Here is a 57,671-nt window from a genome sequence, read left to right on the forward strand (position 1 = left end):
ATGCCGCGCTGCCGTTCGTCCGCTACACCCAGGTGATCGTCAACCACGGCCGAGAGGCAGGCGCGTCGATCGCCCATCCCCACGGCCAGATCCTCGGACTCCCGTTCGTTCCTGGCGAGGTGCTCGACGAGGAACGAGCCTTCGCACGCTTCGCGGGCGGTTCGCTCCTCGAGACCACGATCGAAGCCGAACTCGCCGCCGACATCCGCATCGTCATCGCCAATGACGACGTGGTGGTCATGTGCCCGTTCGCGAGCGGCGTGCCCTACGAGATGCTGATCGTGCCGAGAGAACAACACGGTCACCTGCAGAACGCGTCCGACGACAGCCTCGCTGCGGTGGGCCGAGCACTTCGAGATTCGATCGGCCACCTCAACGCGACGCTGGGCGACGTGGCGTTCAACATCGGCATCCACACCGCCCCGCACCAGCACACCGCCGACTACCACTGGCACGTGCACATCTGGCCGCAGCTGACCACGCAGGCCGGCTTCGAACGCGGGACCGGCGTGATGATCAACATCGTCGCCCCCGAAGACGCCGCCGCCACGCTGCGTTCGGTCGGCGCCACCACCTGACCCGGCGTATCGGTTTGTGTCTGACACAAACCGTTACGGTCCGCGACGAGAGGGCAACGGCTCCGTGAACGGGGAGTGAAGTCTGTGTGCCCTCTTGGGGCCGGTTCCGCATGATCCCGTACGGTCGTCACCATGAGTGTTCCCACCGTCATGATCGACGCAGGGGTCGATACGGTCGAGCACATCTGTGCCGACCTTCATGCGGCCGCCGACCCCGACAACGCCACGCCGATGGCTGTGTACATGCAAGGCCACTTCGAGTTCCTCGGCGTCTCGGCGCCCGAGCGCCGTCGGCTGTCGAAGCCGTTGCTCACCTGGGCGAAGACCGCCGATCCCGACGAACTCCTCGACGTCTGCCTCCGCCTCTGGGACCACCCGGCACGGGAATGCCAGTACACCGCCATGGACGCATTGCGCTCGGGCGCACGCAACCTGCGCGCCGACGACCTCGACGCGATCGCCCGATGCATCATGATGACACCGTGGTGGGACACCGTCGATTCGCTGGCCATCCACACGGTGGGAACGATGGTGCAGCAGCACCCTGAACTCGTCGATCAGATGGACGAGTGGATCGGCAGCGACGATCTCTGGATCGCCCGTTCGGCGATCCTGCACCAGGTCACCTACGACGACCGCACGGACGCGAAACGGCTCTTTTCCTATTGCGAACAGCGCATGCACGACACCGACTTCTTCATTCGTAAGGCGATCGGTTGGGCGTTACGCGAGTACGCCAACACCGACCCCGCTGCGGTCTCCGCCTTCGTACAGCGTCACCAGAACGCACTCTCAGGGCTGAGTCGACGCGAAGCCCTCAAGCATCTGTAGCCAGCGACCTTCGCAGAGACGTGGCCGAGGCCGTCGTCTCAGGCGCGACGTTCGGCGGCGAGCCAGATCATCGACATCGGGCCGACATCGATGAGCGCCGACGTGGGCTGACGCTGCCAGGGCTCGTCGGTCGTCGCGATGATCCGGTCGTCGCCTCGATGGCTGCTCCCCCACCACGCCGCTGCGTCGGTGTCGAGCACCGGCTCCCATTCGCCGACCCACGGCAACCCGACCCGGTAGCCGGGGCGCGGCACCGGGGTGAAGTTCGCGATGCACGCGACCGCGGCGGCCCCATGATCGTCCCAGCGGAGAAACGCGTACATGCTGTGTTCGGCATCGTCGGCGTCGAGCCACTGGAATCCGCCGGGCTCTTGGTCGCGCCGCCAGAGTGCCGGGAACTGGTCGGCCAGGCGGTTCATCTCCGCGAGGAGATCGTGCACGCCGCGGTGCGGTGCATGCTCGAGCAGGTGCCAAGGGAGTTCGGACGCGTCGTTCCACTCCTGCCACGGCGCCAGTTCGCTGCCCATGAACAGCAGCGGCGATCCCGGCATCGACCACTGCCACGCGAGCAGTGTGCGAAGCCCCGCGAATCGCTGCCAGTCGTCGCCGCCCATCTTCGCGAGCAAGCTGCCTTTGCCGTGCACGACTTCGTCGTGGCTCAGCGGAAGGACGAAGCGTTCGTTGTAGGCGTACAGCTGAGCGAACGTGAGCTCGTGGTGATGGTGGGCGCGATGCACCGGGTCGTGCTCGAGATAGCCGAGCGTGTCGTGCATCCAACCCAGGTTCCACTTGTGGCTGAACCCGAGACCGCCACCCGACACCGGGTGGGTCACACCCGGCCACGCCGTCGACTCCTCCGCGATCATCAACACGTCCGGGAACTCTTCGCCGACCACCGTGTTCGTCTCCTGCAGCAGCCGGATGGCTTCGAGATGCTCGCGCCCGCCGAACTCATTGGCACTCCACTCCCCCGCATCGCGCGAGTAGTCGAGATACAGCATCGAGGCGACGGCGTCGACGCGGAGCCCGTCGATGTGGAACTCGTCGAGCCAGTAGAGCGCGTTGGCGATCAGGAAGTTACGGACCTCGTTGCGACCGAAATCGAAGACGTAGGTGCCCCAGTCCGGGTGCTCACCGCGGCGCGGGTCGGCGTGCTCGTACAACGGTGTGCCATCGAATCGACCCAGGCTCCACTCGTCTTTCGGGAAGTGCGCCGGCACCCAGTCGACGATCACGCCGATGCCGTGCTGGTGCAGGGTGTCGACGAAGCGGCGGCAACCGTGGGGGTCGCCGAAGCGGGCCGTCGGGGCGAAGTAGCCCGAGACCTGATAGCCCCACGACCCGCCGAACGGATGCTCGGCGATCGGCAGCAGTTCGACGTGGGTGAACCCCAGCGAGCGGACGTGTGTCGCCACCTGCGTAGCGAGGTCGTCCCAGGAGGTGACGTTGCGACGCCATGACCCCAGGTGCAACTCGTAGACCCGCATCGGTGCGGTACCGGCGAGGTGACGGGCCCGGGCCGACATCCACTCGTCGTCGCCCCACATGTATTCGGTGCAGGTGGGGATGACGCTGGCATCGCTCGGGGGCAACTCGGTCTGACGGGCCATCGGATCGGCCTTGCGCGTCGTGCGCCCCTGCGCCGTGACGATCTCGAACTTGTAGCACTGGCCGCTCGATGCAGCCGCCGCCACGACCGTCCAGATGCCGGGACCTTGCTCGAGACGCTCGAGCGGCTCTGGCTTCCATGCGTTCCAGTCCCCGACGACGGCCACGGAGCGTGCGTTGGGCGCCCACACCGTGAACTGGACACCGCCCGGCTCCCCGGCTTCGTTCGTGACGAACTGCGGACCCAAGAGTTCCCAGAGTCGTCGATGCGTCCCCTCCCCGAGGAGGTGGAGGTCGAGTTCACCGATGAGCGACGGAGATGGCGACATCGCTCTGCACCGTACCTGGTGGGCCGATGTCGGGGGTGAACTTCCTCGAACGGACCGGCCCGAATTCGCTCGTCGACGTCCGGCGCACAACCTCGGACAGCGCAGGGCAGCGCACCACCGACGCGCCCCACGCCGCGAAGCACGACCGGTCCGACCGCCTCCGATACGTTCTGTGCGTGCGCATCCTCATGCTCTCGTGGGATTTTCCGCCGCAAGCGGTGGGTGGCACGGCCGCGCACGTCACCGGATTGTGCGACGCCCTCGCCCACGCCGGGCACGACGTCATCGTGTTCACGGTCGATGACCGTCGCGCCGATCGCGTGGCCGAGCGAGCCGGACCGGTCCGCGTGTATCGCGCCGACGCACACATGCCGTGGATTCCCGAGGAGCGCCCGCTCGCGCGCGCCGCATCGGCCAACCATGCGCTCGTCAAGTTGGCCGATCAGGTCGAGCTCGACCGCGACGGCTGGACGCCCGACGTGGTGCACGGACACGACTGGAGCGTGGGCTGGGCCTGCGACACGCTGTCGACGTTGTATTCGGTGCCGTTCATTCTGACCATGCACGGCACCGAGAGCGTCCGACACGGCGGCAGCCTGCCCCAGGGCGAGTCCAGCGACATCTCGGCGATCGAGTGGTGGCTCGCCTTCCAAGCCGACCGCCTGATCACTCCGACCCGGTTCATCGTCGACCAACTCGTGTCCGGATTCGAGATCTCCCCGGAGCGGATCGTCCGGATCCCCAACGGCATCGACGCCGCGCTGTGGCGCACCGACGACGCGGTCGAACGCGAGGCCCTCGTCGTGTCGTGGGGGCGCGTGCAGTACGAAAAAGGCTTCCAGGTGCTCGCGCGTGCGATGAGCACGCTGCGCGGCCGTCTTCCCGACGTCGCGTGCACGATCGCCGGTCGCGGGAGCTACCTGCCCGAACTCCAGACGCAGATCGACGTCGAAGGGGTCAGCGAACTGATCGACCTTCCCGGGTTCTTGCATGACGAGCAACTCCGGGCGCTGCTGAGTCGAGCGGGATGCGTCGTGATCCCGTCGCTGTACGAGCCCTTCGGCGTCGTCGCGCTGGAGGCGCTGGCAGCGGGCGCACCGCTGATCGTCGCTCGGACCGGCGGCCTCGCCGAGCTGATTGCTGGAACCGATGCCGGCCTCACCTTCGAGCCCGGCAACCCCGACGACCTCGCCCATTGTGTCGAGATGGTGCTTCGCAACCCGCTGCTGTCCGAGCAGTTGACGGCCAGCGCCCGCGACCTCGTCGAGCGCAAGTACTCGTGGGGAGCCATCGCCGCCACGACCGTGCAGGTGTACGAGACGGCCATCTCGGTCGGCAATCGCTGACGCAGCGTCGCGCTACGCCTACGCCGATCGCCGGCGCGACCCTGGTGGAGCTCGTCCCCGAGCGGGACCCCTGCGGGCACGGCTACCATCCCGCCAGTGCGACCGATCCACCGTTTCAACGTCACCAGCGAAATCCCCGAGTCACTGGCGGCGCTCCCGAGGCTCGCCGCGAACCTGCACTGGGCATGGGATCGCGAACTCGCCTCCGTGTTCGATCGCATCGACGAACAGGGCGGTGATGAGAGCTGGCGTCGAACCGGGCAGCACCCGACCGACCTCGTGCGTCGAACCGCACCCAACCGGTGGGTCGAACTCGCCGACGACCCTGCGTTCGTCGAGCAGGTCGCCGCGGCAACCGCCCGGCTCGACGCAGCGCTCGACGATCCGGCGTGGTTCGACGATCGCGAACGCGAGCACGGCACGCCGTTGCGGAGCGTCGCGTACTTCTCCCCCGAGTTCGGGATCACCGAAGCGGTACCGCAGTACTCCGGCGGACTCGGGGTGCTCGCCGGCGACCACCTGAAAGCATCCTCCGACCTCGGCATTCCGTTGATCGGCGTCGGACTGCTGTACTCCGAGGGCTACTTTCACCAGCAGCTGAATCCCGAAGGCTGGCAAGAGGAGCGCAACGACCGGATCGATCCGTCGGCGCTCGGCATGGTCAACACCGGGGTGGTGGTCCATCTCGACCTCGCCGGGCTCACTGCGGCGATCCAGGTGTGGAGAGTCGACGTCGGTCGTGTGCCGCTGTACCTGCTCGACACGAACCTTCCCGAGAATCCCCCCGAGATCATCTCGATCACCAACCGTCTCTACGGCGGCGACGAACAGCATCGGCTTCGCCAGGAGATCGTGCTCGGCATCGGCGGCGTTCGGGCGCTGCGGGCCCTCGACCTCGACCCACAGGTGTTCCACATGAACGAAGGACACGCCGGGTTCCTCGGTCTCGAGCGGGTGCGCGAGTGGGTCGATCGCGGGCTCTCGTTCGACGAGGCGATCGAAGCGGTCCGCGCCGGCGGAGTCTTCACGACGCACACGCCCGTTCCTGCCGGCATCGACCGGTTCCCCCGCGATCTGTTCCAGCGATACTTCGAGGACTTCGCACCCCAGCTCGGCATCGACTTCGAACAGCTCTTCGCGCTCGGCCAACGCGACGACGAGCCCGATGGCAAGTTCAACATGGCCGTGATGGGCATGCGCCTGGCGTCGCGTCGCAACGGGGTCGCCGCACTGCACGGCACCGTCGCCCGCGAGATGTTCAGCGGCATGTGGCCCGGCCACGACGTCCCCGAGACGCCCATCGGCCACATCACCAACGGGGTGCACGCCCGCACGTGGGTGAGCGATCTCACCGATCAGCTCCTGTCGGGCATCGTCGGTGATCAGTGGCATCTCGCAGACGCCGACGCGTTCGCACGCGTGCACGAGATCGATCATGGCGCGATCTGGCTGGTTCGACGGCAGGGCCGCCAGGAGCTCGTCGATCTCGTCCGCGACCGCCTCGGGTCCGACCTACTCGACCCCGACATCCTCACGATCGGCTTTGCCCGCCGCTTCGCGACATACAAGCGCGCCAACCTGCTGTTGGGGCAACTCGACCGCCTCAAGCGCATCCTCGTCGACGCCGACCGGCCGGTCCAGTTCGTCTTCGCCGGCAAGGCACACCCGGCCGATCATCCGGGCAAGGCGCTCATCCAGGCGATCCACCAGGTCACCCAGGACGCCGACGTTCGCCACCGTTTCGTGTTCATCCCCGACTACGACATCGGCATCGCCCGAACGATGTATCACGGCTGCGACGTCTGGTTGAACACGCCGCGACGCCCGATGGAAGCATGCGGAACGAGCGGGATGAAAGCAGCCCTCAACGGCGTGCTGAACTGCTCCATTCTCGATGGCTGGTGGGACGAGATGTCGAACGGGTCGAACGGCTTCGACATCCCCTCCTTCGACGACGAACACGACGACGCTCGGCGCGATCGCCGTGAGGCCGACGCCACCTTCGACGTCCTCGAGCGTGAGCTCGTGCCGCTGTACTACGCCCGCGGCGACGACGGACTGCCGCACGGGTGGATCGAACGCATCAAGAACAACTGGGCGTCGCTGGGCTGGAACGTGATCGCCGGGCGGATGGTGCGCGACTACACCGTTCAGCTGTACGAGCCGGCAGCAGCGTCAGGCGACGGGGCCGTCGCGGAAGGTGCCGCGCAAGCGCGCGAGCTGGCCGCCTGGCGCGCCAGTATCGCGTCCGTGTGGCCCTCGGTGCGTGTGACGATCGACCCTCAGGCCGAGCTCGACGACGGGTTGGCCGGCGTCGAACGTCAGATCAGCGCCGCCATCGACACGGGTGAACTGGTCGCCGACGAGGTGACCGTGCAGATCGTGCACGGCCCCCTGGCCGCTGACGGTCAACTCGATCTCGATCGACGCGAGGTCGTCGCGATGCGATCCGACGGCAACGGCCGATACTCCGGCTCGTTCACGCCCACGCTCGCCGGGCCGTGGGGCGCGACGGTACGAGCGCTTCCGACTCACCCTGCGCTGAGCAGCGTCTTCGAGACCGGCCTGGTCACCTTCGGCTGAGCCACCCAGCCGCCCAGCCACCCAGCCACCCAGCCACCCAGCCGGTCTGACCGACGCTGTCGCTCGAACCAACGTCACGGCATTCCACCCAAGCCCGAGCCGAACACGTCGATAGTGTCGGTCCGTGCGCCTGCGACCCCGAGCCAAACCCGACGCACCGGCCCCCGACGGGGCTCGCCCGGCGCCTCCGTCGCCGCTGCTTCTGCTGTTCGCGTTCGGCGGGCTGATGGCGACCCTCGCCGCCGGCTACGGCGTGCTGTTCACGATCGTCGACGACTACAAGAACGAGTACGGGATCAGCGAAAGCGCGATCGGCGTCGTGATCGGAATCGGCTTCCTGTCCGGATTCCTGTCGCAGGTCGTCATCGCTCCCTACGCCGACCGGGGCCACGCACGCCTCATCGTGTTCCTCGGCGTTACGGTCAACATCGCCGGGCTGCTGCTGATGGCGCTCGGCACGACGCTCGCCCCCATCTTGATCGGACGATTCATCTCCGGGATCGGCATCGGTGCGGCGAGCCCTGCGATCCGCCGCATCGTGATCCTCGCCGACCCCGGCAACCTCGGCAGCAACCTCGGTCGGCTGCTCGCGGCCGACGTGTTCGGTTTCGCGATGGGCCCGGCGATCTCGGCGATCCTCGTCGGCCCGTTCGGTATTCCCGCTCCGTTCATCGCCATCGCCGTGTTCGCAGCGGTGCTCCTGGCCTTCGTGGCCCGTGTACCGGTGGTCGAGACCGCCGTCGAGGCCCGACCGCAGAAACGGCTCGCCTTCGACCTGCTGCGTATCCGCCCGTTCGCCGGCGCGACCGTCCTCGCCGGGGTCGGATTCGTGATGATCGGCGGCTTCGACTCGCTGTGGGCGCTCGTTCACGACGAACTCGACACGGCCGACTGGATCGCGAATCTCGGCATCACCCTGTTCGCGTTGCCGCTGGTCGTGCTCGGACCGCTCGGAGGTCGAACGGCGCAGACGTTCGGACCGTTCCGACTCGCTGCCATCGGGTTGTTCGCGGGCGCCGGCTTCCTGCTCGGCTACGGCCTGCTCCCCACCGGCGGCCTCATCTTCGCCCTCGCGATGGTACACGCATTGAGCGACGGCATGACGATCTCCGCGGCGGGTGTCGGCGCCGGACTCGTGATCCCCGAGGATCGACAGGCCGGAGCACAAGGAATGCTCGGCGCGGCGCAGGCGGTGATGGCCGGGCTCACCGCCGTCACAACCGGCGTGATCTACGAGCATTTCGGCCGAACCGTCGCGTACGCAGTGGTCGCCACGGCGATGGTGCTGCTGACGTCGTTCGGTCTCTGGCTGGCCAAGGACGCGTGGTCGTTGAAGCGGCCGCTCCGCTCAGCGGCATCCAGCGACAGCACGTCCGAGCCGACGTCGGTCGGGTGACGCCCCGGGCCCGAGCGACCAGGCCCGTGTCACGAGGCCCGTGTCACCGCCCGGTGAACGTTGCCTTGCCGGGGCCGTTCTCGAGGAAACTCCGCACACCGATCTGGGAATCCTCGGTGCCGAACACCTCGGTGAAGGCGTCGAGCTCCAGCCGCAGGCCCTCCGCGAGCGAGGTCGACAGTCCGTGGTCGATGGCCTGCTTCGCCAGACCCTGCGCGACCAGCGCCCCCTTGGCCAACTCGGCGGCGAGCGCGAGCGCTCGATCGTGGAGGTCCTCGGGAGCGACCACCTCGTCGGCCAGCCCGATGCGCAACGCCTCCTCGGCCCTCACCTGGCGGCCCGTGAGACACAGCTCCTTGGCCTTGCTCGGGCCGACGACACGTGCCAGACGCTGCGTCCCCCCGCCCCCGGGGATGATCCCGAGCAGGATTTCGGGCTGACCGAACACGGCCTTCTCCGACGCGATCCGGTAGTCACAGGCCAGGGCCAGTTCGCAGCCACCTCCGAGCGCGTAGCCACCGACTGCGGCGATGACGAGTCGCGGCAGGCTGGCGAGCGCGTCGAACGCGGCGTGGATCGCCGGGCCGATCACTCGCGCTTCGTCCGGTCCGCCGAACTGAGAGATGTCGGCGCCCGCGGCGAAGATCCGATCACCGCCGGTCACCACGACCGCACCGGGAAGGTCGGCGGCGAGATCCGCTGCAGCAGCGCCGATCTCGGCGACCAATTCGCTCGACAGAGCGTTGACCTTGCCATTCGCCAGCGTCAACAGCGCCACACCGTCATCGCGTCGTTCGAGGGTCAAGAGTTCGTAGGCAGCCATGCGCCGAGTGTGTCAGATCTTCCCGTCCGGCTCCGACCCGGATCCAGTCCGGAGTCGACTCCGACGCCGGGCTGACCAGGTCGCGGCTCGGTGCCGTCGGGCGGGTCAGGCGTCGATGCCGGCGAGCATCTCGTCGGCGGCGGTCCACGGGTCGGTCGTGCGATCGACGACCTCGTCGGTGAGCTCGTCCCAGCGTTCCCCGGTGCACAGCTGCCGGGCCTTTCGCCCGAGCCGCTGCGCAATGATCTCACGCAGTTCCTCACGCAGCCGGAACGTGCGGCGCTCGGCCAACACGCCACTCGATTCGGCGTATGCGCGGTGTGCCAGCACCGCATCCCACAGATCGACGATGCCCTCACCGGTCGTGCCGACCGTCGCGATGATCGGCGGACGGTAGGCGTCGTGGGGCAGATCGGAGAGATCCAGCATCTGCATCAGGTCTCGTTTGGTCTCGTCGACGCCCTTGCGATCCGCCTTGTTGATCACGAACACGTCGGCGATCTCCATCAGACCCGCCTTGTTCGCCTGCACGCTGTCACCCCATCCTGGGTTGACGACCACGACCGTCGTGTCGGCTTTGCCTGCCACCTCGACCTCGACCTGGCCGACGCCGACGGTCTCGACCAGGATCCACTTGCGGCCGATTGCGTCGAGCGCACGAACCGCCTCGGGCGTCGCCAGTGACAACCCGCCGAGGTGGCCGCGCGTGGCCATCGACCGGATGAAGACACCCGGGTCGGTGGCATGGTCTTGCATCCGCACGCGGTCACCGAGAATCGCTCCGCCCGTGAACGGCGACGAGGGGTCGATGGCGAGCACGGCGATCTCGAGGTCGAGAGAACGCAGGTGGCGGATGACGGCGCTGGTGAGCGTCGACTTGCCGGCGCCGGGTGCGCCGGTGAGCCCGACCGTGTAGCCCTCCCCCGACAAGGGATACGCGAGACGACCGACTTCTCTCGCTTCGTCGTCGCCGCGTTCGATCAGCGAGAGCAGCCGTGCGAGCGAGCTGCGGTCGCCGTCGAGCGCTGCCTGGAAGAGTTCGCCAGCAGGCACACGTTTCCGACCCATCGCTTCGCAGTCTCCCCGATGACCGGGTGCTCTGCCCAATCAGACGACGCCGGGTGCTGCTGCGCCGGCGTGCCCATCAGCGACGTCAGCGGCACCGGCGCCGTGTGCGCACACTCCTCCGGTGGCCACCGCGACGTTGACGACCCGACGCACACCATCGACTCGATCGCGGATGATTCTCGCCACGCCGACCTCGAGAGATGCATCGGACGACGGGCAGCCGACGCACGCGCCGAACACCTCGATCTCGACGACACCGGTCGCTGCATCGACGCTGCGCAGCACGATGTCGCCACCGTCGGCTTGGAGCGCCGGGCGGATGACCTCGATGGTTGCTTCGACCTGTTCGCGCATCGTGCGTTCCATTCAATCGTCGGCGGCCGTACGATCGATACCGATGGTCTTCTCATCGATGTTCGCCGGGCTCCTCGCCCACCAGGGCGGCTGGGACGAGATCCTGCTCATCGGCGGTCCGATTTTGGTGATCGTCGGCCTCCTGGTCGTCGCCAAACGACGCGTCGAAGCTGCGGCCGCTGCCGCTGGGGCCAATGACCCCACCGTCGCGCCACCCGCCGACGACTGACGCCGATCTGCCTCTCGACCCTGCCGCAGTCCCGACGTCAGTGCGCACCCAGACGGCTCGCTCGATAATCGGGTGAGCGGTCGACGTTCGTGACGTGATGACCGGTGAGCTTGCTCGTTTGGCGAACGGACGGGCGTGGTAGGTCTGGTGGATGAGGTCACTGTCTGTCGCTCTCGTGCTCACGATCGCTGTCGTCGGTTGCGCGTCGGAAGATGCGGGCGACGACGACGGACCGAGTGGTGATGCTGCTCCGGCGACGTCAGCCGGCGATGTCGACGGACCGACGACCACCGGGGTTCCGGACCCGACGACCGGCGATGTCTCGGCCTCGACCACGACGCTGGTCCCGGTGACCACCGCGCCTTCGACCGTTCCCACGAATTCCACGACGACCAGCACCAGCACCAGCACCAGCACGACCAGCACCAGCACCACCAGCACCTCCACCAGCACCACGACGCAGCCGAGCGACGGCAGCGACGCAGACGACGATCTTGCCCTGATCGACCTGGAATCCGCAACACTCGCCGGATGGCCGTTCGATGACGGACTGATCGACCGGATCACCACGGCCCTGGGAGCGCCCACGGCTGCGAGCGGCTGGCTGGCGATGCCTCCCAAGCTCGCCTGCACCGGAAACCTCGAGTACCGCGAGACCAACTGGGGAAATGTCCGAGTCGTCGAAGAGCGCGAAGCCGAAGGTGAACCGATTCGACCGAGCGCATGGAGCGTCGGTCTCGCCCCTCCCGGAATCGCTCCGAGCCGGTCGTTCTTCGACCTCGAACCCACCGGTGTCACCACAACGAACGGTGTCGGCATCGGTGATCCCGTCGCCGACATCGACATCGACAACATGTTCGGACAAACCGGACCCTTCACGTGGCAGGTGGCGGGCCCACGAGCGATCCTCATCTCCACCGATGCCGACGATCGCATCGTCGGTTTCAGTAGCAGCCGCAACGACTGCATCGGCCTCGACATCGCCTATCTCCCATGCGATCGGCCGGTTCCGATCTTCACGCTGCCCGACGGCTCCCCCACCGGCGAGGTCCGCATCGACGACGATCGGGCGATCTGGGGAGGTGACCCCATGGACCCCGAGGATGTCTTCGTCGTCGAACGTCTCGGCGGTCCCGAACCCGACAGCGACACGTTGGCGATCGCCGTGCAGGTCCTCGCCGATGGAGGAATCCGTGCGACCCGAGGTCCGTTGCGAGTTGCCGTGGTTCCGATCGCCGATCCGCCGGTCGGACAATCCCAGTTCTTCCTCTTCGACGACCGATCCGACTGCATCCGCCAGTTCTGGGTGAGCCAGGGCCTCGACCCGACCGAACTCGAGAACTACGCGAGCCGGCTGATCGACGAATGGAATCCCCAGATCTGAGCAGGGGATCGATCGTCACCGGAAGCGCCGATGGTTGACACACGCTGCCACCGGTCGTCGCTGGAGAGGTCGTCAGCGGCGTTCGATGTCGGCGCCGACCTGTTGGAGTCGTCCGACCAGATCGTCGTAGCCACGGTCGATGTGGTGCACCCCCGAGATGGTCGTCACACCCTCGGCGGCGAGTCCGGCAACAACCATGGCCGCGCCGGCGCGGATGTCGTGCGCCTTGACCGGTGCGCCCGACAACCGGGGCACACCACGCACGACGGCGTGATGACCGCTCGTGCGCACGTCGGCCCCGAGGCGCTGGAGCTCCTCCACGTAACGGAATCGGCCGGGGTACAGGTTCTCGGTGACGATGCCGACCCCGTCGGCCACGGCCAGCATCGTGATGATGAGCGGCTTGTAATCGGTGGCGATCCCCGGATACGGCAGCGTCGCCACATCGATCGAACGCAGCCGTTGGTCGGCACTCACATGGATGCCCAGGTCGGTGGTGGTGATCTCGAGGCCCATGTTGGCGAAGCGGTCGAGCAGCATGGTCATGTGATCGGCGCGGGCTCCGACCACGTCGAGTTCGCCACCGGTGACGGCGCACGCCGCGAGATACGTGGCCGCCTGGATGCGATCGGGGACCGTGTGATGACGAACGGGATGCAGGTCGGACTGGTCGACGCCTTCGATCACCAAGGTCGAGGTCCCGATGCCGTCGATCTTCGCCCCCATCGCCACGAGGAACTCGCCGAGGTCGGTGATCTCCGGTTCGCGAGCGGCGTTGTCGATGGTCGTGACACCATCGGCGAGCACCGCCGCGGTCATGAGGTTCTCGGTCGCTCCGACCGAGGGGAACTCGAACGCGATGTCAGCCCCGTGGAGCCGATCGGCCCGCGCTTCGAGATACCCGTGACTGAACTTGAACTCGGCCCCCATCGCTTCGAGCCCGGCCACGTGCATGTCGATCGGCCGAGCACCGAAATCGTCGCCGCCCGGCATCGACAGACGGACCTCGCCACAGCGGGTGAGCAAAGGCCCCAGGACGTTGATCGAAGCGCGGATCCGCTCGACCAGTTCGTATGGTGCCACCGGGGTGATGCGACCGGTGTTGACGAGCACGAGTTCGCCCGCCGCCGGACGCGTCATCTCGACGCCGATCGCCGCCAGCAGGTCGCCCATGATCGCGACGTCGGCGATGTCGGGAACGTTGGTCAACTCGAACGCTCCATCACAGAGGATGGTCGTCGCCATCAGCTTGAGCACCGAGTTCTTGGCTCCCGGAACGTGCACCGTGCCGGCCAGCGGCCCGTTGCCGCGCACGACGATGGTCGCGGGCTCGAGCGGCTCGATGGCGTCAACGGAGGCGTTCACAGCTCACCAGTATGCTCCCCGCGTGCGCACCGGCGGGAGCACCCTCACTCGGTCCTGGCCGAACGACGAGGAGCATCGACAACGCCTCGGCGCCGAACGCCGTGATCTCCTCGACGAGATCGAGGTCACCGACGAGCGCCGAGCCGACACAGCCGACACAGCCAACACAGCCGACACAGCCGAGCACGCCATCACCGGTGGCGCCAGGGTCGAGGGCGAGGTCGACAACCACCTTCGACGATTCCACCAGCGACACGGCCCCTTCGTCCAGTACGAGCGGACGCTCGACGCGTCGGGCGACCGCCTGATCGAACGCACGAGCTATCGGCTGAACATCCCCTGGTTCGGCTGGCTGTTCCGGCGGCCTGCTCGCCTGGTGCTGGCGCGCAAGATCTCACATCGCGGCTGGTGGGCACCTCCGGATCAGCTCGACGCCACGCAACTCCTCGTCATCGGACTGTTGGCCGCGGCGTCGATGTCGGCCGCGTTCGTCAACACGTTGTTCACGCAGACCGTCGAGTTCGCGGCTGACGACTTCGGTGTCGGCAACACCGGGATCGGCATCGCGGGCGCGATCGTTCGCGCTGGCATCGTCGTCGCGTTACCAGCCGCGGTGTTGGCCGACCGGATCGGCCGACGACGGGTGGTGCTCGTCGTTGCCTGGCTGGGTCCGTTGTTGTGTCTGCTCGGTGCCGTCGCGCCGAACTTCGCGACGCTCGTCGCCACCCAGACCTTCGGTCGACCGATGGGCATCGCGCTCGCCTTCCTCGTCGGGGTGATCGCCGCCGAGGAGATGCCCCGCAGCAGCCGGGCCTACGCCGTCAGCGTGTTGGCGATGGCGTCGGGGTTCGGAGCCGGCATCGCCGTGATGTCGCTGCGGCTCGCCGACATCGGCGAGAGCGGCTGGCGTCTCGTGTATCTCGTCGCTGCCATCTGGTGCGTCGTCGCACTCGACCTGGCACGCCGACTTCCCGAGACTCGGCGGTTCGCTGCCGAGTCCGCTCGCACCGACCGACCCAAGAAGGCTCCACGCCTCGACCGCAAGCGATTCGCGCTCCTCGCCGCCGTCGCGTTCATGGGCAACATCTTCATCTCCCCGGCGAGCTTCTTCCAGAACAGTTACCTCGACGACGTCCGCGGGTTCTCGGCGGGCATGATCGGCCTGTTCTCGATCGCCGTGGGGACTCCGGCCGGCATCGGACTGATCGTCGGCGGGCGCATTGCCGATCGGCGTGGTCGTCGCCGACTCATCTCGATCGCGCTGCCGCTGTCGGTCGCTTCGATCGTCGCAGCGTTCTACGTCGGCGGCATCTGGCTCTGGCTGTTCTCTCTGCTTGGCGGCATCCTCGGCAGCGCGGTGTTTCCGGCGATGGCGGTGTATCGAGCCGAGTTGTTCCCCACCGCGAACCGCACTCGCGCCGCTGGCTTCGTGACCGCGTTCGCCCTCGTCGGCGGGATCGGCGGGTTGATCGCCACCGGTCATCTCATCGACAGCGGATGGTCGTACGGTTCGGTGATGGCGCTCATGTCGATCGGCCAGGTCGTGGTGACCGTGTTGGTGGTGGCCGCCTATCCGGAGACTGCCCACACCGAACTCGAGGACCTCAACCCCGAGGATCACCCCATCGACCTCGACACGCCCCGCTGACAGGTCATCGTGCCTGGCACCATGACCTCTCACCACAGGTCATCGTGCCTGGCACCATGACCTTCTGTGACCTTGCGCAGTGTCGGGTCAGGTGAGCGCATTCACGAAGCGGTGAATGGCGTCGGCGATGGTGTCGTCGGCTCCCCTGAGGTCGTGGCGACCGCCCTCGATCCACACGTGCTCGACCGGGGTGGTCATCGTCGACGTCCACGCTGTCAGTTCCTCCGGCGAGCCGAACGGGTCACGGGTGCCGGAGATGAACAAACACGGGACCTCGATATCGGCGAGGTGTTCGACGCGCAGGTTCTCCGGCTTCGCGGGCGGATGCAGCGGGTAGCAGATCAACACCAGCCCGGCGAGACGGCGCACCGGGCCGCCGCCATCGACGTTCGCCGCCACCATCGACGTCATTCGGCCGCCCATCGACCTTCCACCCATGACAAGTCGCCCCCGTCGACGAGACACCGTCCGGAGGTCGTCGCGGATCGACGCCATCAGCTTGGGCGCTCGATCGGGCGCCTTGCGACCTTCGCGGCGATACGGAAAGTCGAGACGGTGCACGTTCGCCGACGACCCCATCCGACGCTCGGCCGCCACGAGGCTGGAGTGGTCACACCCGGTCCCGGCTCCTGGATACAGCAAGACGGTGGGTCGCGGCATCACACCAGTGTGCATGTTCGAAACCGGGTCGGCACCGCTGCCGTCGCGGATCCCAGCCGATGCGGCGTCAGTCGGCCGCGGAGTTCGCGGTGAGGATGCGACGTGCTTCGGTGAGATCCGACATCGCCTTGGCCGCGTCGATGGCCGCCCCGCCATGATCGGGGTGCACCTCGCGCATCCGGTCGCGGAACGCTCGCATCACCTGACGCTTCGACGGCTTCTTGGCGGTCACGTCGAAGCCCAACACCTGCATCGCCCAACCGCGTGGATCGGCCAGTGCCTCCAACGTCGTCGACTGCGACCCGGCGAAGTGGGCGATCATCGACGCGCCGATCGGACCGCGCCAACGAGCGGCCTTTTGCAGCACCGGAACGATCATTCGACGGTGCTCCATCGCCAGCCGCTCGACGGCGTAGACCGCGCCGAGCACCTGAGCGAGATCGGTGCCGACGGTGTCGAAATCGAACGAGATGTCGTCGCCGTCACCGACCATCCGGTGCGTGCTGTGCGACAGGCCATGACGATCGATCTGGAATCGATGCCGAAGTCGCGGCTGCACGATCCGAGACCCTTGACCGACTTCGTTGATGAGTTGGTGGATGTCGCCGACGAGATCATCGTCGATGCCATCGAGGTGCTGCGCGACGATCGCACCCAGCAACAGCCCACCGAAGCCGGGCGCGGGGTCGACGGGGAGCACCACGTGCCCGAGCGCGATTCGTCGTGTCGGCTGCACGGGTCGACTGTGGAAGATCTCCAGTTCGGCCAGCAGCATCGAGTCGAACGCTACCGAGGCTCGAACGGCGTTGCGTGATCGTCGTCGATGCGCCCGTGACCGCGTTGCGCCGCACGAAGCGGCGAAATTTCTCGCCCGCTGCGTGCGCGGGCGTCAGACGTACTGGCGCAGGAGTTCGCGCAGCCGCTGGGCGAGGCCGATCACGTCGGACGATTCTTGCAGGTGCAGGTCGGTGCCGTCGTCGTCGACGTGGTCACCGGACGCGTCCTCACCCATGCGGGCGACGATCTCGTCGACGCCGCTCACCACTTGTGCCCAGGCACGCGGCGCCATCGCGTACGGCGGATGCTTGGGGCTCAGCAGCGGTTCGACGTCGATCAGCTTCGTGCGAGCCTTGGCGTCGAAGGGATCTTTCGCGAGCTTGTCGGCGGCCAGGAACAGATCGGACAGCACACCGTCGGGTGGTTCGTTGCCGATGTTCGAGTCGTCGGCCGACATCAACTCTCCGGCCTCGATCGCGTCGAGGAGGTCGTCGACCGCTTCCTCGGCGTCGCTGGCGACGAGCAACGTCGTGCCCTCCCATCGATGCGGGATCTCGGACTCGACGAGCGACTCGGTGAGCACGGTGCGATCGCCCGGCGTCCATTCGTCGAGCCCGAACTCGGTCGATTCGGCGTCGACGTCGAGGGTGATCGGGAACGGGCCGATCTGGGACTCCAACAACTCGAACATCGCATCGGTGGCTTCCTCGACGATCTCCGGGACGATGAGTTCGTCGCCGTCCCACGCGTGGGGCAGATCGTTGTCGGCGAGCGCCTCCGACAACTCGGCTCGCTGATCGAACGTCCAGGCGCCCAGGTCGTAGTGGACCTTCACGACCGAGGGGTCGTCGGGATCGAAATCGATCGGCTCACCCGCGTTGGCACGCGTTTCGTGCTTCTGGGCGCCACCTTGCTTGTTCACGAATGCCACGACCGCACGCTAGCGGTCACGGGCACGACGCAGGGGGGCACCAGCACCCGTCGACCGGCCGACGACCCGAGGACAACAGAGTGCTACGTTCCCGGGTGCGCCCGCGAACCGAAGCGGCATGCGGGACGCCGTACCTGAAGGGACGCACATGCACCGACGCCATCTCAGCCTGCTGCTCGCCGCCATCTTGACCGTGACGGCCGCCGTGGTCGGCACGGCCGGCATCGGGTCGGCCCAGCGTGATGCCGATCCGATCTGGTCGCCGCTCAGCGAGCGCGCCCAGGCGGATCTGCTCGACGACGCCGACGATCTCGGCGCACTGCAACCGCAGTCGTTCACGGCAGCCACCCTGCGCCAGGACCTCCTCGACGAGCTTCTCGCGCCAGCGCGTGCCGGACGCGGCACCACGGCGGCCAACGTGCCCACGGTGGTCACGATCCCGTCACCCACCGGCGACATGCGGTCGTTCGAGGTGGTCGAGGCCACCGCGTTCGAACCCGCGCTGGCGGAGAAGTATCCCGAACTGGCCGCGTACGTGGGCACCGCGACGGACGGATCGGGCGACACCGTGCGCTTCGAGTCGACACCCTCGGGCTTCCGGGCCCAGGTCGCCTCGACTTCCGGCTGGTGGTACGTCGATCCGCGCGTGCACACCGACACGAGCGTCTACCTCTCCTACTTCCGTTCCGATCTCCCGATCACCGCCCGACCGGCGCCCGGCACGCTCCTGCTCGACCCGACCGACCTGATCGGCACCGTCGACTCGAGCGGCACCGGCACCGTCGACTCGACGGAGGCGCCGGACCTCGCCGAGCGTCCGGGCCTCGACGACGTCGCCGCGTCGGATCTGCACGCCCGTTCGAACGGCACCCGCCAGCGCACCTACCGCCTCGCGGTGTCAGCCGACAGCACCTACTCGACGTTCCATGGCGGAACGGTCCCGAACGTGTTGGCCGCCTACGCGACGCTCGTCAACCGCCTGAACGGGATCTACGGTCCGGAACTGGCCATCCAGTTCGTCCTCGTCGACGACACCGACCAGTTGATCTACCTGAACGACGGCGGCTGCCCGGGTGGTGGATCGTGGTCGACGCCAACACCAGGACCGAACTGCGACCCGTTCGGTAGCAGCAACGGCCAGAACCTCGACCGCAACCAGGTGGTCACCGACGCCGTGATCGGTACGGCGAACTACGACGTCGGCCACGTCGTCGTCGGACTCGACTGCGGTCTGGCAGCGACGCCGGCGGTCGGGTCGCCGAGCTTCAAGGCCCAGGGCTGCTCGGGACTCAGCGTTGGGTTCGGGGGCCCGATCGGCGACCCGTTCGTCGTCGACTACGTCGCGCACGAACTCGGCCATCAGTACGGCGCGCTCCATACGTTCAACTCACAGGTGTGCGGCTCCAATCGCAACAGTCCCGCGGCGTTCGAAGTCGGCGGTGGTACCACGATCCTCGCGTACGCCGGAATCTGCGGCAACGACGACGTCCAGATCATCGGCACCGCGACGGGAGCGACGGGCGCCAGCGACCCGTACTTCCACTCGTTCAGCCTCGACCAGATCATCACCTACACGACCTCGCCGGGCAGCCCCGGGAACCTCGGCGCTGCCAACTCGGGCAACTCGGTCCCCGTCGCCGTCGCAGGCCCCGACGGCGCCATCCCCGCCTCGACCCCGTTCCGGCTGACCGGGCGTGGAACCGACGCCGACGCAGCGACGGTGTTGCGGCACAACTGGGAGCAACGCGACCTCGCCCCGTCGTCACGGACGCTCGGAAACCCCGACGTCGCCGCAGGTGCGCTGTTCCGTTCTCGTCCGCCGAGCACCGACCCGAACCGCTACCTGCCGACGCTGCAGGCGCTGGCCGACCAGACGAGCAATCTCGACGGGCCCTGCCCCGCGCCGAACAACTTCGATGCGGCGACACAACAGTGCTGGGCCGAGTTCGTCCCCAACGTCGAGCGCTCGCTCAACTTCCGACTCACGGTGCGCGACGGTCACCCGACGTCCGGCGGCGTGAATCACGACGACCTCGTCGTGCAGGTCGTCGACACCGGCGCACCATTCGCCGTGACGTCGCCGAACACTGCGGTGTCCTTGCCCGGCGGTAGCACCCAGACCGTCACCTGGAATCCCGCCGGCACCAACGCCGCGCCGATCAGTGCGGCCAACGTCAACATCCGCGCCTCACTCGACAACGGCATCACCTATCCGTACGTGTTGGCAACCTCCACGCCCAACGACGGCAGCCACTCCGTCACGCTGCCGGGCGTCGCCGCCGACACGCAGGCACGGATCATGGTCGAGAAGGCCGGCACCGCATGCGGCGTGTTCTTCTTCGACGTGTCCGACGTGGCGTTCACCCTCACCGCAGGTGGCACGCCGACTGCGCCGCCCGCTGCCGTCGCCTGCGACTCGCCGGCGCCGCCACCACCAGACCCAGACCCTGATCCCGACCCGGATATCGATCCGCCAGCCGGCACCAACGCGTTCACCACGCTCGCGCCGGGCCGCTTCGTCGACACGCGACCCAGCGGCACGACGATCGACGGGCAGTTCGAGCGGGCCGGGGTTCGCGGCGCCGACACGCAGTATCGAGTCGACATCGCCGGCCGTGGCGGGGTCCCGAGTGGGGCGAAGGCGGCCATCATGAACGTCACCGCCGTCGGCGCGAACGGCACCGGCTTCGTCACCGTGCATCCCTGCGTCAGCCCGCGGCCGGTCGCGTCGTCGCTCAACTTCACCGCCGGCGTCAACCTCGGCAACGAGATCGTCGCCCCGCTCACCGCCTCGGGTGAGGTGTGCCTCTACACCAGCCGGGCGACGCAGTTGACCGTCGACGTCACCGGGTTCGTGGCAGCCGACTCGCCGACCGTTCCGGTCACTCCCGCACGCTTCCTCGACACCCGCCCGAACGGCTTCACCTTCGACGGCCAATCGGAGGGTGGGGCGAAGCCGCAGGCCGGCGACACCGAGTTCCTCACCGTCGCCGGTCGGGGCAGCGTTCCCGCCGACGCGGCCGCCGTGATCGTCAACGTCACCGCGGTCGCCGCCGAGCGCACCGGGTTCGTCACCGTCGACCCGTGCGGCGCCGAGATCCCTGTCGCTTCGTCGCTCAACTTCGTCGCCGGCGTCAACCGCGGCAACGAGATCATCGCCAGCGTCGACTCCGAAGGTGACATCTGCCTGTTCGTCTCGGCCAACGTGCATCTCACCGCCGACGTCGTCGGGTTCCTTCCGGCCGGCACCGACCTCACGCCCGTCGAACCCGGTCGAATCCTCGACACACGCCTCAACGGCAGCACCGTCGACGGCGCGTTCGTCGGAGACGACAAGCGAGCCCCCGGCAGCCAGTTCGTCCTCCAGGTCACCGGGCGCGGAGGTGTGCCGCTCGACGCGACGAGCGCCGTCATCAACGTGACGGCCGTGGGAGCCGAAGGCAACGGCTTCGTCACGGTGCACCCGTGCATCACGCCACGGCCGGTCGCGTCGTCGCTGAACCATGTGGCCGGGGTCAACGGCGGCAACGAGATCATCGCCCGGCTGTCGGCGACCGGAACCATCTGCCTCTTCACCTCGGCACGTACGCACCTCACCGTCGACGTCGTCGCCGCGATCTCCTAGACCCGCCACGTATCGCTCGGCACACCGGTCGGGGGCGTCGTGCGTTCGTTTGACTCTGCGTTGACGTTCGTCGTGGAGAGTGTTGCCATGACGAAGATCGAGCATCGCTCACGCTGGGCAGCGATCGGAGCGGCAGTCGCCGTCACCCTCGGAGCGGGCGGCGGCTTCGGACTGGCGAACGCCGTCCAAGACTCGGGGGAACGGTCCACCTACGTTCCGATCAGCCCGTGCCGACTCATCGACACACGAGCGAGCAACCAGGTCGGTCCGCGCAGTTCGGCACTCGGACCGAACGAGACGTACACCATCGAGGCCCGCGGACAGCAGGGGCAGTGCACGGCGGCCGACCTCCCCGACGACGCAAACGCGCTCGTACTCAACGTCACGGCGCTCGGCGCGACGAGCCAGACGTTCCTCACGTTCTGGCCGGCCGGCGACCAACCCGAGGCCGCCAGCCTCAATCCGTCACCGGGCGCACCCCCGATCCCCAACGCGGTGACCACCCAACTCGACGACGACGGCAACTTCCGAGTGTTCAACGAGCGAGGTTCGGTCAACGTGGTGATCGACGTCTCGGGCTACTACGCAGACCACAACCACGACGACCGCTACCCGCTCAAGACCGACGTCTACACGAAGTCGGAGGTGTACACCAGAGCCGAGAGCGACGCCCGCTACTACGACCGGGCAACGGTGAACGGTCTGATCGCGATCGGCGCACTCGAGAGCGGCACGATCTCGGTACCTGCACAGGAGTTCCGCCACCGGGTCAGCGGCGCTGGGTGGCAGATGCAAGGCGGAGCCATCTACGTGCCGAGCGGCGAACCGAACGCCGTCCTGGAGGCACCGGTGCTGCTTCCCGAAGGCACCAACCTGGGCCAACTCCGAGCGTCGATACTCGATGATGTCAGCGGCAAAGACCTCCATGTCGAACTCGTCAGATACGCCGATGACGGCACCCGCACCATTTTGGCGCTCGCCGCCTCCGTGGCGACGGGCGGTTTCGCCTTCGACGAGTGGATCTCGAAGTCCCTGATCGACGAGCAGGTGGACAACGATGCGTACACCTACGTCATCGAAGCGAGTCCTCGACTCACGACGAACAGTGCGGTCACGACGTGGCCCGACTTCAGCATGCAACTCCTCAAGGTGGAGATCCAGTACGCGGACTGACCGGCCGACGACGAACCGGATCGGATGCGTCGATCAACCGAAGCGAGCGAGAAACGACTCCGTTCGCCGGTACTCGTCGGCGACGTTGTCCGGGTCGCGAAATCCGTGCCCTTCGCCCTCGTAGACGACGAAGTCGACGAAGCCTCCTCCGGCTCGAACCCGCTCGACGAGCGCGTGGCTCTGCTCGATCGGAACCACGGGGTCATCGGTGCCGTGGAAGAGCAACAGCGGCGAGGTGATCTGCTCGGCCCGGGTGATCGGCGAGAGGTCGGCGAACGCACGCTCCGACGCGTCGCTCCCGTCGAGCGGCGCAACCAGCGTGTCGGTGTAGTGCGCTTCGAAACGATGTGTCGCCTCGGTCAGCGCCCGCAGATCGCTGACCGGATACGCCGTCACCGCCCCCGCGACGAGTTCGCCGTGGTCGGCGAGCAGGCCGAGTGCGGTGAGCCCGCCCGACGACCCACCGATCACCACCGTGCGTTCCGGTGACGACCAGCCTGCGCCATGGGCGTGGCCGATGAGATCGGCGGTGTCGTCGACGTCGAGGCGTCCCCACCGGCCGTGCAGCGCCTGCTGGTAGCTGCGTCCGTGCCCCGTGGTGCCGCGCGGATCGACGACGAGTACGTCCCAGCCGCGGCTGCGCCAGTACTCGATGCGCGGTCGCCAATCGACCTGCCACTGGTCGGTCGGCCCGCCGTGCACCCAGCACAGCAGGCGGCCGTCGCCGGCGACGTAGCGCCGCGCATGGAGCGTGGCACCGTCGACCGACGAGTGCGCCTCCACCAACTCCGGCTCGACGAGCGCGTCGCGATCCCAGTTCACGTTCGGACCGACGGCGATGCTCCGCCGAGTCGCAGAGCCGATCTCAGAGGCCGCCGACGTGGGCGCGTCGGCGATCCGATACACGACGATCTCGGTCGGGGTGCGGGCGCCCGAACGAACAGCGACGACTCCGCTGCCGTCGGCGAGCCAGCTGAGATGCCCATGCACGCCCCGCCCGAGTTCCGTGACCGTCGCGTCGCGGCGATCCACGACGGCGATCGACCCGAAACCGGCCTGGTTCCGCGCGATCGCGACGAGGTTGCCGTCGGGCGAGATGTCGTACGAGCGGTTGCCCATTCCCCAGGTCGGCCCGGCCTGCTCGACCGCCTCGGCATGCACCGGTTCGGCGTCGACGTACACATTCAGCCAGCCAGAGCCGTCGTGCACGTGGACGGGTGTGCCGTCTGGGGCGAATCGTGGCTGCTGCACTGCTGCGTCGACGACGCCGAACTCCGACAAAGCCGCGTCAGCAAGCCGACAGTCGACACGAACCGCAGCGTCCCACGGCATGTGCGGCGGGCTCCAGCCGGTCCAGGAGACCGTCGATCCGTCGGGTGCGACGGCCGGATCGAAGCAGAAGGCGTGGCGCCCGTCGTCGAGCCGCATCGTCGAGCCGTCGTCGAGCGATGTCCGCATCACCATGGCCTCGTCGACGACGTACACGACGAAACGCTCGGCGCCATTCCATCGACCCACCTGCGGAGCGCGGGCTCCGCCCTCGGCTGCTGTGACCTCGCGGCCGATTCGCGCTCCGGCCGGCTGATGCCAGACGCTGCCCGCCACCGTGACGTACACGAGGTCATCGCCGGCCCACGTGTAGCACCCGCCGCCGAGACCGCGGCCGGCAGCCGGATCGGGCCCGTGGCTGATGATCCTGGCCGTTCCGCCACCGATCGGTGCCTGCACGATGGCCACCGACCGCCCCCATCGCTGCACCCAGCTGATCGCATCGCCGCGAGGAGTGGGCCGCGGCTCGGTCAGGTCCATCCCCGACTGCACCAACGACAAGGGAATCGGCTCGTCCATCCCCCCACCGTAGAACTCCCCTCGCCACTCGTGTCGATCCACTCGATGTGTCGCACCGTCCTCGGAGACGGCCGAAATGGGTTCGGTGGATCCGATCGGTGAGAATGACCAGATGACGACTCCAGCGAGCCACGGATCCGACACGCCGACCGAAGCCAGCGCGGCCACTGAATCGTCGTCGAGCGAGGCCGCTTCGGCCACCACCGGGTCGGCGACGGTCGAGGTGGCCGCACCCGCAGCGGAGGTCTACGCGTTCCTGACCGATCTCGACCGCCTTCCCACGCTCAGTCCCGAGAACCAGCGCTGCGAATTCCTCGACGGCTCCACCGAGATCGCCGTCGGCGCCCGCTTCCGCGGCCACAACGAGGCGAAGGGTTACGAATGGCACGCCGACTGCGAGGTCACCGTCGCGGAGCCGGTGCACGCCTTCGCCTACGAAGTACCTCCCGGCTTCGAACACGCCACGACCTGGCGCTACGTCATCGAAGCGATCGACGAGGGCCGCTGCCGGGTGACCGAGTCGTTCGACGCTCCGATGCTGGCCATGCCGGAGGTGTACCCCGGCAAGATCGAGGGTCGACGCGACAATCTGGAGAAGGCCTGTCGGATCACGATGGACAACCTTCGAGCCGCGTTCGAGTCCTGATCGCCCCGTCGCTCGGTCGAAGCGGTCGGCGGAGGGCCGCGCGGTTAGCGTTGCGACCATGCCGACCCAGCGTCAGAATCCCGACCGCAACCTCGCGATGGATCTCGTTCGAGCGACCGAGTCCGCGTGCCTGGCCGCCGCACGGTGGGTCGGACGCGGTGAGAAAGAAGCCGCTGATGACGCCGCTGTCGAAGCGATGCGGCTGTCGCTGTCGACGGTGTCGATGACGGGCACCGTCATCATCGGCGAAGGGGAAAAAGACGATGCCCCGATGCTCTACAACGGGGAAGTGGTCGGAGACGGCACCGCGCCACTCGTCGACGTCGCCGTCGATCCGATCGACGGCACCACGCTCACGGCACACGGCAAGACCAATGCGCTGTCGGTGATCGCCGTCGCCGACCGCGGATCGATGCTCGATCCGGGTCCGTCGTTCTACATGGAGAAGATCGCCGTCGGTCCTGAATCGGTCGGCGCGATCGACATCACCGCCAGCCCCACCCAGAACCTTCGCTGGATCGCCAAGTCCAAGCGCGAAGACGTCGGTGACCTCACCGCCGTCATCCTCGACCGGCCCCGCCACGAAGAACTCATCCGAGAGGTCCGTGCCGCTGGTTGCCGGATCCGACTGATCACCGATGGCGACGTGTACGGCTCCGTCGCCACCTGCTGGCCCGACGCCGGGGTCGACGTGCTGTTCGGCATCGGCGGCACCCCGGAGGGTGTCATCTCCGCAGCGGCGCTCAAGGCGATGGGCGGCGAGATGCAAGCTCGATTCGCACCTCAGGGCGACGCGGAACGCACCGCGATGCTCGAAGCCGGCTTCGACCTCGACCGCGTGCTGACCCAAGACGACCTGATCCAGAGCGACAACTGCTTCTTCGCGGCCACCGGCCTCACCGACGGAGCATTGCTGCGCGGCGTCCGTTTCGACGCGCGAGGAGCGCGAACGCAAAGCCTGGTGATGCGTTCACGCTCCGGCACCGTGCGCTTCGTCGACGCCCGACACCGCGTGAAGAAGCTCCGCGAGTTCGCGGCGATCGACTACTGATTCGATCAGGTCGGACTCCCTCCGTGGGAGCGAGACCTCAGCCGAAGCCGTTGACCAGGACGGCGAAATGCTTCGACGTGGAGTCGTGGCGCTTGCCGACGACGGCCTGGTACTCGCCGGATTCGTAGATCTCGCAGGCCTTCTCCATCGACTCGAACTTCAGCACCACGGTCTGTTTGCCGGTGGTCTCGCCCTCGACACGCTCGGACGCCGGATCGAACACGACGATCTCACACTCGGCACCGATGCGCAGTGCCGGTGCGGCACCCTGCTGGTACTCCCCGTACAGCTCGGGGTTCTCGACGTCGTAGTTCACGATCAGGTATGCGCTCATCGAGCGATCATGCCAGGTCGCGATGTCGCGATGAGAGTCGCAGGCGACAGAGTGGGTCTGACCCACTCTGTCGTCGGTCATGACGTCAGGCGGTGAAGCTGTTGCCCGTCGCAACCAGACGCGCACGGGCCCGTGCTTTGCCCGCAACGGCGTCGGCGATGCGCGCCTCGATCTCTTCGTCCTTCAAGGTGCGCTCGTGGCGTTCGAGCGCCTCGCGGGCTCGAGTCACATCGATGTCCTCGGCGAGTTCGGCAACGTCGGACAGGATCGACACCGTGCCCTCGGCAACGGCGACGAATCCACGATGCACGGCAACGTCTTGGATCTTTCCGTCGGTGAGGTAGATGCGCGTGTGGTTCTCGACGAGCTCGCCGAGGAACGGCGCGTGGCCTGCTTGGAACGCGATCTCGCCACCGCCGGCGGTGCGCGTGATGACCATGTTCGCCTCACCCGAGAAGAGGACCTTCTCGGGCGACACGATGTCGACCTTCATGGGAGCGGCCATCGGGTGATCAGCTCTCCCGCAGGGCCTTCGCCTTGGCCTGCACCTGGTCGATGTTGCCGACGTTCAAGAACGCCTGCTCCGGAAGATCGTCGAGGTCGCCGTTGATCAGCGCCTCGAATGACTCGACCGTCTCGGCGACCGGCACGTATTCGCCGTCGAGACCGGTGAAGGTCTTGGCGACGAAGAACGGCTGCGACAAGAAGCGCTCGACCTTGCGGGCACGTGACACCGTGAGGCGGTCTTCTTCGGAGAGTTCGTCGAGACCCAAGATGGCGATGATGTCCTGCAGTTCCTTGTAGCGCTGCAGGGTCTCCTGCACGCGGCGAGCCACGTTGTAGTGGTGCTCGCCGACGACTTCGGGGCTGAGGATCGTCGAGGTCGAGGCCAGCGGGTCGACCGCCGGGTAGATGCCGAGTGCCGCGACCTGGCGAGAGAGCTCGGTCGTCGCGTCGAGGTGCGTGAAGGTCGTGAACGGCGCCGGGTCGGTGTAGTCGTCGGCGGGCACATACACGGCCTGCAAGGACGTGATCGAGCGGCCCTTCGTCGAGGTGATGCGCTCCTGCAACTGCCCCATCTCGTCGGCCAGCGTCGGTTGGTAACCCACGGCCGAAGGCATACGGCCGAGCAGGGTCGAGACTTCGGAACCGGCCTGCACGAAGCGGAAGATGTTGTCGACGAACAGCAGCACGTCCTGGCCGGCGACGTCGCGGAAGTACTCCGCCATCGTCAACGCCGACAACGCCACACGCAGGCGCACCCCTGGCGGCTCGTCCATCTGACCGAAGACCAACGCGGCCTTCTCGTACACGCCGGACTCCTGCATCTCCAGACGCAAGTCGGTGCCTTCACGCGTGCGCTCGCCCACACCGGCGAACACCGACACACCGCCGTGCTGTGAAGCCACACGGTTGATCATCTCGGTGATGAGCACCGTCTTGCCGACGCCCGCGCCGCCGAACAACCCGATCTTGCCACCGGCGACGTAGGGGGTGAGCAGGTCGACGACCTTGATGCCCGTTTCGAACATGCGAGCCGACGGCTCGAGTGCATCGAAGGTCGGGGCGGGACGGTGGATGTCCCAGCGCTCGACCTGATCCATGCCCTCGGGTTCGGTGTCGAGTGCTTCGCCCCACACGTTCCACACGTTGCCGAGGACCTTGTCACCCACCGGCACCTGGATGCCATGGCCGGTGTTGCGCACGGTGGCGCCGCGCACGAGACCATCCGTCGGCTTCAGGCACACGGCGCGGACACGACCGTCACCGAGTTGTTGGGCGACTTCGGCGAGCACCGTGATCTTCTCGCCGTCGAGGTCGACGTCGAACTCGAGCGCCGTGTTGATCTCGGGCAGTGCGCCACGAGGGAACTCGGCGTCGATGACGGGGCCGGCGATGCCGACGACCCGGCCGTCGAGGAGTTCGTGCTGTGGTGCGGATTCTGTCATGGTCATGACTGGTGGTCTCCTGGTGTGTGGTGCGTTCGCTGCGATCCGATGAAGCAGATCAGATCTGGTCGTCGGGGTACTTCTCGTTGTGGAATCGACGGGCCTGGCCCTGCCAGTCGTCGCGCTGAATACGGCCTTCGAAGCCGAGGTGATCGTCGATGCGATCCATGTCTTCGTCGGTCCAGGTGGTGATCTCTTTGAAGGTGAAAATGCCCATCTCGTGGAGACGGCTCTCGAGCACCGATGCGACACCCTTGATCAGCTTGAGATCGTCCGGCTCGAGCGTGGCGGTCGCCGTCGCTGCCGCCGCGGGTGCTGCTTCCGTCGAGCCATCTGCGCCCGCCGAACCAACCCCACCGGCGGGCGGGCTGCTCGGGTTGAACATCGAGCCGTCGTCGCCGAGGTCGAGATACGGCATGTCGAGACTGTCACCTTCGAGCGCAGCGGCACCGCTGACGATCTCCATGATCTCGGCCGTGATCGACGCCTGGCGAGCACGGTTCATCACGATGCTCAGGTTCGTGATCAGTTCCTGCGCGTTGTCGGTCGCCGACTTCATCGCGCGTTGACGGAAGGCGTGCTCCGAGGCTGCGGCGTTGAGCAACGCCGCGTAGATGCGGGCCTCGACGTAGCGAGGCAGCAGTGCGTCGAGAATGCTGAGCGGATCAGGCTCGAACTCGTAATCGGAGCCCGTGCCGTCGTCGGAACCGGCTTTGCCATCGCCACCGGCGACCGTCTCGCCACTCAGCGGAACGAGCGGTCGCAGCACGACTTCCTGGCTGCCCGCCGTGATGAAGCGGGTGTAGACGAGCTCGACCTTGTCGACCTCACCGCGCTCGTACAGGCCGACCACGTACTCGCCGATACGACGGGCGTCATCGTACGACGGCTGATCACTGAAGCCCTGGAACGATTCGCCGAGCTGGTAGCGACGGAAACGGAAGTAGCCCTCCGCCTTCTTGCCGACCGGCACGATCAAGTAATCGAGGCCACCGACGACGTCGGCCTTGACTTCGCCTTCCGTCGCGCGCTGCACACCGGCGTTGTAGCCGCCGCACAAGCCGCGGTCGGCCGTGATCGCCACGTAGCAGGTGCGCTCGATCTGCTCACGCCCCTTCAGCAATGGCGAATCCGACGTGCCGCCGGCTGCGGCGAGGTCCTTGACGACCTCGGTGATCTGCTCCGAGTACGGCACGGCCGCCTGCACACGCTGTTGGGCCTTGACGATCCGAGAGCCCGCGATGAGTTCCATCGCTCGCGTGATCTTCTTCGTCGACTGCATCGCCTTGATGCGGCCACGCAGGATTCGCTCCTGTCCACCTGCCATTACGATTCTCCCCGTCTCGGCGCGTGCAGTGGCAACCGCGTCTCGACAGCGACGAGCGCGTCGCTGTGGGCAGCGAGTGACTCGGCGCCGGTGAGCGCATTCTGCGAGTGTGCCATTCGGTAGGTTCCTGTTTCGGTCGTGTCTGATCGTGTCGTTCGAGCGTCGCCGTCGACTACTCGGTCGCCAGCGTCTTGTTCGACTGCGCGGCACCGAGTTCGTCGGCGTCGACAGCGGTCGGGTCGGCAGCCCTCGCCCGATCGGCGGTGCTCTCGAAGCTCGTCTTGAACTGTGCGATCGCGTCACCCAGGGAATCGGGCAGCCCTGACGAGCGGATCTCGCCGAGGAGACCGGCGTGCGTCGCTCGCATGTACTCGAGGAGTTCACGCTCGAAGCGGATGACGTCTTCGACAGGGACATCGTCGATGTAGCCGTTGGTCCCGGCGAAGATCGAGACGACCTGCTCCTCGACCGGCATAGGCGAGTTGAGCGGCTGCTTGAGCAGCTCGACGAGGCGATAGCCACGAGCGAGCTGTGCCGCCGAGATGGCGTCGAGCTCGGAGCCGAACGTGGCGAACGCTTCGAGCTCGCGGAACTGGGCGAGGTCGAGCTTGAGCGTGCCGGCGACCTTCTTCATCGACTTGATCTGTGCGTCACCGCCCACGCGAGACACCGAGATGCCCACGTCAACCGCCGGGCGGACACCCGACTTGAACAGGGCGTCCTGGAGGAACACCTGACCGTCGGTGATCGAGATCACGTTGGTCGGGATGAACGCCGAGACGTCCCCGGCCTTCGTCTCGATGATCGGCAGTGCGGTCAGCGAACCGGCGCCGTTCTCGTCGGACAGCTTCGCGGCACGCTCGAGCAGACGCGAGTGCAAGTAGAAGACGTCGCCCGGGTAGGCCTCACGGCCCGGCGGGCGGCGCAGCAGCAGCGACAGCTGGCGGTAGGCGTCGGCCTGCTTCGACAGGTCGTCGTACACGACGAGCGCGTGTTCGCCGTTGTCCATCCAGTGCTGACCGATGGCGCAGCCGGCGTACGGGGCGAGGTACTTGAACGGTGCCGGGTCGGCGGCCGGGGCCGTGACGACGACCGTGTACTCCAACGCCCCAGCTTGGCGCAGCGTGTCGACGGTCTGCGCGACGGTCGAACCCTTCTGGCCGATCGCGACGTAGATGCACTTCACGCCGAGACCCTTCTGGTTGAGGATCGTGTCGATCGCGACCGAGGTCTTGCCCGTCTTGCGGTCACCGATGATCAGCTCGCGCTGGCCTCGTCCGATCGGGGTCATGGCGTCGATCGCCTTGATGCCGGTCTGCAGCGGCTCGTGCACGGGCTTGCGGCCGAGGATGCCGGGCGCTTGGATTTCCATGCGGCGCTGCTGGGCGCCGACGATCTCGCCAGCGCCGTCGACGGGCACGCCGAGCGCGTTGACCACGCGGCCGAGCATGGCGTCGCCGACGGGCATCGACAAGATGCCACCGGTCGCCTTGACCGTCTGACCTTCTTCGATGTTGTCGACGTCGCCCAAGACCACGGCGCCGATCGAGTCCTCGTCGAGGTTGAGCGCGAGGCCGACCGAGCCGTCTTCGAACTCGAGGAGTTCGTTCACAGCCGCGTCAGGCAGCCCGCTCACACGAGCGATGCCGTCGCCGACCTGGGCGACACGGCCGACCGTGCGGGCCTCGACCGACGGCTCGAAGCCGTCGAGGTTCTTCTTGAGCGCCGACGCGATGTCGGCAGCGGAAATGGTGAGTTCAGCCATGATGTTTCCTGTCGTGTTCGCGGCTCAGAGCCGCGACTTCAGCTGGTCGATGCGGGTGCGTACGGAGTCGTCGATGACGTCGTCGCCGATGATGGCCACGACACCGCCGACCACGGACGGGTCGACGACGGCTTTGAGGTTCAGGCTCTTGCCCGTTGCGTTCTCGAGCGCTGCCTTCAGGCGCGCCTGCTGATCGGCGGTGAGCGCGACGGCCGTGCGAACCGACGCGACCTCGAGCATCTTGGCGCCGCTCGCCCGGCTGACGAGCTGGTCGACGATCGCCGGAAGGTCCCGCGAGCGACCGGAACCGACGACCATGCCGATGAGCTGCGTCGTCGTAGCGGTCGCCTTGCCACCGAGCAGATCGTCGATGATCGCCTGGCGACGCTCAGCGGGGATCTGCTCGTCGGTCAGCGCAGTGCGGAGTTCGTCGCTCGACTCGTACGAGCGAGCGAAGCGAAAGAGCTCGTCTTCGACCTCGTCGAGCGTGCCTTCGGCGCGAGCGATCTCGAACAGTGCCCGTGCGTATCCCTGGATCAGTGCGTCACTCATGATGCGCCTCCTGAAGCTCCGACTCGGGCGATGAAGCCCTCGATGAGTTCTTGGTGCGTGGCCTCGTCGAGCGAAGCAACGACACCGGATTCGATCGCACGCGATGCGTAGCGAGCGATGTCGGCCCGCAGATCGTCGACACCGCGGCCGGCAGCCGACGCGAGGTCGGATTCGGCCTTGACTTCGAGTTCGGCGATCTCGGCCTCGAGCCGTGCCCGACCCTCGACGAGCACCGACTCGGCTTGCACATCGGCGTCGGCGAACAAGCGCGAGCGCTCGCCGTCGACGTCGCCGAGCGAGGTACGGATCTCGGCCGCGTCGGCTTCGGCCTGCACACGGGCCGCAGCCGACTGATCGAGATCGGCCTGGATGCGAGCCGTGCGGTCGCTCATCGCTTTTGCGATCGCTGGCCACGCGAACTTGTAGAGCAGCGCGAAGACGATCGCCGTGGCGAGACCACCGATGACGACTTCCTTCAACGGCGCCCAGTACGGGCTCAGCGATGTCGTGCCGATGCCGTCGTTTGGCACGACCTCGGCTTCGAGGACGTTGGTGACGAACATGGTGAACTGGTTCATGATGTGGCTCCCGCTCCCATGGTCGAGCGAACCGACGTCTGCACGACGGACGGATCAGCCGGCTTGCCGGTGGCGATCTCGACCGCTCTCCCGACCACGTCCGACACTGCCGATTCGACGTCACCCATCGCTGCCTGGCGAGCTGCCTCCACCTCGGCGGCCACTTCGGCTCGCTTGGCTGCGATGCGTGCGTTTGCCTCGGCGAGGCGCTCCGAGCGCTCCTTTTCGAGCGTTGCCCGTGCGGCGTCGACCTTCTGCTGCGCTTCGTGACGAACCGATGCGAGGCGAGCCTCGTATTCGGCAACGTCGGCGCGCGCTGCGGCGGTCAGCGTCTGGGCGCTCTCGCGGTCACTCTCGATGCTCTCGTAGCGCGCCGTCATCCCATCCCGAACCTTCGGGAAGAGCCAGTAGCGCAGGCACAGCGCGAGGATGACGAAGGCGCCGAAGCCCCATGCCATCTCCTTCACTTCGGGCGCGATCGGGTTCAGTTCCGGGCAATTCGCCGGATCGGTCTGGAGTTCGCCGTTCAGATCGGTGCGTTCGCACACTGCTTCTTCTTCGCCATCCTCCACTTCGAGGGAGCCGGTGATGGCGATCTCGAACTGGCCGGAGGCACGAGTTGTCACGACGGCAGTCAGCACGTCAACTCCTTGTCGCTCATGGTGTGGCTCATGGTGTGGTCGGTCATGGTGTGGTCGGTCATTCGTCGTGGTTGAACGATCTGTGAGAAGTTCGGCTCGATACGAGCGTCGTTGAAGTCGGCTCGGCTCGAGCGGTCACGTGCTCAGGCGAACTTGAGCAGAATGAAGACGACGAAGCCGATGAGCGCGAGCGCCTCGGTGAAGGCGATGCCGAGGAACATGGTCGTACGGACCATGCCGGCGGCCTCGGGCTGACGGGCCATGGCCTCGACGGACTTGCCGACGAGGAACCCGATGCCGAGGGCGGGGCCGATGGCGGCGAGACCGTAGGCGTAACCGGCGGATGCGGCTGCCTCGATGCTCTTGAGTTCGTCGGCAGTGATGTCGGCCTGCTGAACGAGGGCGCTGAATGCTTCCATTGTTGTGTTCTCCTATGTGCTTTCTTCAGAGGTGGTAGGGAGATGTGGTGAGCGGGACGGCTCAGTGCTCTTCGCCGTGACCGGCGGTCGAGTTGCTGATGTAGACCGCAGCGAGGATCGTGAAGATGTACGCCTGCAGGAACGAGACGAGGATCTCGAAGCCGGTGATGCCGACCAGCATGGCGAACGGGAAGATGCTCATCGGGACGAGCGCGATCTGGCTCGTCTCGGCCATGGCGAGCGCGTGGGTGAGCAGTGCGAACGACACGAGCAAGATGTGGCCGGCGAGCATGTTGGCCATGAGACGCACGGTCAGCGAGAACGGCGTCACGATGATCGTCGAGATGAACTCGATCAAGCCCACGAGCGGCTTGAGCGCCGTCGGCACCCCCGGAGGCCACAGCAGGTGGCCGAAGTATCCGAGACCCTGGTGCTTGATACCCGTGCCGATGTAGACGACCCACACCAGCAGCGAGAGCACGAGTGGGATGGCGATGCGGGCGGTGGCCGGCATCTGGAAGAACGGCAAGATCCCCGGAATGTTGCAGAGGAAGATGAAGATGAAGAGGCTCAGCAGGAACGGGGTCCACTTCAGACCCTCCTTGCCGAGCGTCTGCATCACGATGCCCTGTTCGATGAACTCGATCGTCGACTCGGCGAGGTTGCGGGTCCCCGTCGGCGCCACGGCCGGGTTGGCACGGCTCGCGACGAGGAACAGCGCGATGCCGATGAGCGACGCCAAGACGGCGATCAGCGCGATCTTGTTGAACGTCGGGAAGATGTCTTGCCAACGAAGCAGTTCGTTGATCGGCGGGAAGACGAGTCCTTTGGCAGCGAGCACGTTGTTTCCGTTTCAGTCGAGAAGTGTGATGGACGAGAGTGTGTGTACAGCAGTCGGTCAGCGGACCGGTGTTACTGGCGGTGTGGTTTCAGCCCCGGATATGCCAGGGACAGTGCGACGTACTTCATCTCCCAGAACAGGAGTCCGAGGTGCGTGATGATGATGGTCGCTCCGAGTGCCGGAAGTGAAATCCACGACGAATCTTTCACGAGCCACACGGCGAGGAAGATGAGCCCGAGGCGGATGAGGTAGCCGAAGAGGATGGCTCCCATCATGAGTCCGACCGAGATCCGAGCCGCGATGGCGATGAGCCCGGCCGACAGGGCGAAGTTGCCGAGCACGATCGCGATGCCGTACATGCTCGACCAGGCTCCGTCGCCACCCCAGATGACGGTCATCGCCGCGATCAGCAGTGGGGCGACGAGGAGTCCGCGCTTCACCATGTCGTTCGACACGGTGACCTCGGGGGCCGGGCCCTCGAGACGGGTGGTCATCAGGTTGGGCGAATCGGTCGCCGCCATCAGGCCGCCTCACCGTTGGTCGTCTGCACCGTGGTCGACCCGCGAGCCGGGCCCGCGAGCTTCGCGACGCGCTCCGCCTCGAGTTCGTCCATCCGCTGCTCGTACCGGTACTTGAACTTCGCGAACAATCCGACGCCGCCGAGCAGCGACATGATCACCATGAAGACGGGCATCGTGCCGACGAGACGATCGAGACCGAACCCGGCAGCCAGGAACAGCACCATCACGATCACGGCATCCATACCGTGGCCGAGGGAATCCTCGGTGTTGACGCGCACGTTGCGGGGAGGTTTCGGGAGGAGCTTCATTGATCCAGGTGATTCAGCGGCACGCTTCGACGGACGATGGTCCGTAGCGCTTGTGAATGTTTGCACAACCTAGTGCACGTCGACAACTGAGACAACTCGACATCTGAACTGTCACGCGTCGGGTGTCGAATCGTTGGTCGATCGAGAACTCTCAGGGTGGACCTCAGCCACGTCGAAGAGGCTCGGCTGGTCGATCACCAGTACCGCGTCGCGCTCACCGGAGTCGGCGGCGGCATGCGCAGTGTCGGCGTCGTTCGGGCGTTCCATCCCGGCGGGCGGGGTGCCGTTGATGCGACGCTGCTTGCGGACGCTCGGATGCAACATCGTGAACAACGCGATGCCGAGCGCAGCGATCCCGAACGGCAGGTACGTCGGGTTCTGATCGGTGAGGGTCGGGTACAGGACGAACCCCGACAGCAGTGCGGTCCACGCCCACAAGATGAGCACGCTGCGACGGTGCCCGTGCCCGAGGTTGATGAGGCGATGGTGGAGGTGGCCTTTGTCGGCGGTGGCGAACGACTTGCGACTCGACACTCGCCGCAAGATCGCGAACACGGTGTCGAAGATCGGGACACCGAGGATCAGCAACGGGATGGCGATCGGCGCGAGGAAGAAGTACGTCGTGCCCACGAACTGCGTCTGGAACGGATCGGCACGACCGCCCACGACGCTGGTCGACACGGCGAGGAGGAGCCCGAGCAACAGCGCGCCGCCGTCGCCCATCATGATGCGCGCCGGGTTGAAGTTGTGTGGCAGAAAGCCGACGCAGACACCGACGGCGATCACCGCGAACAGTGGGCCGATGTTGCCGACGCCGAGGAGTTCCCGATCGGTGAGCTCCTGGCTGTAGAGGAAGAACGCGCCCGCGCCGATCGCCACGACCCCCGCTGCGAGACCGTCGAGGCCGTCGATGAGGTTGATCGCCTGCGTCATGCCGACGAGCCACAGGACCGTGATCAACGGCTGAAGTTCCGGCGCGAGGATCGTCGCTTCGAGATACGGCAGGCGGAAGTAGAACATCGTCACGCCGAACCACACGAGCGCCACCCCGGCAACGACGGTGAAGAAGACCTTCGCCGGCGCGCTGATCTCACGGATGTCGTCGACGAACCCTGCACCGAAGATGATCGCTGCGGCGATGAGCACTCCGAGCGGCTCCGAGTTCGAGGCGAACAACGACTCGAAGTCGTTCAACATCCATGCCACACCGAGGGCGACGACGAACCCGAGGAACATCGCCAGACCGCCGACGTCAGGCAGAGCGACACGGTGAACGCTGCGTGCGTTCGGTTCGGCGACCCAGCCGAACCGATTCGCGAGGCGAACGACGACCGGCGTGGCGAGAAAAGTGACCGCCGCGGCGATGATCCCGATCACGAGATAGGAATCGACATCCGGCACGGGAGCCCACATTACTCACCCATGGAGCAATCCTCCCGCAGAAACGTCATCGGGGAGGTCATCCTGGGAGGTCATCGTGCCAGGCACGATGACCTCCCCGATGACGTTTGGCGATGACCTTGGTGGTGAGCTCGCGTCGGGTCAGTACGCCGGGAAGCGTGCGCAGAGATCGGCGACCTCGGAGCGGATCGCGGCAAGCGCTGCCGCGTCGTCGCGCTGGCGCAACGCTCGAGCGATCAAGCTGGCGATGATCGGCATCTCGGCCTCGGTCATCCCCTGGGTGGTGACGGATGGCGTCCCGATCCGGACGCCACTCGTGACGAACGGGCTGCGCGGATCATCGGGAATCGTGTTCTTGTTGAGCGTGATGCCGGCTTCGTCGAGGCTCGACTGCGCAACTTTGCCGGTCAGTTCCTCGTCGAACGGGGTGAGATCGACGACCATCAGGTGGATGTCGGTGCCGCCGGACACGAGCCGGAAGCCCTCGTTCGCGAGCGCAGCGGCCAATGCCGACGCATTCGACACGACCTGCGCCGCGTACTCCTTGAACGACGGGTCCATCGCCTCACGGAACGCGATCGCTTTCCCGGCGATCGCATGTTCGAGCGGCCCGCCCTGCCAGCCGGGGAACACGGCTTTGTCGATGGCTTTGGCGTGGGCTTGCGTGGTCAGGATGCACCCGCCGCGCGGCCCCCGCAACGTCTTGTGTGTCGTGAAGGTGACCACGTCGGCGAACGGCACCGGATTCGGGTGCGCTCCACCGGCAACGAGGCCGGCGAGATGCGCGATGTCGAACATCAAGAGCGCTCCGACCTCGTCTGCGATCTTCTTGAACGGCTCCGGGTCAAGGCGACGCGGGTAGGACGTCGTGCCGGCGACGATCATCTTCGGGCGATGCTCGAGGGCGAGCTCACGCACGTTGTCCATGTCGATGCGATCCTCGGCACCGGTGCCGTAGGGGACGAAGTCGTAGAGGAGCCCGCTCGCGTTGACCGGTGAGCCGTGGGTGAGGTGACCACCGTGGTCGAGGCTGAGCCCGAGCACGGTGTCGCCCGGCTCGAGCAGCGCCTGGTACACGCACATGTTCGCGTTGGCGCCCGAGTGTGGCTGCACGTTCGCGTGATCGGCACCGAACAGCGCCTTCACGCGGTCGATCGCGAGTTGCTCGATCGAGTCGACGATCTGGTTGCCGCCGTAGTACCGCTTGCCCGGGTAGCCCTCGGCGTACTTGTTGGTCAGCACCGAACCGGTCGCTGCCATCACGGCGGGCGACGTGAAGTTCTCACTGGCGATCAGTTGCAGGCCCGTCGTTTGGCGCTCGACCTCGGCAGCGAGCAGTCGCTCGACCTCGGTGTCGGGATCGGTGGTGGTGGGGAAAGGCATCGGGTTCCTCTATCAGCTGTCGGTGGGTCGTAACGTTCAGACGCAACGGTCAGGCGTAACGGTTTGTGTCTGACACAAACCGATACGGGTCAGAATTCGGATTCGAGGGCGGTGATCTGGTCGACGCGGCGCTGATGGCGACCGCCTTCGAAGTCGGTGGTAGCGAACGTGGTGACGATTTCTTCGGCTAGACCGATGCCGACCACGCGACCGCCCATCGACAGCACGTTGGCGTCGTTGTGTTCACGGGCCATACGTGCCGTGTAGAGGCAGTTGCACAAGGCGGCACGGACGCCGCGAACCTTGTTGGCAGCGAGCTGCTCACCCTGACCGCTCCCGCCGAGGACGATGCCCCAATCGGCGTCGCCGTCGCGGACGGTACGGCCGACCCCGGCGCAGATCTCCGGGTAGTCGACCGACTGCGTCGAGTGTGTCCCCTGGTCGTCGACCTCGTGTCCTTGCAGCGTGAGGAACGTGACGAGGTGCTGTTTGAGATCGAACCCGGCGTGATCGGATCCGATTGCGATTCGTGCCATCGTGGAGTGAGTGTAGGACTGCAACGCCGACCGGGCCTCACGGATTGGATCGCGACGTGGCGTGTCGAACGTCTCGGTGAGCGAATCGTCGCTCGGACCTTCCGGTTTCTAGGGTTCGCGCCGTGACTCTCGATCCCCGCACCCCCGTCATCGTCGGCGTCGGCCAATACCTGCATCGTTCGGAGTCGCTCGCCGACGCGCTCGAGCCGGTCGCGTTGATGGAGCGATCGGTGCTCGCAGCGGCCGCCGATGCCGGACTCGACGGCCCGCCATGCGCTGACTCCGTGCGCGTCGTCAACATCATCGGCTGGCGCTACCGCAACGCGCCTCGCTTTCTCGCCGAACGTCTGGGCCTGTCCGACTGCGAACTCGCGGAGTCGACGGCAGGCGGCAACAGCCCGCAGGCGCTCGTCAATCGCACCGCCCTCGACATAGCGAGCGGTGCCGTCGACCTCGCGATCCTGTCCGGGGCCGAGGCGTTCAGGACCTACATGCGCGCCCGCAAGGAGAACGTCACGCTCGACTGGCCCAAGGCCGATGAACACGATGTCCCGATGACCATCGGCAAGCCCCTCGACATGAACCATCCGCACGAGCGCGAACTCGGCATCGTGATGCCGGTCCAGGTGTATCCGATGTTCGAAACCGCGCTGCGCGCAGAGGCCGGCCGTACGGTCGAGGAGCATCAGGCGCATCTCGGCGCGCTCTGGTCCGATCTGAGCCACGTCGCAGCATCCAACCCGTACGCGTGGATCCGCGAGCCGAAGTCGGCCGAGGAGATCACGACCGTCGGTCCGAAGAATCGGATGATCGGGTTCCCCTATCCGAAGCTGATGAACTCCAACAGCGACGTCGACATGGGCGCCGCGTTGATCATGTGTTCGGTCGAGGTCGCCGAGCGGCTCGGCATCGCCCGCGATCGCTGGGTGTTCCCGCGTTCGGGCACCGACTGCCACGAGCACAACTTCGTGTCGAATCGCGACACGTTCGCGCGGACCCCGGCGATCGAACTCGGTGGACGTCGGGCACTCGATCTGGCCGGCGTGACGATCGACGAGGTCGCGCTCATCGATTTGTACTCGTGTTTCCCCTCGGCGGTACAGCTCGGTGCGGCGTCGCTCGGCGTCGACCTCGACCGGCAGTGGTCACGTACCGGTGGGCTGCCTTTTGCTGGCGGGCCGTGGAACAACTACCCGATGCACGCGATCGCGACGATCGTCAGCGAGTTGCGCGAGCAGCCCGACGAGTACGGACTCGTCTGGGCCAATGGTGGCTACGCGACCAAGCACTCCTTCGGCGTCTACGCCGCGACACCGCCGACCGACGGGTTCGGCTACGACCACCCGCAGGCCGAGATCGACGCGTTGCCGAAGCGATCGTTGGCGATCGGCGAGGAAGCTGCAGGATCGGCCGACATCGAGGCGTACACCGTGATGTTCTCCCGCGACAACGAACCCGAATCCGCGATCGCCGCGTGTCTGTTGCCGGACGGTCGGCGCGCGTGGGGGAAGTCGTCTGACACCGCGGTCGCCGCTGCGATGTGCGACGGCGAGTGGGTCGGCATCAGCGTCGAACTCGACGCCGACGCGACGATGCGCGTCTGATCGACGCGGCCGTCGTTCGTCGACCGACCGCCGTTGACCAGTCACCCCGCCGGGGACCCGACGGCGAAATCAGTCGACTCGGTCGTTGCCCGCCAGCGTCCCGCGGTCGGGGCAGTTGACGAACAGGTACTGCTCGGTCTGCGGGAACCGGACGTCGACGATCAGGCTCGGGTCCTCGGTGATCGGTGGTAACTCGCCGAGCAGACCTTGGGATGCTTGCTCGACCTGATCGACGAACTCGACGGGGATCTCGACCTCGAGCGTGTCCGATTCCGTCCCGTTCGCCGTGACGGCAGCCAACCAGGCGGCGCCGAGCGTCTCGATGCCAGCAGCGTCGACGCCCGCGTCGACCAGCAGGGTCCTGGCCCGGTCGGCTCGTCGCAGCAACGGGGCGGGGAGCTCGGACGTCAGCGCCGACCGCTCGGCTTCCAGCTCCGCGGGCAACGAGGCGGCGAGATCGTCGACAGCGGAGATCAGCACGTCGTTCGCGACGACCTCGTGCGTGGCAGCGACCGCCGGATCGCGAAACGCCCACCCGAACGTGAGTGCCTGGTACGAGCCGGCGAACTCGCTCCAGGCACGGCAGAACGCATCGGTGCTGTCGATGCCGGGCACGCCGGTGTCGGGCACCGGCTCGATCGGATCGAGGACCGAGTCGGACACGACGACGTCGGGCGGCTGCGGCGCCACGGGTCCGAGTTCACTCGCATCGCCACCGGAATCCAGCGGCGCCGGGGTGAACACGTCACCGGTGTCCGAAGGGAGGCCGTTCGATCCGTCGCTCGCGCCGTCGGCCACGATGTCATCGGAGTCCGCATCGGAACACGACGCCATGCCGAGCATCGCCGTGACCGAGACCGCCGCAACGATCGCAGGCCGCCGACGAGTGGTGCGCCCCATGCGCTCGACGACACCGCTGCTCGCGCTGCGCCGTGCGTCGCGACGTGCCGTCGGCGAGCCCTGCGTTTCCATTCCGACAGTGTGCCCTCCGACCTGCCATGCTCGGCGTCATGTCGAGCGTCGACCCGAACGAAGCATCCGCAACGCCTACTGCGCCAGCCGTATCCGGTGGCGGCGAGGCACCAGCTCCGAAGATCCCGATGATCATCGACTGCGATCCCGGCCACGACGATGCCGTTGCCATCGTGACCGCCGCCCACGTCGCCGACGTCCGCGGGATCGTGACCGTTGCCGGCAACGCGCCGCTCGACCGGACCACCCACAACGCGCTCGTGATGCGCGACCTGCTCCAACTGGACACGCCGGTCCACTCGGGAATCGCTCGACCGCTGGTCGCCGAGCCGTTCCACGCCGCCTACGTCCACGGCGAGTCCGGCCTCGACGGTGCCGAGCTCCCCGAACCGACGACGCCGCTCGACGGCACCGACGGCGTCGAGTTCATCATCGAGACCTGCCGGGCCGAGGAAGGCATCTGGCTGGTGCCGATCGGCCCGCTCACCAACATCGCGGCCGCGTTCCGGCTCGCGCCCGACCTCCCGCATCGGATCGCTGGCCTGTCGCTGATGGGCGGCGGCACCTACGGCAACAGCACCGCCGCCGCAGAGTTCAACCTGTGGTGCGATCCGCATGCGGCCGCGATCGTGTTCGATGCGTTCGACCCGGCGGGTGCCGGCGCCGGAACGGGCCCGCTGATCATGGCCGGCCTGGATGTCACCCATCGGTTCCAGGTGACGCCGGAGCGGATCGAGCAGACCCGAGCGCTTCCCGGCCGAGTGGCCGGACTGCTCGCCGACCTGTTCGTCTTCTTCTCCGACGCGTACCTCTCCTGGCACGACGTGGGCACGATGACCGGAGCCGCCCTCCACGACCCGCTCGCCGTGTTGGCGATCACGCACCCGGAATTGTTCGCCCGCGAGCATCGCCACGTCACGGTCGAGACGCAAGGGGTGCACACCGCCGGGATGACGGTGATCGACAAGCGCACGCTGTCGAGTCGCAAGGAGCCGAACTGCGACGTGCTCGTCGACGTCGACCACGAAGCAGCGTTCGCCGTCGTGCTCGAGGCGATCGCCGCGTGCCCCTGATCACGACCAGCGGCGGGCCGAGCGAGCGACGAAGTGAGACCCGCCCACCCGATCGCTTCTAAGGTGCACGTCGTGAGCGATTCGTTCCCACGCCAACACGCCCGAACACAACGCTTCACGCTCGGCGAGCCGCGCAACGTGACGGTCTCGCCCGACGGATCGCGCGTCGTGTTCCTCCGCTCGTCAGCCGGCGACGACTCGGTCAATGCGCTGTGGGTGCTCGACCTGACCTCCGGTGAAGAACGCCTCGTCGCCGATCCGCGCAGCCTGCTCGGCCTCGACGACACCGACGCTGCGACCGATCATGAACTCACCGACGAGGAGCGGGCCCGTCGCGAGCGCACCCGTGACGGGGCGAGCGGCATCACGTCGTACGCAACCGACGCGGCGTGCAAGGTCGTCGCCTTCGCGCTCGACGGCCAACTGTTCGCCGCCGGCCTGCTCAGCGGTCAGGCGAGGCGAATCGCCGTGGCCGGACCCGTCTTCGACCCTCGCCCCGATCCGACCGCTGCCCGGCTCGCCTACGTCAGCGGACGCCAACTCCGCATCGCGGAGCTCGACGGCTCCTCACGGGTGCTCGCCGGCGACGATCCCAAGGAAGCCGATACCGTGTCGTGGGGCAGCGCCGACTTCATCGCCGCTGAGGAGATGCACCGCTTCCGGGGCTTCTGGTGGAGTCCCGACGGGCAGACGATCGCGGCATGTCGCGTCGACGAGTCACCGGTCGCCGAGTGGACGATCGCCGACCCCGGCAATCCATCAGCCCCCGCACGCACGGTTCGATACCCGGCGGCTGGCACCGACAACGCGATCGTCACACTCCACCTGCTCGGCCTCGACGGCTCGCGTCTCGACGTCGATTGGGACCGAGAGTTCTTTCCCTACATCTCGTACGTCGAGTGGACCGAGCAGGGCTTGATCTTCTCGGCGCAGTCGCGGGATCAGCGCGGCTCGATGGTCGTACGGGTCGACACGATGACCGGCGAGGGGCTCGTGATCGCGAGCGACTACGACGACGCGTGGATCGAGAACGTCCCGGGAGTTCCGGCGTTGCTCCCCGGGGGACAGTTGCTCACCGCGTCCGACATCGACGGCGTCCGACGGCTCTACATCGACGACGATGCGGTGACGCCCAGCGACCTCCAGGTTCGATCCGTGGTGCATGTCGGTCAGACCGACGGCGAACCGACCGTCGTGTTCCTCGCCAACGATCCCGCCGAGCCGACCGAACTCCACGTCTGGTGCACGACACCGGCGGCCGAGTGTGGTCGTCTCACCGAAGCCCATGGCGTCCACGGGGCCGTCGTCGGTGGCGACACGGTCGTCGTGCGTTCGTCGTCGCTCGACCGAGCCGGAGCGACGCACACCGTCGTCATCGACGGGCTCTTCGACGGACCAGTCATCGCTTCGCACGCGGAGACCCCGTCGATCGTTCCGAACGTGACACTGCTTCGAGCGGGCGAACGCGATCTGGCGACAGCGCTCCTGCTGCCGACCGGGTACGACCCCGATCGCGACGGCAAGCTCCCCGTCCTGCTCGATCCGTACGGCGGGCCGCATGCGCAACGCGTCACGGCGTCGTTCAACGCGTTCTTGACCTCGCAGTGGTTCGCCGACCAGGGACTCGCGGTCGTCGTCGCCGACGGACGTGGTACGCCGGGCCGCGGTGCGGCGTGGGAGCGAGCGGTTCGCCACGACCTGGCGATGGTGCCGCTGCAAGATCAGATCGACGCTTTGCACGGTGTCGCCGAGGAACACGATGCCCTCGATCTCGACCGCGTCGCGATCCGCGGCTGGAGCTTCGGCGGCTACCTCGCAGCACTGGCCGTGTTGGAACGGCCCGACGTGTTCCACGCGGCGATCGCGGGTGCCCCCGTGACCGAGTGGCGGCTCTACGACACCCACTACACCGAGCGGTACCTGGGCGACCCGAACGTCGAGGGTCCCGACGAGGGCTCGGTCGTCTACGACGCCAACTCCCTGCTCCCCCGCGCAGCCAGCCTGACCCGGCCGCTGTTGTTCGTCCACGGCCTCGCCGACGACAACGTCGTCGCCGCACACACGTTGCAGATGTCGTCGGCGCTGCTCGCTGCCGGGCGACCTCACGAGGTGCTGCCGCTGGTCGGCGTCACCCACATGACCCCACAGGAAGTGGTCGCGGAGAACCTGCTACTCCACCAACTCGACTTCCTGTCACGCGCGCTCGCCGTCGATCTGAGATCATCGTGAACCCCAGCGAGCGCCCCCGATCAGATCACCATTTCGCCGCCATACCGACAGGACCCACATGAACGACCAACTCGCTGCCCTCTACCGGGGTGTCGCCGTGCACGCGACCGCCAACGCCGAACACCTCGCTGCGCTGCAGCTGCTGACACTGGTGATGCTGGCCGACCACGAGATCAACGACACCGAGGTCGACGCGGTGCGCGAGATCAGCGAAGAGTGGCGCGGTGACGACTTCCCGTTCGAGGAATACCTGCGCCCCGCCATCGAAGCAGCGCGGCGCGCGATCGACAGCGATCGAGTCGTCGAGTTCCTGGACGACATCGACGCAACGATCAGCAGCCGCGTGCTGCGCTCGGCGCTGTTCTCCGCTGCCCGCGAGGTCGCGGGCGCCGACGACGAAGTCAGCCCCGCCGAAGGCACCATCCTCGCCGAAGTCGCCGTCCGTTTCGGTTAGTGCCCGGCGAGCAACGTTCGGGACATCCCGGAGGCCGGCGGTTCGTGCCGGATCCGCTGTGCAGCCCGGGGCGGTCTGGCGAGAATCCCCTCGACGGACCACCCCGGGACAGCGGCTTCCCTTCCGGGAAATCTGCGGCTCCGATCTCATCCAACGCCTGATCGAGGACGGCGACGTGCAGTTCGCATGTCCGCAGTGTCGGTCGGAATCATCAGCTGCATGGTCGGGAGAGATAGTCGGCGCACTCCTCGTCGGTGAGCGAGCGCAACGCGGTGCTTCTCGCGTACTCGACGAACGCAGCCTGGTCCGTCGGAATTGCTGCCACGCCGAACCGGCCGTTGCCGATGCCGACCGGGATCGGGTTGTCGGTTCCGAACCAGACGAACCCGTCACGCACGCGCACCCGGCCGGCCGCTGTCCCGGCATCGATCGACCAGATCTCGTCGAGCGTGTCGGTCGCAAAGGCCCGAACGGCGCCCGATTCCGAACCCGTGTAGAGCGTCGATCCGTCGTCGGAAAAAGCCAGTCCCGTGAAGAGGTCCCGTGTCGGAATGCTGGTCGACGCCATGACGGCGGCGGAGCCGCCATCCGCAAGCAAGGCCTCGAGGTCGAAGAGCGTGATGGCCCCCGTGTCACCGCCGACCGCAATGGCGCCTCCGTCGCTGGAGACTGCAAGCTCGCGGTACCTGACGAGCTCGGGGGCTTCGAGAGTGACCGTGCTCGCCTGCCCGAGCGGCTCGGCCATCAGCGTGTCACCCGACTCGGGGTCGAGCAACCGCAGCACGCTGTCGCCGCCGAGCTGACCGAGGACCGCGACCACTGCGCCGTCGAGCACGAACGATGCATCGAACGCAGTGAACCCGTTCTCGCGCCAGATGACCTCGCCGCTCGACCTCTCGATGATCGCAATACTCGACCGTCCTGCGCGGCCTTCGCGTGTGGCGCCCTCCGAGGTCGATGCGACGAGCAGTCGGCCATCGGGGGAGACGGCAAGCGGGTTCGCAATGTCGGCGACCGCGATGTCGTCGAGCCAGCGCCGATCGCCGACGTCGTACGTCCGGATCGCGTCGACGCTGCCGGTCACGATGAGACCCAACTCGGTGTCGGTGATCGTCCGGGTGTTCCGATTTTCGCGACCCGCCTCGAACTCGGCGATCAGTCCGCCACTCGACGTGTCCCAGATGCGACCCGTCCCCTGGCCGTCGGCGAGCAACGTGAGATCTGCACCGAACTGTTCGTGGAATCGAACGGGTCGGTCGGATCCGACGAAGGGCTGTGGTGACGGCGTGGGCGGGGTGAGGCTCCACACCCGCGCGTTGCGCTCCGAGCCATCGAGCGTCACGAGGTGGCGACCATCGGGCGTCCAGTGCACGGCGAACTGCAAGTCCCCACTGAGCCGGTACAGCAGGTCGAGCGTCACCCCGTCGTAGACGTCCACGGCACCCCCACTGCTCACCACGAACAACCGACCATCGGCGCTCGACGCTAGGTGCGCCTCCGCTCCCGGTTTGCTGATCGTGGGGACGCTGCCATCACTGCTGGTTCTGCCATCGACACTGGTCGAAACAGCGACGACGGTTCGGGTATCGATGTCGATCCGCTGCAGCCGCTGGTCTTCGCTGATCCACCACATGGCGTTCTCCTCGCCGATCCAATCCGACGAGCGGAAGGCCTGGTATGTGCTAACGGTCTGCACGCTCATCAGTTCCTCGCCGCTCACGACATCGAAGAACCTGATCGACGGATTCTCGACGGCGAAATCCTCGTACAGAGCGAGCGTTCGACCGTTCGGTGACAGCTTCACCTGGTCAGCCAAGGGCACCTCGATGGTTCGTTCGCCGGTTGCCCGGTCGACGACGACGGCGACACTCGCACCGGGCGCACCGGGGGCCCGGTCGCCGGTGTACCAGACATACGCGATGTGGGTGGCAGTGGTCTCGATCTGGATGACCCATTTCTCCGGCTGGTACATGTCGCGCCGCAACAGGTCCCCGGTGTCGGGATCCCACCACGAGATCTCACCGGCACCGTTTCCGATGGCGATCTGATCGGTCGTGGCATCCCACTCGGCCCAGATCGCTTCGTTCTCGTCGACGATCTGCATGACGATCTGGCCGGTCGAGATGTCGTAGATGTTGGCCGGACCCGGTTCCCCCACCTCGCCGCGTGTTCGGACCGTCAGTTCGTTGTCGGTCGTGACGGCGTGGGTGCCATCGGGTGACATCGAGAAGGCATGAGCGAGAAAGATCCACGGGGTCGGTGCCTCGAAGCGTCGCTCGATGCGCTGATTGCGCGTCGACTCCCACAACCCCGTCGTGACCTCGGCCACGGTGACGCCGACGCCGTCGGCGATGTCGGCCGCCTCGATGGCGAGCAAGGTCGCCAGTTCAGGATCGACGGCGGCCAGGTTCGCCGCCGCCAACCCGCCGAATCGTGCGCTCTCGATCGCAGCGTTGCGCTCGGCGCCGATGCGCAGCGTCTCGGCCTCGGCCGCCGCCTGCTCGGCCAGCGCCTGCTGTTCCGTGGCGTTTGCCGTCTCGGCGTCGGCGACCACACGCAACTGATCGGCTTCGACCGCTGCCGCTCGGGCATCGCTGGCGGCGTTCTCGGCGCGTCCGCGCTGGACGACGGCGATCGCCGCCACACCCACGGCGAGCACAGCGAGGCAGGCCACGACCGCGAGGACCCGCCGACGTCGCGTGATCGCCGATCGCTCACCCGCGGTAACGGCACGTCGACTGGCGTCGAGGAACTCTCGATCGCTGTCACTCAGCCGAGCGTTGCCCGTCTCGACCCACCGTTCGTACTGTTCGAGGCGACCGCCAGCGAGCAGGAAGCTCGCATCGCGGCTATTCGCCACCCACTCCCCGGTCGACCAGTGGAGCCGCCGTTCGAGGAGCAGGCTCTCGCGTCGTTCGTCGATCCACGTCCGCAGGCGCGGCCACTCCCGGATGAGCGCTTCATGAGCGACCTCGATCGTCTGACCTCGAGTGACGGGGTCGTGGTCGAACGACAGCAGCCGGAACGAGCCGTAGTCGGCGATCACCGTCGCGAGGGCCGCACTGTTCAGCCCGAGCGAATCGAGTTCGGTGCGTCGGACCCGTCGCCGTGTGTCGTCGTTTTCCTCGTCGACGGTGACCAGTTGGACGAACAGCTCCTGAGCGGCGGTCCGCGCCGCCGCCGGCAGTCCGAGGTAGATCTCCTCGGCCCGACGCGCCAGCGCTCCGATCACGCCGCCCGTGCGCTCGTACGCGTCGATCGTGAGTCGCCGTCCGTCTCGGGCCTCCACCAGTTCGGTGAGGGCGTACTGCATCAACGGGAGGGCCCCCGGTTCGTCGGCGACGTCACGCGTGATCAACGGGATCAAGCCGCTCTCGACGACGAGATCGACACTGCGGGCGGGTTCGACGATCGCCTGGGCCAGCTCGGACGCATCAGGCATCGCCACCGTGACGAGACCCCTCGACATCAGCTCGGCGAAGGCGGGGTACTCGAGGGGCCGATCGAAGAAGTCGGCGCGCATCGTCAACACGAGGCGGACACGTGAGCGTTCGTCGTTGCCGATCGTGACGAGGTTGTCGAGGAAGTCGCGTCGCACCTGCGGGTCGTGAGTCAGCGAGAAGAGTTCCTCGAACTGATCGATCACCAACAGCAGGTCGGTGTCATCACCGGCCAGGATCTGCTTCGACACGCGCAGCAGGCCCCTGTCGTCGGCCATCAGGTCATCGAGCAGACCATCGGGTCGGGTGACCGCAACCCGTAGCAACGCCGCCTCGAGTTCCTCGAACGGATAGCTGCCCGGGAACATCTCGGCGACGACGATGTCGCGGTCGGGGCTGAGGTCGCCTCGACGGGCGCGAGGAACGAGGCCGGCTCGTACGAGGCTGGACTTACCGGAACCCGACGGTCCGACCACGCACGTGAGCGGCGACCTCGCGACCTGAGCGACCAGCTGGTCGGTCAACTCCGAGCGTCCGAAGAAGTCGGCGGCATCGGTTTCGGTGAACGCGCGGAGGCCCTTGTACGGGTTGCGGAACTCCGACAGCGGAGCGTCGTCGATCGTCGTCACATCGACGCCGAAGACCTGTCGAACCGCGCGGGTGAACTCCTCGATGCGGGCAAGGCGTTGCGCCGGGTCGCGGTGGGTCGCTCGGGCGAACACGGCGTCCAGAGCGGACGGGATGCTCGCCGAGGTTGCCTCGACGGGCTCGGGCGACATGCCGAGATCCGGCCGCTGACCGGTGAGCAACTCGAAAGCGAGACAGGCGAACGCGTAGACGTCTGTCGGAGGACCAGCCGGCTCGCCGGCGAGCTGCTCCGGCGCGGCGTAGACCAGCGTCCCATCCCACGCAGCGTCGGCCCCGACTGCTCGGGCGACGAGGGTGGACACGGCGAAATCGGTGAGGTACGCGTTGCCGTCGCCATCGAGCACGACATTCGACGGCTTGATCCCGCCGTGGGCCACACCGTGTCGATGTGCATACGACAGCGCCGCACCGACCTGATCGAGCAAACGAAGCGCGGCCGGCGGCGCCCATGCCGTCGTGATCGACGGGCCCAACGAGCGGTCGTCGACGAGTTGCTGCACCACGTAGGCGCCATCGGGGTCGCGCCAGGAATCGAACAGCGTCGCGATGTGCGGATGGTCGAGTTGCATGACGATCCGCAGCTCGGCCTCGAAGTCGCGGACGAACTCGGACCGGTTGGCCACGTCGTACGCGATGACCTTGACAGCCACCTCGCGTCCGATCGTTGGGTGGTAGGCGACGAAGACCTCCGAATGAGGACCCGCTCCGAGTGACTCGCGGAACTCGTAGCTGCGAACTCGCTGGGCGAACCCGTCGCGGCCGTCGGACGAGTCGTCGACGCGAACCGCTCTCGACCTCGATGGGAGATCGAGGTCGGGCGACTGCTCCAGGATCTGCTGATGGAGGGACCGCAGATCATTGGACGGTTCGAGACCGAGTTCGTCGACCAGCGTCGTACGCGTGCGCTGGTACGCGCGCAGCGCTTCGGCCTGGCGACCCGACCGATAGAGAGCGATCATGTGCAGACGACGGAAGTCCTCGCGGAACGGATGATCGGATGCCAGTGCATCGAGTTGACCAACCACGTCGACGTGATCGCCGAGCCTCAGACGGGCGCCGAACAACAGACCCTGCGCCTGGAGGCGCAACTCGTCGAGTTGGACCACCGTCGAACGCAGCGCATCGCAGTCCGCGAACTCCGCGTACGCAGCGCCGTTCCAGAGTCCCAGCGCCGCCTCCACCGTGTGACACGTCGCGGCCGGGTCGGCGTCGAGAGCCGAATGCGCAGTTGCGACGGCACGTTCGAACTCCACGGCGTCGACCGTCAGGCTCGTTGCATCGATCCGGTAGCCGGTGCCGACGGTGTCGATCTCCACGTCGGCTCCGAGGGCGCGGCGGACGTTCGACACGTTGACCTGCACGGCCTTGCGGGCGGTTGCGGGCGGGTCGTCACCCCACAACCCGTCGATCAGCGCTTCCATCGACACGACATCGCCGAGGTTCGCCACGAGCAGGGCGAGGAGGAGACTCGGCTTCGGACCGCCGACGTCGACCACGCGTCCGGCTCGACGCACGACCAACGGGCCGAGCACCTGCACCTCGTACGTGTCGTTTCGTTGCTCGCTCTCCACTCCCCGTCCTCCGTGTTCCGGTATCCCGACCGCTCGTCCATCCGCCGTCACCTCGGAGGCTTCACCGGTGCGGTTATAGCTGGGCTACAAACCCTCTGTTGCCGGCCGCGAACCGAGTTGGAACCAGCCGTCGTCAGCGTGATTCCCGACGAGTTCGTCATCCCGACGAGCCGAACGAAAGGAACCACCATGAACACGACCACCGACACCAACACCATCCCCGGTTTCGCGACGACCTTGCCAACATCCTCGCACTCTCGGAACCTGCGCCCGGGAGTCAAGCGACTGGTCACGGCGCTCGCCGGTGCCAGCTTGATCATCGGAGCCGGCGCGATCTCGGCCAACGCTCTGGCCGACGACGGACCCGTTCGCTGTGAGGCATCGGGGCCCGGCACGGCCGACTCCCTCGTTCGGGCGGCTGACACCTGCGAGCAGCGCTACACCGATTGCATGGGCAACGCGCCCGGCACCCCCGATTCGCTCGAGCGGTGGGTCGACCACTGCTACGCAAAGGCCTCAGCCTGAACTGCGAACGACCCAAGCCGAATGTGTGAGTTGAGCCGCGCGAAATCGGCGCGGACAGCTCACACTTCGTCGGTGCAGGTCAGCGGGGGCGGCGACCGAGGGTGACGCGTTCGTGGCCAGCGAGGTCGCGGTGGGTGGCGACGTCGCTGAGGTTCGCATCACCGAACAACGCCCGCACGGCGTCGCCCTGATCGTGGCCGTGTTCGACGAGGAGCCATCCACTGGCGACGAGATGGTGCGGTGCGCCGGTGACGATGGTGCGGATCTCGTCGAGACCGTCGGTACCGGCCAGCAGCGCAGATGTCGGCTCCCAGTCGGCAACCGACGGGTCGAGCTCCGGGGTGCCGACGGCGACGTAGGGCGGGTTCGACACGATCACGTCGGCGAGCAGATCGGCCGGGAGCGCGTCGAACCACGAGCCGTGAGCGACGCGAACGTTGGTCGCCGACCGTCCGATGCCGGCGAGGTTGGCGCGAGCGACGTCGAGCGCGTCGAGGCTTGCGTCGGTGATCCACACCGTCGTTCCGTCGAGCGGGAGTTCGTCGGCGAGCGCAAGCCCGATCGCGCCCGATCCGGTGCCGAGGTCGACGAGCGTTCGAGTCGGCTCGACGCGGCGCGCACGCGTCAACGCCAATTCGACGAGGAGCTCGGTCTCCGGTCGCGGGATCAGCACCCGCTGGTCGACGACGAGATCAAGGCGACGGAACCCCCACGAGCCGAGCACGTATTGGACCGGCTCGCCCTGTCGGGCACGTGTGACCATGGCGTCGAGGTGTGCAACGGCGCGCTCGGTGGCTGGCGACTCGAGCATCGACAGAAACTCGGTCGGCGTCGACGAGGTCGCCGTCTCACAGATCCACCGAGCGTGCCGCGGCTCGCCGACGAGCGCCTCGGTTTCGCGGAGCAGTTCGCGCCACGAGATCGTCGAGCCACCGTCATCCGAGATCTCATCCGGGATCTCATCCGGTGTCTCGTCAGTCATCGCCACCCTCGACGAGCAGCCTCGACCGCTCATCGGCGGCGAGCGGGTCGATCACCATCTGCAGGTCACCGGCGAGGATGTCGGACAATCGATAGACCGTGAAACCGATGCGGTGATCGGTGACACGGTTCTCCTTGTAGTTGTACGTGCGGATCTTCTCGCTGCGGCCACCGCCGCCGACTTGCGAGCGACGCTCCGCGGAGAGTTCGGCGTTGCGTTCTGCCTCGGCGAGATCGAACAGGCGGGCGCGCAACACCTGCATCGCCCGAGCCTTGTTCTGCAGTTGCGAGCGCTCGTCCTGCATCGTCACGACCACGCCGGTCGGCAGGTGGGTGATCCGCACCGCCGAATCCGTCGTGTTGACGTGCTGGCCACCGGCACCGCTCGATCGGTAGACGTCGATCGTGAGGTCGCGTTCGTCGAGGTCGACGTCGACCTCGTCGACCTCGGCGAGGACGGTGACCGTCGCCGACGACGTGTGGATGCGCCCCTGGCTTTCCGTCACCGGCACCCGCTGCACCCGATGTGGGCCGCCTTCGAACTTGAGGTTGCGCCACGCGGTGTCGCCGCGCACTTCGAACGTGATGTCGTTGTAGCCGCCCATGTCGCTGGGCGACGCAGACAAGATCTCGACCTGCCATCGCTGCGACGCCGCGTACGCGGCGTACATCTCGTACAGATCGCGTGCGAACAGGTTGGCTTCCTCGCCACCCTCGGCGCCGCGGATCTCCATGATGACGTTGCGGCCGTCGCGAGGGTCCTTGGGCAGCATCAACTCTCGCAGTGCCGCCTCCATCGCAGGAAGTTCTTCGGCGACGTCGTCGAGTTCGGCCTGGAGCAGATCCCGTTCCGCGCCGGTGGCACCGTCGAGCATCTCACGCGCTGCTTCGGCGTCACCGCGGCGATCGACGTAACGTCGAAACAACTCGACCACGGATCCGAGGTCGTTGTAGCGCTTCGACACCGTCCGGAGCTGCGACGAGTCGGCGAGCACGTCGGGATCGGACAGCTGCTGTTCGAGGTTGAGGTACTCCTCGACGATGCGCTCGAGCCGTTCGATCATGGACTCGGGAGGCTAACGCCGGGGCCGACGCTCAGATCGTGACGATGTCGAGTGGACCTCGAAAGAGCGCGGCGAGGTCGTGCAGGATCGGCACGGCGTCCGCCGAGCGAAGCACGACCCGTGTCGAGACGACGCCGTCGGCATCACCGAGGGAGCGATGGACGAGCGCGGCGGCGTCGACGGCGAACGCCAACAGGTCGAGATCGACGCCCGCCCCGAACACGAGCACGTGCCGACCGCCGTCGGCGTCGCGACCGATCGCGACGCACGGCGCCGATTCCTTCATGCTCGGGCGAGGTGTCGGAGGCTCGGTCGCCTCGACCTGGACCATCCCGACGAGCGCCGGATCCTCGATCGCCTGCCAACGCAGAAAGCGCTCGATCGCCATCCGATTGAGCGGGTGCTGCGGCGCTGCGAGATCTCGATGCGCACGAACCGCGTCGACGACCCGAGACAACGCGTCCACCTTCGGAACATCCCCGTGCAACAGTTGAAACGCCTCCCGGTCGTTCGCACCGACACCCACCTCCAGGATCACCCCCTGGTTGGCGAGTTCCGACAGCCGCTGGTCGATGAGCGCTGCGAGGTCGGCGTCGCCGGGTTCGGTGAGTCGCCCGATCGTCGGCTGAGCGACGACACGGCACACTTCGAGCCCGCGAACCTCGCCAGCCACCACGCCGTGCTCGACGACCGGATCGGCGCCGCCCGCTTCGATCATCGGGATCATGTCGAGATGCTCGGCGGACGCTCCCGGCGGATCGGCGAGGTCGGTCGGCCCGACCGGCAGCAACGTTCGCTCCTCGGGGAACCACACCTCGATCGGCAGGTCGAAACCCGCCGCTCGACGAGCGAGGGTGCCGCCGTCGTGGTCGGCGATCAGTCCGAGACTCGTCGCCCCCTGACGAAGCGCCCAAGCAAGCGCCGGGCCGAGCGCGCGCTCCCCCACGCCGTCGACGAGGACCCACGCCTGACCGTCGACGACGATGCCGGCCCCGGAGGGGAAGCCCTTCGGCTCGCCCTCGACCGGTCTGCCGAGGTGCTCGGCGACGAGCGCCCGCAGCTTGATCCCCAGCAGCCGTCCACGCAGTTCGGAGTTCGGAGCAGGCGAGGTCATCTCGACGACGCTACCGAGCCGCGTCGGCACCGTTCCGTACGGGCCGCTCCGACCACCAGCGTGACTCAGATGAAGTAGGCGGTGATGTCGGCGGTGAGGTGGAGCGAGCCGGCGTCGTTGTAGATCGTGACCTTGCCACCGGAGCCGATCTTCGCGACGACGAGGTTGCCGGCGATCTTGCCGGTGTCGGGGTTGAGGCTCGCCGCCGTCGGGCGCGTCTCCCCCGTCGGATAGATCGTCAAGAACGTTCGCTGATCCGGACGGATGCCGGTGACGTTGAGCACAGCTGCCTTCGCTCCTGACGGCACGCCGGCGCGACCGGTGACCTGCAACTGCAGTTCCTTGCCCGAGCCGAGCTTCGCCTCCGCGGCACCGGTGCCGTCGCGGGTGTCGAGCAAGCGGGCGGGCGAGAGCGGCGAGAGCATCGCGCCATCGGCGGTGAAGCAACCGACGACGTCGGCGACGAGGTCGAGATCACCGGCGCTCGGTTCGAGATTGATCTTGCCGTCGGCGCCGACCTTGCACATCACCATGTTCGGGACGACATCGCCGGTCAGATACGACAGATTCGCCACCACCGGCTTCGTCTCGCCGGTCGGCCAGGCCGTGATCCAGCCGTTGGTCGACGGTCGAATCGACGTGAGGTTGAGCACCACCGCGTCGACGCCACTCGTCGGGACCCCACCCTGACCGGCGACCTGCAACACGAGCGGCCCACCCGCCCGAACGCGACGCTTCCGTGCGCCGATCCCCTCACGGCTGTCGAGTATGCGGGCCGGGGTGAGCGGCGTGATGCGGGCCGCCACGTCACGACGGAAGTACCCCATCAGGTCGATCGTGACGTCGACGGTGCCCGCGTTGTTGAACAGGCTGATCGTGCCATCGGAGCCGACACCGACCACCGACATGTTCGGCACGACCGCGCCGGCCCGTGGATTGAGCGTTGCCGTGAGCGGCTTGGCATACCCGGTCGGGAAGGCGGTGAGGTAGGTGGTTTCGGTCGGGCGGATCGAGCTGATGTTGACCGCTACCGCCCGCACGTCGTTCGCCGGCACGCCGTTCACCCCGGCGATCTTGACCTTGATCGTCTGGCCAGGTCCGAGGCGCGCCGCGGCGCCTCCCGTCGAGTCACGCGAGTCGAAGATCCTCGTCGGATTGAGCGCCACGAACTGTCCGAGCACCGTGCCGGGGAAGGCTGGCGCGTCGTTCGGCCCGGTCGTGAACAACCCGAGATTCTCGCTGTAGCCGGGCACGATCGACGCGGCGTCGCCGCCGAGCCAGCCGTCGATCAACGAGCCGTAGTAGTCCTGGGTCAGGACGTGGGTGTCCATGCGATCCCACTCGCCGAGCCCGGCGAGGCGGGGACGCTGTCCGTAGAATCCACCCTTGACGTTCGCGCCGAGCACAAACTGCGGTGCCGACGATCCGTGGTCGGTGCCTTCCCCGTCGTTGGCGTGTGCGGTGCGCCCGAACTCCGAGTAGGTCATCACCGTGACGCGCCCGGCCCACGCCGGGTGCAGCCGCGAGAAGAACTGGGTGAGCGCAGCGTTGAGCTCGACCATCCGAGCCCCGTGCATCTGCGGCTGGCCCGCGTGACTGTCGAAGTCGCCCCAGTGCGCGGTCAGGACGCGAAAGCCGAGGTTGGCGTTGATGAGACGGGCGGCGATGTCGAGCTTCGCGACGATGTCGACACCGGGCAGGTTCTCCTCGGTCGGGATGATCGGGGCCAGGCGTGCGGCGATGTCGAGTTGGTCGCGCTGGGCTTGGCCCACGCGGCTGCGCCAGTTCGGGTTGGTCGGCGGCCCGGGATCACCGGCACCGAGCGCCCGGATCGCATCGAGCAACTTGCGGTCGTTCGCGTTCTCGGCGAGCCCGAACGACGGCTTGCCGACCGGCACCGTCGTCGACACCGACTGCTGTCCGATCATGTGCAGCGGCAGCGCGCTCCCGATCTCGGCGGCGGCATAGAGATCGCGGCTCCCCGAGAGGTACTGGTCGAGCCAGCGTCCGACCCATCCCGAGTCGGGCACGCCGCTGGTTCGGCCCGACATCCACCACGCCATCGAACTGAAGTGGCTGAACTCGTCGATCGCGTGGCCCACGCCTTCGACGATGGCCAACTGGTCGGCGTCCCAGAACCGCTTGAGCTCGGCGAGGTGCGGGTTGAGGCCGGTGTTCGCGTCGAGCGGGAGGGTGTCGGCGGCGGGAATCGCGACCGGTGCGTGGAAGTCGTAGTAGTGGCCGTCGGTGATCGGCACGACGGTGTTGAGCCCGTCGTTGCCTCCGTGCATACCGAGCACGAGCAAGATGCCGTCGGTCGGGCCGATCGGGCCGAGCGCCCACGCGGACGGATCGAATCCGGGAAGATTCAGATCGAGCAGCGACGTGCCGGGGCCGGCGACGAGACCGGCCCCCATGCCCATGCCGACGAGCTGGAGGAAGCGTCGCCGGTCGAGGCCGAAGCGATCTTCGGGCTCGGTGTCGGGGCGCAGCAGGTGACGTTCGGCGCCGGCGGTGGAGATGTCGGGATCGAGCATGGCGAACCTCAGGCGGTGGGCGTCACGGCGGTGGACACGTGCAGGTCGGGAGCGAGCATGATCAGCAGCGGGAGCTGGCGTCGCTCGTAATAGTTGGGGTCACTGCCACTCGTGTGCGACTCACAGAAGTCGATGAGCGCAGCGCGGGTTTCGGGTCGCACGGTCAGCCCCATGAAGTCGAGGATCCGATCGACGAGCACGTCGTTGGGAAGCGGCGCGATGTCGTGCGGCGCAGGGAGTCCAGCGCCGCCGACGACCTCGTGTTGGTGGATCCTCTGGCCGTTCTGGAGTTCGAAGTAGTTCCGGTGTCGCTCCTGCCACGGGTGTGCCCAGTAGGTCTCGAACAACGGCCAGGTGCAGGCTTGGGCGAGTCGGTTGCGGCCTTCGAACGCGCTGGCGTTGATCCAGAACCCGTTCGGCTTCCAACCACTCACGTTGGGTGGATACAGCAGCTCCTGGCCCGCCTGGCCCATCAGCCACAGCGCCGCGACCTGCTCGGCGGAACGACCGAGCGCGACCATCAGCGCCACCATGTACTCGACCGGCTGACGCACGAGGCCGTTCTTGGTGGACTCGGCGTAGAAGTCGTCGTGCATGAGCATCGCGCGCACCCACGGCCGGATCTGGAAGTTGTTGTCCAGGAGCGCCGTC

48 protein-coding genes (2 of these 48 running past the window's edge) are annotated in these 57,671 nt (G+C 67.1%); 17 read left to right on the top strand and 31 right to left on the bottom strand.

From position 1 onward, the window contains the following. Both galT and ACE37B_RS08015 read left to right on the top strand, forming a co-directional pair. On the top strand, window positions 1–578 hold the 3' portion of the coding sequence (galT, locus tag ACE37B_RS08010) for a galactose-1-phosphate uridylyltransferase (RefSeq protein ID WP_409922907.1). The gene continues 397 nt to the left of window position 1, outside the view; the window shows 578 of its 975 coding nt (coding positions 398–975); the start codon falls outside the window, past its left edge; the stop codon is at window positions 576–578. 132 nt (window positions 579–710) lie between these two features. Further along, window positions 711–1,409, top strand: coding sequence for a DNA alkylation repair protein (locus ACE37B_RS08015; protein ID WP_409922751.1), 699 nt, complete (start codon window positions 711–713; stop codon window positions 1,407–1,409). 38 nt (window positions 1,410–1,447) lie between these two features. On the opposite strand, the gene glgB is transcribed toward ACE37B_RS08015, so the two are convergent. Beyond that, a complete protein-coding gene (gene glgB, locus ACE37B_RS08020) occupies window positions 1,448–3,346 on the bottom strand; it encodes a 1,4-alpha-glucan branching protein GlgB (RefSeq protein ID WP_409922752.1) in 1,899 nt (632 codons plus the stop codon). Between the two features lie 176 nt (window positions 3,347–3,522). Between glgB and ACE37B_RS08025 the strand changes: the two genes are divergently transcribed. The 3 genes from ACE37B_RS08025 to ACE37B_RS08035 all read left to right on the top strand — a co-directional run bounded on the left by ACE37B_RS08025 (window position 3,523) and on the right by ACE37B_RS08035 (window position 8,671). Beyond that, a complete protein-coding gene (locus tag ACE37B_RS08025) occupies window positions 3,523–4,692 on the top strand; it encodes a glycosyltransferase family 4 protein (RefSeq protein ID WP_409922753.1) in 1,170 nt (389 codons plus the stop codon). Window positions 4,693–4,788: 96 nt separating this feature from the next. Further along, window positions 4,789–7,275, top strand: coding sequence for an alpha-glucan family phosphorylase (gene glgP / locus ACE37B_RS08030; RefSeq protein ID WP_409922754.1), 2,487 nt, complete (start codon window positions 4,789–4,791; stop codon window positions 7,273–7,275). Between the two features lie 124 nt (window positions 7,276–7,399). Continuing rightward, window positions 7,400–8,671: an MFS transporter gene (locus ACE37B_RS08035; RefSeq protein ID WP_409922755.1), complete on the top strand. Its 1,272-nt coding sequence runs from the start codon at window positions 7,400–7,402 to the stop codon at window positions 8,669–8,671. A 43-nt stretch (window positions 8,672–8,714) separates the two neighbouring features. Here the strand turns inward: ACE37B_RS08035 and ACE37B_RS08040 are convergent, their stop codons facing one another. The 3 genes from ACE37B_RS08040 to ACE37B_RS08050 all read right to left on the bottom strand — a co-directional run bounded on the left by ACE37B_RS08040 (window position 8,715) and on the right by ACE37B_RS08050 (window position 10,928). Further along, the gene (locus ACE37B_RS08040; protein ID WP_409922756.1) at window positions 8,715–9,494 is read right to left on the bottom strand and encodes an enoyl-CoA hydratase/isomerase family protein; all 780 of its coding nucleotides are present in this window, start codon (window positions 9,492–9,494) and stop codon (window positions 8,715–8,717) included. Between the two features lie 105 nt (window positions 9,495–9,599). Then, the gene (meaB, locus tag ACE37B_RS08045) at window positions 9,600–10,562 is read right to left on the bottom strand and encodes a methylmalonyl Co-A mutase-associated GTPase MeaB (RefSeq protein ID WP_409922757.1); all 963 of its coding nucleotides are present in this window, start codon (window positions 10,560–10,562) and stop codon (window positions 9,600–9,602) included. Window positions 10,563–10,601: 39 nt separating this feature from the next. Then, on the bottom strand, window positions 10,602–10,928 hold the full coding sequence (locus tag ACE37B_RS08050) for a NifU family protein (protein WP_409922758.1): 327 nt from the start codon (window positions 10,926–10,928) through the stop codon (window positions 10,602–10,604). Window positions 10,929–10,959: 31 nt separating this feature from the next. Here ACE37B_RS08050 and ACE37B_RS08055 point away from each other — a divergent pair, with 31 nt between their 5' ends. Together ACE37B_RS08055 and ACE37B_RS08060 are read left to right on the top strand one after the other, a co-directional pair. Beyond that, a complete protein-coding gene (locus ACE37B_RS08055; protein ID WP_409922759.1) occupies window positions 10,960–11,145 on the top strand; it encodes a hypothetical protein in 186 nt (61 codons plus the stop codon). Window positions 11,146–11,296: 151 nt separating this feature from the next. Then, a complete protein-coding gene (locus ACE37B_RS08060; RefSeq protein WP_409922760.1) occupies window positions 11,297–12,529 on the top strand; it encodes a hypothetical protein in 1,233 nt (410 codons plus the stop codon). A gap of 72 nt (window positions 12,530–12,601) precedes the next feature. Here the strand turns inward: ACE37B_RS08060 and murA are convergent, their stop codons facing one another. Then, window positions 12,602–13,894 carry a UDP-N-acetylglucosamine 1-carboxyvinyltransferase gene (gene murA, locus ACE37B_RS08065; protein WP_409922761.1) on the bottom strand — a complete coding sequence of 431 codons (1,293 nt, stop codon included), beginning with the start codon at window positions 13,892–13,894 and terminating at the stop codon, window positions 12,602–12,604. Between the two features lie 22 nt (window positions 13,895–13,916). Between murA and ACE37B_RS08070 the strand changes: the two genes are divergently transcribed. Beyond that, entirely contained in the window at window positions 13,917–15,542 is a 1,626-nt protein-coding gene (locus tag ACE37B_RS08070) for an MFS transporter (RefSeq protein WP_409922762.1), read from the top strand. An 87-nt stretch (window positions 15,543–15,629) separates the two neighbouring features. Here the strand turns inward: ACE37B_RS08070 and ACE37B_RS08075 are convergent, their stop codons facing one another. From ACE37B_RS08075 to ACE37B_RS08085, 3 genes are all read right to left on the bottom strand, one after another. Further along, on the bottom strand, window positions 15,630–16,202 hold the full coding sequence (locus tag ACE37B_RS08075) for an alpha/beta family hydrolase (protein WP_409922763.1): 573 nt from the start codon (window positions 16,200–16,202) through the stop codon (window positions 15,630–15,632). Between the two features lie 67 nt (window positions 16,203–16,269). Continuing rightward, window positions 16,270–16,977: a J domain-containing protein gene (locus tag ACE37B_RS08080; RefSeq protein WP_409922764.1), complete on the bottom strand. Its 708-nt coding sequence runs from the start codon at window positions 16,975–16,977 to the stop codon at window positions 16,270–16,272. Window positions 16,978–17,091: 114 nt separating this feature from the next. Continuing rightward, entirely contained in the window at window positions 17,092–17,910 is an 819-nt protein-coding gene (locus tag ACE37B_RS08085) for a hypothetical protein (protein ID WP_409922765.1), read from the bottom strand. A 148-nt stretch (window positions 17,911–18,058) separates the two neighbouring features. Here ACE37B_RS08085 and ACE37B_RS08090 point away from each other — a divergent pair, with 148 nt between their 5' ends. Together ACE37B_RS08090 and ACE37B_RS08095 are read left to right on the top strand one after the other, a co-directional pair. Further along, window positions 18,059–21,535 (top strand): reprolysin-like metallopeptidase, encoded by a 3,477-nt coding sequence (locus tag ACE37B_RS08090; RefSeq protein ID WP_409922766.1) that lies wholly within the window; start codon window positions 18,059–18,061, stop codon window positions 21,533–21,535. Window positions 21,536–21,622: 87 nt separating this feature from the next. Further along, window positions 21,623–22,708, top strand: a complete 1,086-nt coding sequence (locus ACE37B_RS08095; RefSeq protein WP_409922767.1) for a hypothetical protein — start codon at window positions 21,623–21,625, stop codon at window positions 22,706–22,708. Between the two features lie 33 nt (window positions 22,709–22,741). On the opposite strand, the gene ACE37B_RS08100 is transcribed toward ACE37B_RS08095, so the two are convergent. After that, on the bottom strand, window positions 22,742–24,556 hold the full coding sequence (locus tag ACE37B_RS08100; protein ID WP_409922768.1) for a prolyl oligopeptidase family serine peptidase: 1,815 nt from the start codon (window positions 24,554–24,556) through the stop codon (window positions 22,742–22,744). Between the two features lie 112 nt (window positions 24,557–24,668). On the opposite strand from ACE37B_RS08100, the gene ACE37B_RS08105 reads away from it, so the two are divergent. Together ACE37B_RS08105 and glpX are read left to right on the top strand one after the other, a co-directional pair. Beyond that, window positions 24,669–25,202 carry an SRPBCC family protein gene (locus ACE37B_RS08105; protein ID WP_409922769.1) on the top strand — a complete coding sequence of 178 codons (534 nt, stop codon included), beginning with the start codon at window positions 24,669–24,671 and terminating at the stop codon, window positions 25,200–25,202. 58 nt (window positions 25,203–25,260) lie between these two features. Further along, the gene (gene glpX / locus ACE37B_RS08110; RefSeq protein WP_409922770.1) at window positions 25,261–26,253 is read left to right on the top strand and encodes a class II fructose-bisphosphatase; all 993 of its coding nucleotides are present in this window, start codon (window positions 25,261–25,263) and stop codon (window positions 26,251–26,253) included. A 37-nt stretch (window positions 26,254–26,290) separates the two neighbouring features. Here the strand turns inward: glpX and ACE37B_RS08115 are convergent, their stop codons facing one another. From ACE37B_RS08115 to rpiB, 15 genes are all read right to left on the bottom strand, one after another. Further along, window positions 26,291–26,587 (bottom strand): DUF1330 domain-containing protein, encoded by a 297-nt coding sequence (locus ACE37B_RS08115; protein ID WP_409922771.1) that lies wholly within the window; start codon window positions 26,585–26,587, stop codon window positions 26,291–26,293. A gap of 85 nt (window positions 26,588–26,672) precedes the next feature. Further along, entirely contained in the window at window positions 26,673–27,092 is a 420-nt protein-coding gene (atpC, locus tag ACE37B_RS08120) for an ATP synthase F1 subunit epsilon (RefSeq protein ID WP_409922772.1), read from the bottom strand. Between the two features lie 7 nt (window positions 27,093–27,099). Next, on the bottom strand, window positions 27,100–28,542 hold the full coding sequence (gene atpD, locus ACE37B_RS08125) for a F0F1 ATP synthase subunit beta (RefSeq protein WP_409922773.1): 1,443 nt from the start codon (window positions 28,540–28,542) through the stop codon (window positions 27,100–27,102). A gap of 52 nt (window positions 28,543–28,594) precedes the next feature. Beyond that, window positions 28,595–29,863 (bottom strand): F0F1 ATP synthase subunit gamma, encoded by a 1,269-nt coding sequence (locus ACE37B_RS08130; protein WP_409922774.1) that lies wholly within the window; start codon window positions 29,861–29,863, stop codon window positions 28,595–28,597. Window positions 29,864–30,035: 172 nt separating this feature from the next. Further along, on the bottom strand, window positions 30,036–31,628 hold the full coding sequence (gene atpA / locus ACE37B_RS08135) for a F0F1 ATP synthase subunit alpha (protein WP_409922775.1): 1,593 nt from the start codon (window positions 31,626–31,628) through the stop codon (window positions 30,036–30,038). A 24-nt stretch (window positions 31,629–31,652) separates the two neighbouring features. Continuing rightward, entirely contained in the window at window positions 31,653–32,180 is a 528-nt protein-coding gene (gene atpH / locus ACE37B_RS08140; RefSeq protein ID WP_409922776.1) for an ATP synthase F1 subunit delta, read from the bottom strand. Beyond that, window positions 32,177–32,758 (bottom strand): hypothetical protein, encoded by a 582-nt coding sequence (locus tag ACE37B_RS08145; RefSeq protein WP_409922777.1) that lies wholly within the window; start codon window positions 32,756–32,758, stop codon window positions 32,177–32,179. The genes atpH and ACE37B_RS08145 overlap by 4 nt, the downstream gene beginning before the upstream one ends. Continuing rightward, window positions 32,755–33,399, bottom strand: a complete 645-nt coding sequence (locus ACE37B_RS08150) for a hypothetical protein (protein ID WP_409922778.1) — start codon at window positions 33,397–33,399, stop codon at window positions 32,755–32,757. Before ACE37B_RS08150 ends, ACE37B_RS08145 begins: the two co-directional genes overlap by 4 nt. Window positions 33,400–33,542: 143 nt before the next feature. Further along, entirely contained in the window at window positions 33,543–33,818 is a 276-nt protein-coding gene (gene atpE, locus ACE37B_RS08155; protein WP_409922779.1) for an ATP synthase F0 subunit C, read from the bottom strand. Window positions 33,819–33,879: 61 nt separating this feature from the next. Next, entirely contained in the window at window positions 33,880–34,659 is a 780-nt protein-coding gene (gene atpB / locus ACE37B_RS08160) for a F0F1 ATP synthase subunit A (protein WP_409922780.1), read from the bottom strand. 71 nt (window positions 34,660–34,730) lie between these two features. After that, window positions 34,731–35,180, bottom strand: a complete 450-nt coding sequence (locus ACE37B_RS08165; RefSeq protein WP_409922781.1) for an ATP synthase subunit I — start codon at window positions 35,178–35,180, stop codon at window positions 34,731–34,733. After that, entirely contained in the window at window positions 35,180–35,488 is a 309-nt protein-coding gene (locus ACE37B_RS08170; RefSeq protein ID WP_409922782.1) for a hypothetical protein, read from the bottom strand. Before ACE37B_RS08170 ends, ACE37B_RS08165 begins: the two co-directional genes overlap by 1 nt. Before the next feature lie 111 nt (window positions 35,489–35,599). Beyond that, window positions 35,600–36,889 carry a glycosyltransferase family 4 protein gene (locus ACE37B_RS08175; protein WP_409922783.1) on the bottom strand — a complete coding sequence of 430 codons (1,290 nt, stop codon included), beginning with the start codon at window positions 36,887–36,889 and terminating at the stop codon, window positions 35,600–35,602. 141 nt (window positions 36,890–37,030) lie between these two features. Continuing rightward, window positions 37,031–38,272, bottom strand: coding sequence for a serine hydroxymethyltransferase (gene glyA, locus ACE37B_RS08180; protein WP_409922784.1), 1,242 nt, complete (start codon window positions 38,270–38,272; stop codon window positions 37,031–37,033). Window positions 38,273–38,361: 89 nt separating this feature from the next. Continuing rightward, complete coding sequence (gene rpiB / locus ACE37B_RS08185; protein WP_409922785.1) at window positions 38,362–38,808, bottom strand: ribose 5-phosphate isomerase B; 447 nt, start codon at window positions 38,806–38,808, stop codon at window positions 38,362–38,364. A gap of 122 nt (window positions 38,809–38,930) precedes the next feature. On the opposite strand from rpiB, the gene ACE37B_RS08190 reads away from it, so the two are divergent. Further along, entirely contained in the window at window positions 38,931–40,412 is a 1,482-nt protein-coding gene (locus tag ACE37B_RS08190) for an acetyl-CoA acetyltransferase (RefSeq protein WP_409922786.1), read from the top strand. A 69-nt stretch (window positions 40,413–40,481) separates the two neighbouring features. Here ACE37B_RS08190 and ACE37B_RS08195 read toward each other — a convergent pair whose 3' ends face one another. Next, a complete protein-coding gene (locus tag ACE37B_RS08195; RefSeq protein ID WP_409922787.1) occupies window positions 40,482–41,384 on the bottom strand; it encodes a hypothetical protein in 903 nt (300 codons plus the stop codon). Window positions 41,385–41,422: 38 nt separating this feature from the next. Between ACE37B_RS08195 and ACE37B_RS08200 the strand changes: the two genes are divergently transcribed. The 3 genes from ACE37B_RS08200 to ACE37B_RS08210 all read left to right on the top strand — a co-directional run bounded on the left by ACE37B_RS08200 (window position 41,423) and on the right by ACE37B_RS08210 (window position 45,140). Then, window positions 41,423–42,457 (top strand): nucleoside hydrolase, encoded by a 1,035-nt coding sequence (locus ACE37B_RS08200; protein WP_409922788.1) that lies wholly within the window; start codon window positions 41,423–41,425, stop codon window positions 42,455–42,457. Between the two features lie 72 nt (window positions 42,458–42,529). Then, a complete protein-coding gene (locus ACE37B_RS08205) occupies window positions 42,530–44,686 on the top strand; it encodes a prolyl oligopeptidase family serine peptidase (protein ID WP_409922789.1) in 2,157 nt (718 codons plus the stop codon). A 58-nt stretch (window positions 44,687–44,744) separates the two neighbouring features. Next, the gene (locus ACE37B_RS08210; protein ID WP_409922790.1) at window positions 44,745–45,140 is read left to right on the top strand and encodes a TerB family tellurite resistance protein; all 396 of its coding nucleotides are present in this window, start codon (window positions 44,745–44,747) and stop codon (window positions 45,138–45,140) included. A gap of 211 nt (window positions 45,141–45,351) precedes the next feature. Here the strand turns inward: ACE37B_RS08210 and ACE37B_RS08215 are convergent, their stop codons facing one another. Further along, the gene (locus ACE37B_RS08215) at window positions 45,352–50,799 is read right to left on the bottom strand and encodes a BTAD domain-containing putative transcriptional regulator (protein WP_409922791.1); all 5,448 of its coding nucleotides are present in this window, start codon (window positions 50,797–50,799) and stop codon (window positions 45,352–45,354) included. Window positions 50,800–50,988: 189 nt separating this feature from the next. Between ACE37B_RS08215 and ACE37B_RS08220 the strand changes: the two genes are divergently transcribed. After that, the gene (locus ACE37B_RS08220) at window positions 50,989–51,324 is read left to right on the top strand and encodes a hypothetical protein (protein WP_409922792.1); all 336 of its coding nucleotides are present in this window, start codon (window positions 50,989–50,991) and stop codon (window positions 51,322–51,324) included. A gap of 79 nt (window positions 51,325–51,403) precedes the next feature. On the opposite strand, the gene prmC is transcribed toward ACE37B_RS08220, so the two are convergent. From prmC to ACE37B_RS08245, 5 genes are all read right to left on the bottom strand, one after another. Beyond that, complete coding sequence (gene prmC / locus ACE37B_RS08225) at window positions 51,404–52,306, bottom strand: peptide chain release factor N(5)-glutamine methyltransferase (protein WP_409922793.1); 903 nt, start codon at window positions 52,304–52,306, stop codon at window positions 51,404–51,406. Next, window positions 52,299–53,369 carry a peptide chain release factor 1 gene (gene prfA / locus ACE37B_RS08230; protein WP_409922794.1) on the bottom strand — a complete coding sequence of 357 codons (1,071 nt, stop codon included), beginning with the start codon at window positions 53,367–53,369 and terminating at the stop codon, window positions 52,299–52,301. Before prfA ends, prmC begins: the two co-directional genes overlap by 8 nt. 31 nt (window positions 53,370–53,400) lie before the next feature. Beyond that, window positions 53,401–54,483: a hypothetical protein gene (locus ACE37B_RS08235; protein ID WP_409922795.1), complete on the bottom strand. Its 1,083-nt coding sequence runs from the start codon at window positions 54,481–54,483 to the stop codon at window positions 53,401–53,403. Window positions 54,484–54,548: 65 nt separating this feature from the next. After that, window positions 54,549–57,020 (bottom strand): DUF1501 domain-containing protein, encoded by a 2,472-nt coding sequence (locus ACE37B_RS08240; RefSeq protein ID WP_409922796.1) that lies wholly within the window; start codon window positions 57,018–57,020, stop codon window positions 54,549–54,551. An 8-nt stretch (window positions 57,021–57,028) separates the two neighbouring features. Then, a protein-coding gene (locus ACE37B_RS08245; protein ID WP_409922797.1) for a DUF1800 family protein crosses the window boundary here: on the bottom strand, window positions 57,029–57,671 show its 3' portion. It continues 911 nt past the right edge of the window; 643 of the gene's 1,554 nt are visible here — the last part of the coding sequence; its start codon lies beyond the right edge, outside the window; it ends in the stop codon at window positions 57,029–57,031.

Source organism: Ilumatobacter sp. (assembly GCF_046290335.1).
Lineage (GTDB): Bacteria > Actinomycetota > Acidimicrobiia > Acidimicrobiales > Ilumatobacteraceae > Ilumatobacter_A.

Excerpts from the sequence above, each read along its gene's own strand:
- prfA (WP_409922794.1), bottom strand. The coding sequence starts at position 53,369 with ATGATCGAACGGCTCGAGCGCATCGTCGAGGAGTACCTCAACCTCGAA.
- ACE37B_RS08200 (WP_409922788.1), top strand. The coding sequence starts at position 41,423 with ATGTCGAGCGTCGACCCGAACGAAGCATCCGCAACGCCTACTGCGCCA.
- glyA (WP_409922784.1), bottom strand. The coding sequence starts at position 38,272 with ATGCCTTTCCCCACCACCACCGATCCCGACACCGAGGTCGAGCGACTG.
- prmC (WP_409922793.1), bottom strand. The coding sequence starts at position 52,306 with ATGACTGACGAGACACCGGATGAGATCCCGGATGAGATCTCGGATGAC.
- atpD (WP_409922773.1), bottom strand. The coding sequence starts at position 28,542 with ATGACCATGACAGAATCCGCACCACAGCACGAACTCCTCGACGGCCGG.
- ACE37B_RS08115 (WP_409922771.1), bottom strand. The coding sequence starts at position 26,587 with ATGAGCGCATACCTGATCGTGAACTACGACGTCGAGAACCCCGAGCTG.
- ACE37B_RS08060 (WP_409922760.1), top strand. The coding sequence starts at position 11,297 with ATGAGGTCACTGTCTGTCGCTCTCGTGCTCACGATCGCTGTCGTCGGT.
- ACE37B_RS08050 (WP_409922758.1), bottom strand. The coding sequence starts at position 10,928 with ATGGAACGCACGATGCGCGAACAGGTCGAAGCAACCATCGAGGTCATC.
- ACE37B_RS08100 (WP_409922768.1), bottom strand. The coding sequence starts at position 24,556 with ATGGACGAGCCGATTCCCTTGTCGTTGGTGCAGTCGGGGATGGACCTG.
- meaB (WP_409922757.1), bottom strand. The coding sequence starts at position 10,562 with ATGGGTCGGAAACGTGTGCCTGCTGGCGAACTCTTCCAGGCAGCGCTC.
- ACE37B_RS08095 (WP_409922767.1), top strand. The coding sequence starts at position 21,623 with ATGACGAAGATCGAGCATCGCTCACGCTGGGCAGCGATCGGAGCGGCA.
- ACE37B_RS08220 (WP_409922792.1), top strand. The coding sequence starts at position 50,989 with ATGAACACGACCACCGACACCAACACCATCCCCGGTTTCGCGACGACC.
- glpX (WP_409922770.1), top strand. The coding sequence starts at position 25,261 with ATGCCGACCCAGCGTCAGAATCCCGACCGCAACCTCGCGATGGATCTC.
- ACE37B_RS08105 (WP_409922769.1), top strand. The coding sequence starts at position 24,669 with ATGACGACTCCAGCGAGCCACGGATCCGACACGCCGACCGAAGCCAGC.
- glgB (WP_409922752.1), bottom strand. The coding sequence starts at position 3,346 with ATGTCGCCATCTCCGTCGCTCATCGGTGAACTCGACCTCCACCTCCTC.
- atpE (WP_409922779.1), bottom strand. The coding sequence starts at position 33,818 with ATGGAAGCATTCAGCGCCCTCGTTCAGCAGGCCGACATCACTGCCGAC.
- ACE37B_RS08130 (WP_409922774.1), bottom strand. The coding sequence starts at position 29,863 with ATGGCAGGTGGACAGGAGCGAATCCTGCGTGGCCGCATCAAGGCGATG.
- ACE37B_RS08075 (WP_409922763.1), bottom strand. The coding sequence starts at position 16,202 with ATGCCGCGACCCACCGTCTTGCTGTATCCAGGAGCCGGGACCGGGTGT.
- atpC (WP_409922772.1), bottom strand. The coding sequence starts at position 27,092 with ATGGCCGCTCCCATGAAGGTCGACATCGTGTCGCCCGAGAAGGTCCTC.
- ACE37B_RS08170 (WP_409922782.1), bottom strand. The coding sequence starts at position 35,488 with ATGAAGCTCCTCCCGAAACCTCCCCGCAACGTGCGCGTCAACACCGAG.
- ACE37B_RS08055 (WP_409922759.1), top strand. The coding sequence starts at position 10,960 with ATGGTCTTCTCATCGATGTTCGCCGGGCTCCTCGCCCACCAGGGCGGC.
- ACE37B_RS08080 (WP_409922764.1), bottom strand. The coding sequence starts at position 16,977 with ATGCTGCTGGCCGAACTGGAGATCTTCCACAGTCGACCCGTGCAGCCG.
- ACE37B_RS08210 (WP_409922790.1), top strand. The coding sequence starts at position 44,745 with ATGAACGACCAACTCGCTGCCCTCTACCGGGGTGTCGCCGTGCACGCG.
- rpiB (WP_409922785.1), bottom strand. The coding sequence starts at position 38,808 with ATGGCACGAATCGCAATCGGATCCGATCACGCCGGGTTCGATCTCAAA.
- ACE37B_RS08165 (WP_409922781.1), bottom strand. The coding sequence starts at position 35,180 with ATGGCGGCGACCGATTCGCCCAACCTGATGACCACCCGTCTCGAGGGC.
- atpH (WP_409922776.1), bottom strand. The coding sequence starts at position 32,180 with ATGAGTGACGCACTGATCCAGGGATACGCACGGGCACTGTTCGAGATC.
- ACE37B_RS08090 (WP_409922766.1), top strand. The coding sequence starts at position 18,059 with ATGCACCGACGCCATCTCAGCCTGCTGCTCGCCGCCATCTTGACCGTG.
- ACE37B_RS08145 (WP_409922777.1), bottom strand. The coding sequence starts at position 32,758 with ATGAACCAGTTCACCATGTTCGTCACCAACGTCCTCGAAGCCGAGGTC.
- ACE37B_RS08235 (WP_409922795.1), bottom strand. The coding sequence starts at position 54,483 with ATGACCTCGCCTGCTCCGAACTCCGAACTGCGTGGACGGCTGCTGGGG.
- ACE37B_RS08195 (WP_409922787.1), bottom strand. The coding sequence starts at position 41,384 with ATGGAAACGCAGGGCTCGCCGACGGCACGTCGCGACGCACGGCGCAGC.
- ACE37B_RS08040 (WP_409922756.1), bottom strand. The coding sequence starts at position 9,494 with ATGGCTGCCTACGAACTCTTGACCCTCGAACGACGCGATGACGGTGTG.
- ACE37B_RS08015 (WP_409922751.1), top strand. The coding sequence starts at position 711 with ATGAGTGTTCCCACCGTCATGATCGACGCAGGGGTCGATACGGTCGAG.
- atpA (WP_409922775.1), bottom strand. The coding sequence starts at position 31,628 with ATGGCTGAACTCACCATTTCCGCTGCCGACATCGCGTCGGCGCTCAAG.
- ACE37B_RS08240 (WP_409922796.1), bottom strand. The coding sequence starts at position 57,020 with ATGCTCGATCCCGACATCTCCACCGCCGGCGCCGAACGTCACCTGCTG.